Consider the following 40,807-nt stretch of genomic DNA (forward strand, 5'->3'; position numbering starts at 1 on the left):
CGGTAGCGGTGGACATCGATGCCGGTGTAAACCTTCATCTGGGCCTCCTCCCCCGAGCTCGAGCTGCGTACAACCGTGGAGCCTACGAAGCTCCCTGAGCAGGGGGTCGAGGCCCGACCCTCATATCCTCAAATGTCCCCCAAAACCGCACAGCCCGGCCCCACCCCGGCGCTGCGGCCCGTCAATCCTCCGGTTCGTAGCCCAGGTTGGGCGCCAGCCAGCGCTCGGCCTCCCGCAGCGTCCAGCCCTTGCGGCCGGCGTAGTCCTCCACCTGGTCGTGGGCGACCCGGCCGAGGGTGAAGTAGCGCGACTCGGGGTGGGAGAAGTACCAGCCCGACACCGCCGCCCCCGGCCACATGGCGTAGCTGTCGGTCAGCTCGATACCGGTGTTGGCCTCGACGTCGAGCAGCGCCCACAGCGTGGCTTTCTCGGTGTGGTCCGGGCACGCCGGGTAGCCCGGGGCAGGGCGGATCCCCCGGTAGCGCTCCTTGATCAGCTCGTCGTTGGTCAGGCCCTCATCGGCGGCGTAGCCCCAGAACTCCTTGCGCACCCGCTGGTGCAGGCGCTCGGCGAACGCCTCGGCCAGCCGGTCGGCGAGCGACTCCAACAGGATGGCGCTGTAGTCGTCGTTGGCCTTCCGGAAGGCGGCCACCCGCTCGGCGGCGCCCAGCCCGGCGGTGACCGCGAAGGCACCGACGTAGTCGTGCAGGCCGGTGGCCTCCGGGGCGACGAAGTCGGCCAGCGAGCGGTTCGGGATGTCGTCGGTGTGCTCGGCCTGCTGGCGGAGGTGGTGCAGGCGGGCAAGCTCGCCGGTGCGCCCCTCGTCGGCGTACACCACGGTGTCGTCCCCGGAACCCGCCGCCGGGAACAGCCCGATCACGCCGTTGGCGGTCACCCAGCCCCCTTCGATCATCTGAGCCAACATCGTCTGGGCGTCGTCCCACAGCTTGCGGGCGGCCTCGCCCTTGGTGGGCGAGTTCAGGAGCTGGGGGAAGTGCCCCTTCAGCTCCCAGGCCCCGAAGAAGGGTTGCCAGTCAATGAACTCCGCCAGCTCGGCCAGCGGGTAGGACGCCAGCCGCTTGACGTGGTGCACGCAGCCGTTGGCCGGCGCCTCGGTGCTCAGGTCCCGGGCCTGCTGGACGACGAGGTGCGGCCGGAACGGGGTGTAGCCCGCCCACGCGATCGGCGTGCGGTTGGCCCGGGCTTGCGCCAGCGAGACGTAGCGCTCCCGGCGGTCCCGGGTCGCATGGCGCTGGCGGATGGCCTCGTACTCGGTGGCGACGTCGGCCAGCAACCGGGGGCGCTGCTCGTCGGACAGCAGCGCCGAGGCCACCGGCACCGACCGGGAGGCGTCCTTCACCCACACCACCGGGCCGTCGTACTGCGGGGCCACCTTGACCGCGGTGTGCGCCCGTGACGTGGTTGCGCCCCCCACCAGCAGCGGGGTGGTGAACCCCTGGCGCTGCATCTCGCGGGCGAGGGAGACCATCTCGTCCAGCGACGGCGTGATGAGCCCGGATACGCCGATGAGGTCGGCCCCCTCCGCCCGGGCGGTGTCCAGGATCTTCTGGCCGGGCACCATGACGCCGAGGTCGACCACCTCATAGTTGTTGCACTGCAGCACCACGCCCACGATGTTCTTGCCGATGTCGTGCACGTCGCCCTTGACGGTGGCCATGACGATCTTGCCCTTCACCTGCGCCGCCTCGCCCGGCTGCTTGTCCGCCTCGATGAACGGGATGAGGTACGCCACCGCCTTCTTCATCACCCGGGCCGACTTCACCACCTGGGGCAGGAACATCTTGCCGGAACCGAAGAGGTCGCCGACCACGTTCATCCCGTCCATCAGCGGGCCCTCGATCACCTCGATCGGCCGCCCACCGGCGGCGGCGATCTCCGCCCGCAGCGCCTCGGTGTCGTCCTCGACGTGGGCGTCGATCCCCTTCACGAGGGCGTGGGTGATCCGCTCGCGCAGCGGCAGCGACCGCCACTCCTCGTTCGCCACCTCCTGGGTGGCACCCGTCCCCCGGAAGCGCTCCGCGATCTCAACCAGGCGCTCGGTGGCGTCGGCCCGGCGGGCGAGGATGACGTCCTCGACGCGCTCCCGCAGATCGGGGTCGAGCTGGTCGTAGACCGCCAGGGCGCCGGCGTTGACGATGCCCATGTCCATGCCCGCGGCGATGGCGTGGTAGAGGAACACCGAGTGGATGGCTTCCCGCACCGCGTTGTTGCCCCGGAACGAGAACGACACGTTGGAGACCCCGCCGGACACCAGGGCGTGGGGCAGGTGCGCCTTCACCCAGGCGGTGGCCTCGATGTAGTCCAGCCCATAGCGGTGGTGGGCCTCGATGCCGGTGGCGGTGGCGAAGATGTTGGGGTCGAAGATGATGTCCTCGGGCGGGAAGCCCACCTCCTCGGTCAGGATCCGGTAGGCCCGGGCACAGATGGCGGACTTGCGCTCCAGGGTGTCCGCCTGGCCCTGCTCGTCGAACGCCATCACCACCGCCGCCGCCCCGTACCGGCGCACGAGCCGCGCCTGGCTGACGAATTTCTCCTCCCCCTCCTTGAGCGAGATCGAGTTCACGATGGGCTTGCCTTGGATGCAGCGCAGCCCGGCCTCGATCACCTCCCACTTCGAGGAGTCCACCATCACCGGGACCCGGGCGATGTCGGGCTCGGTGGCGATCAGCTTGCAGAAGCGGTCCATGGCCGCCACGCCGTCGATCATCCCCTCGTCCATGTTGACATCGATCACCTGGGCGCCGGCCTCGACCTGCTGGCGGGCCACGCTCACCGCGGTGGCGAAGTCGCCCACCTTGATGAGGTCCCGGAAGCGGGCCGACCCGGTGATGTTGGTGCGCTCGCCGACATTCACGAACAGGTGCCCGGGGGCGATGGTGAGCGGCTCCAGGCCCGCCAGGCGGGTCACGGGCTCCGCCGGTTCGGGGAACGGCCGGGGGGCCAGGCCGCTGACCGCGGCCGCCACCGCGGCGATGTGATCCGGGGTGGTGCCGCAGCACCCCCCGACCAGGTTGACGAACCCGGCCTCGCCGAACTCGCGCAGGACGGCGGAGGTGTCGGCGGGCTCTTCGTCGTAGCCCCCGAAGGCATTGGGCAGACCGGCGTTGGGGTAGCAGAGCACAAAGCACTCGGCCAGGCGGGCCATCTCGGCGATGTAGGGCCGCATCTCCCGGCCCCCGAGCGCGCAGTTCAAGCCCACCGCCAGCGGGCGGGCATGGCGTACCGAGATCCAGAAAGCCTCGGTCACCTGGCCGGACAGGGTGCGCCCGGAGGCGTCGGTGATGGTGCCCGAGATCATCACCGGCCACCGCTGCCCGCGCTCCTCGAACAGGGCCTCCAGGGCGAAGATCGCCGCCTTGGCGTTCAGGGTGTCGAAGATCGTCTCGACGATGAGGAGGTCGGCCCCCCCGTCCACCAGCCCGTTGGCCTGGACCCGGTAGGCGTCCACCAGCTCCTGGTAGCTGACGTTGCGCACGCCCGGGTCGTTGACGTCGGGCGAGATCGACCCGGTCTTGTTGGTGGGACCGAGGGCGCCGGCCACGAACCGGGGCTTGGACGGGTCCTTCGCCGTGGCGGCGTCGGCGGCCTGCCGTGCGAGCCGGGCGGCCTCGAGGTTGATCTCGTAGCACAGCTCCTGGGTGCCGTAGTCGGCCTGCGAGAGGGCGTTGGCGTTGAAGGTGTCGGTCTCGATGATGTCGGCGCCGGCGTCGAGGTAGGCCTCGTGGATGGCCCGGATCACCTGCGGTTGGGTGAGCACCAGGAGGTCATTGTTGCCCTTGACGTCGATCGGCCAGTCCTCGAAGCGCTCGCCCCGGCAGTCCTTCTCCGACAGCCCGTAGGTCTGCACCATCGTGCCCATGGCGCCGTCCATGACGAGGATGCGCTCGCGCATCAGCGCCGACAGCTGGGCTTCGGTTTCGGCAAGGGTGGGCATGGGTCGAGGATACCTGGGGGATGTTTCGTCTAGGGCCTGCATCATGATGCAGACCGCATTATGGTGTGAGGATGCGAACCACGATTGATCTGCCTGATGACCTGCACGCTGTCGCGGCTGCCTTCGCCCGGGACCGGGGGATCACCCTCAGCCAGGCGGTGGCGGAGATCATGCGCAAGGCGGTCAGCCCGCCGGCGCTGCCGAGGATCACCATCAGCTCGGTGACCGGCTTGCCGGTACTCGAGACCGGCACCGTCATCACGAGCGAAGACGTGCGGGCGATGGAAGACGAGTGGTGAGGGCGCTGCTGGACTCGAACGTGCTCATTGCTCTGGCGTTGCGGGGCCACGTACAGCACGACGCCGCCGAAGTGTGGCTCGCGGCCCAGGGCGACTATGCGACGTGCCCCGTTACGCAAGGCGCACTTGTGCGCATGGCTATCCGGGTCGGCCGCTCGGGGCCGGTCGCCGCGCAGCTCCTTGCGGGGCTGATCGCGCCGGCCCGGCATGAGTTCTGGGCCGACGACATTGCGTACAACGAGGTGCCGCTCACCGGCGTCCTCGGCCACCGGCAAGTGACGGACGCCTACCTGGCGGCCCTCGCCCGGCACCGCGGGGGGAGGCTGGCGACGTTCGACCGGGCGCTCGCCGGCCTGCATGCGGACGTGGCCGTGCTGGTGCCCGGGACCCCCTGAATCAGCCGGGGGCGGCCGCCGCCGCCGGGCGCTCCCCGCCCTCCACCGCCGGGGATGCCAGCTCGCCCAACCGGTAGCGGTCGATGCTCGGCCCCACCCAGGCGGCCACCTGCTCCACGGGGGCCGAGGCGATCGGCTCCAGCTGCAGGACATAGCGCACCCAGCCCAGTCCCACCAATTGCGAGGCCACCAGGGCGTGGCGGGCATCCAGATCCCCGAGGCCCGCATCGCACCCGGTCTTGGCCCACACCTCCTCCTGGAGGTACTGGCGCAGCCCGGCGGCGGCGATCGGCGAGGAGGAGAACGCCTGGCAGGCGATCATGAAGGGGGGCAGCCCGGGCTCCCAGGGCCGGCCCTGCTCCCACAGCCCCAGGAAGTGGCGCACGAGGTCCGCACCGGTGCGGTCCTCCTTGGACATCTCGACGGCGATCTGGCGGGGGTCGTTGCCGAACTTCATCACCTCGGCGAAGAGCTCCGCCTTGCCCCCGAAGTAGTGGTGGACCAGGGCCGGGTCGACGGCGGCCCGGCGGGCGATGCTCCGCAGGCTGGCGGGCTCGTAGCCCTCCTCGAGGAACGTCGCCCGGGCGGCCTCCAGGATTGCGGCTCGGGTTTCGGACTTACCGGGACGGCGGCCGGGGGGTGGCACTCGGAACCTCCCCTCCAGAGTGGGAAGAAATTTTGGCACGGGCAATTCACCAGCGGTGAAAAATATGGTACAACTCATCGACGATGAAATCATAAGGGGGGGCCCATGGCTATGTCAGATCCAACCCAATCCCGCCTCGGCAGACTCGCTCACTTTTCGTATACCCGGCGCAAACTGGTGCTGCTGTTGTGGGTGATCGCACTGGTCGGCCTGACCGGAGCGGGGTCGATCCTGGGGGCCGCCTTCTCCAACAAGTTCGGCGGGGGCAACAGCGAGGCTATCCGGGCGCAGAACTTCCTGAAGGCCCACTTCCCCCAGGCCGCCGGCGACAGCGCCCAGGTGGTGTTCCACACCACCCAGCCGATCATGACCCCGGACAACGAGGCGAAGATCACGTCGCTGGTGGCCACGCTGGCCGCCATGCCGCATGTAAGCGGGGTGGTCAGCCCGCTGACCCCCCAGGGGGCGTCACAGGCCAGCCGCACCGACCCGACGATCGCTTACGCCACCGTCCAGTTCGACAAGCTGAGCTCCGACCTGCCGCTGCAATCGATCAAGGATGTGGTCAACAAGGCGGAGGCCGCCCGGGCGCCCGGCTTCGACATCCAGTTGGGCGGCCCTCCCGTCGACCAGGTCGACTTCGCGGTGCCGGGCAAGAGCGAGGGCATCGGCATCTTTGCCGCCATCCTCATCCTGTGGTTGGCGTTCGGGTCCTTCGTGGCCATGGGGTTGCCCATCATCGTCGCCCTCTTCGGCGTCGGGATGAGCTACGGCGTCCTCGACATCATCAGCCACAAGCTCTCGGTCCCCACCTTCGCTCCGGAGCTGGCCGCCATGATCGGGTTGGGCGTGGGGATCGACTACGCCCTGTTCGTCGCCACCCGGTTTCGCAACGGCCTCGCTGAGGGGCTGGAGCCGCTGGAGGCGGTCGAGGTGGCCCTCGCCACGTCGGGACGGGCCGTGCTGTTCGCCGGCTGCACCGTGATCATCTCGCTGATCGGCCTGTTCCTTATGGGCCAGCCCTTCGTGGTCGGCCTCGCCATCGGGGCCATCGCCGCCGTGGTCTTCGTGCTGGTGGGCAGCCTGACGCTCCTGCCCGCACTCATGGGCTTCTTCCACAAGCGGCTGGCCAAGCATGCCGTCTCGAAGCGGGCGACGGCGGCCAAGGTTGCCGGGCGGCAGACCGCCGCCCACCGCTGGAGCCACTTCATCCAGCGCCACCCCTGGCTGGCCGGCATCGCCTCGCTGGCGGTCCTGGTTACGCTCGCCATCCCCTTGTTCTCTATGCGCCTCGCCTTCACCGACGACGGCAACGCCCCGACCAGCCTCACCACCCGGCAGGCCTACGATCTGCTGGCCAAGGGCTTCGGCCCGGGCAGCAACGGCCCCCTCGTGCTGGCGGTCAGCCTGCCCAGTGGCAGCGGGGGCGCGGCCCTGGACGGCCTGACCACCACGCTGCGCGCCACGCCCGACGTCGCCGCGGTCGTCCCGCCCAAGCTCAACCAGGACGGCACGGCAGCGGTGGTCATCGCCATCCCGAAATCGGCTCCCGAGGACGCCGCCACCACCGACCTCGTGAAGAACCTGCGCTCCACCATCGTCCCGCAGGCGGTGCAGGGCACCGGCTTGTCGGTGTTGGTGGGTGGATTCACGGCCGGGGGCATCGACTTCGCCTCCCAGCAGACCCACCGCCTGCCGCTGGTCATCGCCCTGGTGGTCGGGCTGTCCTTCCTGCTGCTGATGTCGGTGTTCCGCTCGCTCGTCGTGCCCATCAAGGCGGCGATCATGAACCTGATCTCGATTGGGGCGGCCTACGGCGTCATCGTGGCCATCTTCCAGTGGGGGTGGCTGGGATCGGTGGTGGGCATCGGCAAGGTGGGACCCGTCGACCCGTGGGTGCCGCTGTTCCTGTTCACCATCCTGTTCGGGCTCAGCATGGACTACGAGGTCTTCCTGCTGTCCCGCATCCGGGAGGAGTGGCTGCGCACCGGGCACAACGCCACCGCGGTGGCGGACGGCCTGGCGGCCACCGCCCGGGTGATCACCGCGGCGGCGGCCATCATGGTGTGCGTCTTCGGGTCCTTCGTCATCGGCGACCCGCTGCGGGTCCTGAAGCTGTTCGGCCTCGGGCTGGCCACCGCCGTGCTGGTGGACGCCACCCTGGTGCGGATGGTCCTGGTGCCCTCCACCATGGAGCTGCTGGGCAACGCCAACTGGTGGCTGCCCCGGTGGCTGAACCGGCTGCTGCCCAAGGTGAACGTCGGCGAAGGCGAGGAGCCCGAGACCCTGGAACCGGCCGCCGTCGGCTAGAGCGGGCCGCGCTGGACTCCGTGGACCCCGGGCGGGTTCGGTAAGCTTTGCGGTCGCGGAGCGGCGGGGCCGAGCGTCCCCTCCCTGCCGAGGCTCCGGCCTGACGGACCGAACCCCGGGGACGCCGAAGAGAGGGAGATTTCGCCATGAGCACGCACGACCTCGCCGCAACCGCCCAGGCCATGGTGGCCCCGGGCAAGGGCATCCTGGCCGCCGACGAGTCGGTCGCCACCATCTCCAAGCGCTTCACCGCCCTGGGCATCGAATCCACCTTCGAGACCCGCCGCCAGTACCGGGAGCTGCTGCTCACCGCCCCGGGCCTGAGTGACGGGGTCAGCGGCGTCATCCTGTACGACGAGACCCTGCGCCAGGGCCTGACCGACGGCACCCCGTTCGCCCAGGTGCTGGAGGAGCAGGGCGTACTGCCCGGCATCAAGGTGGACACCGGCGCCAAGCCTCTGGCCGGCCACCCGGGCGAGACCATCACCGAGGGCCTCGACGGCCTGCGCGAGCGCGTCGCCGAGTACGTCTCGCTGGGCGCCAAGTTCGCCAAGTGGCGGGCAGTCATCTCGATCAACACCGCCACCGGCCTGCCGACCGACGCCTGCATCCACACCAATGCCCACGCCCTGGCCCGCTACGCCGCGCTGTGCCAGGAGGGGGGCCTGGTGCCCATCGTCGAGCCCGAGGTCCTGATGGACGGCGACCACTCGATCGAGGTCTCCGACGCGGTCACCACCAAGACGCTGCGGGCGGTGTTCGCCGAGCTGGCCGCCCAGGACGTGTCCCTCGAGCAGATGGTGCTGAAGCCCTCGATGGTCATCGCCGGCAAGAAGGCCTCCCGCCAGGCGGGCATCCAGGAGGTGGCCGAGGCCACCATCCGCTGCCTGCTGCGCACCTGCCCGGCCGCCGTTCCCGGCGTGGCCTTCCTGTCGGGCGGGCAGAGCGCCGAAGTGGCCACCGAGCACCTCAACGCCATGGCCAAGCTCGGCCCGCTGCCCTGGGCCCTGTCGTTCTCCTACGGGCGGGCGCTGCAGGACCCGGCGCTTGCCGGCTGGGCGGGCGACCCGGCGAAGGTGGCCGCGGCGCAGGCCGCCCTCTGCCACCGGGTGGCGTGCAACAGCGCCGCCCGGACCGGGAGCTACACGTCGGCGATGGAGACCGCCGCCTAGTTCGTCTGCGGTTCGTTGCCCTGAGCGGGCCCCTTCGGGGGCCCGCTTCGCGCCCACCGCCGGATCCCGGAGGGGCGTGCGGGCGGCTCAGCCCACGAGCACGGTGAGGAGGTGGCGCAGCTCGGCCCCCGGGTCGGCGGTCATCCCGGCGTGGACCGGGCCGGGCTGCACCACGGTGCTGCGGGGTGCGGCCAGCCAGCCGAAACGCTCCCGGGATGGCTGCACCGAGACCGGGCCTGCGGTGCGGTCCCCCCGGCATACGGCGTCCAGGGTGTCCAGAGCCGCCTGCACCTGGGCCAGATCCAGCCCGGGGGCGAGGGCCGCGAGCCGTTCGGCCGGGAGGTCGGTGGCGAGGGCCAGGAACTCCTGGGCCGGGCAGAACAGCACCACCCCGAGGTTCAGGAACTCCTCCCGCTCGATCCGGGGCACGCAGCGCACGGCGAAGTACTCGAAGGCCTGACGTTCGCCCGGGGCGGTCATGGCGCCACCGGCAGCCAGGGCCGGGGCGGCGCGAGCCGGGCCAGGAGGTGCTCCCGGTAGCGCACCCGGGCGGCGGCCGGGTCGGGCGCCAGCCACTCGTCCGGCACCGCCCCCACCGCGGCGTCGATGACCAGCCGGGTGGCCATTGGAGCCAGCTGGGCGTCGGCCTCGCCGGCGTGGGTGGCCGCCCAGCCGAGGATGTGCTCCTTCGTGTCGTAGGGCTGGGCCGCGAATCGTTCCGGCGTCGATCGCTCCCAGGCATGGTGGAAGTACAGGGCGGCCCCGTGGTCGATGCACCACACCTGGCGGCCCCACAGCAGCAGGTTGGGGTTGCGCCACGTGCGGTCGATGTTGGCGGTGAAGGCGTCGAGCCACAGCACCCGGGCGGCCTCGCTGCGCTCCAGGCGGTGGCGGTAGCCGTCGTAGCCGAACGAGCCGGGCAGGAAGTCGATGCCCAGGTTGAGCCCGACGCTGGCGGTCAGCAGGTCCTGGACTTCCTGGTCGGCCTCGAAGCGCCCGATGTCGGCCGCCAGGTCGATGGCGGCGAGGTCGGGGATGCGGATGCCCAGGTGGCGGCCGAGTTCCCCGACGATCACCTCGGCCACCAGCGCGGGCAGGCCCTGGCCGGCGCCCCGGAACTTCATCACGTAGGTGCCGAGGTCGTCGGCCTCCACGATGCCGGGGAGCGACCCGCCCTCCCGGAGGGGGGAGACGTAGCGGGTGGCGGCAAGGCGGCGCAGCATGGCGGCCACAGCCTACGCGGGTCCTCGAGTGCGATGCGCGCCCGCGGGGAAACCCCCGGGCGCCCGGGGAGGATCGGATGGCCAGCCGGGCGCCGCCGACTCCCCGGCCCTTGATCCCCGCCCCAGGCGGGCGTACTGTGATCTCGCGGAAGAGAGGACCCGCAAGGGTCGTGTTCAAAGGGGGGTGGAATGCGGAAGCTTCTTGTGTTTGTCGCGCTCTTATCGGTGGTGGCGGCAGGATGCAGCAGTAAAAAGAACAACGCCACCGGCACCACAACAACCGGGGCGCCGCCCACAGCGCAGGCTCAAGGTCCACAAACCTTCGGCGTGACGCTGGACGGCAAGACCGACGCGTTCAACGGCGAGTTCGGGACCTTCTTCCCCAACAGCCTGTCGGTCCACGCCGGCGACACCATCAACTTCAGCCTGCCCCGGTTCTCGGGGGTGCCGCACACCGTCACGCTGGGCACACTGGTGGACAAGGGCGTCGCCCGGTTCGAGGCCCTGGGGCCGCAGGCGCCCCTGTCCCAGGTGGAGAACGACCCGGCCATCCTCAACCTGCCCGATGCGTTCCCGCACACCGCCGGCAGCGGCCCCCCCGACGCCAACCAGTCGGCGGGCCAGCCCTGCTACCTGGCCACCGGCGTCCCGCCGCTGTCGCTCTCCGGGGGTGCACCCGCCTGCCCCAAGGTTGCGCAGCCCGATTTCGACGGGACGCAGTCCTTCTACAACTCCGGGCTCCTCTCCAAGGACGGCGACGCGTTCCCCGTGAAGCTGGCGTCGTCGATCAAGCCCGGCACGTACAGCATCATCTGCCTGATCCACCGCGGCGGCATGACGGCCAAGATCACGGTGGTCCCTCCGAGTCAGTCGGTCCCGGCACCGGCAGCGGTGACCGCCAACGGCACCAAGCAGTTCAATGACGTGGTGGCCCGGATGACGCCGCTGGCGCAGGCCGCCCAGGTCACCTCGACGACGAACACCGTGGTCAACGTCGGCAGCTTTGACACCCAGTCGGACAACGTCATCGCTGACTTCGGCCCCAAGTCGCTGTCGGTGCCGGTGGGTGCCACCGTGACGTTCACGTTTGCGGCGTTCCACACGCTGGCCTTCAACGCCCCGGACAGCGCCGTAGGCATCATGTCGAAGGACCCCAACGGGGTTGTCCATCTCGCCGCCGGCGGGGCGCCGGTCGGCTGGTCCGTGCCGCCGGCGTGGTCGCTGTTCCCGCAGCCCGTGACCCAGACCGCGGCATCGGCCGACCTCGGGTCGTACAGCGGGACCGGAGAGCGCAACACCGGGCTCATCGGCTCCATCCCGCCGGCCGTCTTCAGCGTCACGGTGAAGTTCACGCAGAAGGGGACCGTACCGATCCGCTGCCTGGTCCATCCCGAGATGAAGGGTGAAGTGAAGGTCGGCTGAACCACCGCCTCACGAAGCGCCCACCGCGGCCCGCGCTCTGCGCGGCCGCGGTGGGCCTTCTTGCACTCGGATTGCCGGTGGGTACCGGATCGGCCGCCCCGGCGGCGGTCCCACCCGCGCCTGCGAGAGCAGCCGCCGGGCCGCCGACCACCCCGGCCCACGCCGAGTCTGAAGGCTTCCTGCTCCGCGCCGCGCAGGGTGAGAGCGTGCGGCCGGGGCCGGCCTGCCCGGCCGGCGCACCGGTACGCAGCTATGACGTCGCCGCGATCGGCGTGGACATCACCCTCAACCGCTACCTGGACCACGACCCCCTGGGCGAGATGTTCGCTCTGACCGCGGATCTTCCCCGGGTTCGAGCGGAAGACGCGGCCAACGCCCGCGCCCGGGCGGCGGGCGGGCCGCTGGTGGTGACCGCCACCGCCGGCTCGACGGTCACGGGTGGGGTGCTGGACTCCGCAGTAACCATCGGGCTCCAGGGCGACGCCATCCAGCCGCTCACCCTGCGGGTCCGCCAGGGCGAGTGCCTGCGCATCACGCTCCACAACCAGTTGCCGCGCGGTGAGCCGGTCGAGCTCCACCTCCACGGGTCGTCGCTGACGGTGCGCGGGGGCGGTCCGGCGACGGCGGCGAACCCGGCTGCCACCGCCGGCCCGGGCGGGACCGTCACCTACGAGTGGGCGGTCGGTGCCCGCGAGCAGCCGGGCACCCACTACTTCCATTCCCATGCCCTCGAGCGCACCCAGACCGACCACGGGCTCTTCGGGGCGGTGATCGTGGAACCGGCCGGGTCCAGCTGGCTCGACCCGGCCACCGACCACCCGCTCACCACCGGGTGGGCCGCCGTCGTCGTACCGCCCGATGCCGGTGCATTCCGGGAGTTCGTCCTCTACTACCACGAGATCGGCGACGAGAACTACCAGCTGCTGGACCGCTCGGACAACTTCATCCCGCTGGTCGACCCGGAGCTGGGGGCCTACCGCCCCGCCGCCCGCGCCCTGAACTACCGCAGCGAGCCGTTCGCCAACCGCATGAGCCTGCAGAAACTCGTCGACGGCGAGTTCGACGAGTCGGCGTCGTACAGCTCCGCCGTCTTCGGCGACCCGGCGACCCCGCTGATGCGCTCGTACCTGGGCGAACGGGTGATCCAGCGCATCGTGCATGCCGGGGCCGAGGTCCTCCACGTCCACCACGTCCACGGCGGGTCGATCCGCTGGCATCGCCAGCCGGGCCTGGCCCCCGCCGATCCCCCGGGGCTCACGAAGCACCCGCCCCTGCTGCCCGGGGACTCCGACCTTACCGACGCCCAGGCGATCGGCCCGTCGGAGACCTTCGACACCGAGAACGAGTGCGGCGCGGGCGGCTGCCAGCAGTCCGCCGGCGACTTCATGTACCACTGCCATGTCGCCCACCACTACTTCGCCGGCATGTGGGGGATCTGGCGGGTCTACAACACCCTCCAGGCGCCCGGCTCGCAGACCGATGACCTCACCCCCCTGCCCGAGTTGCCCGGGCGCACCGGGGACACACCGGCCGCGGTGGCGTCCGATCAGCTCGTCGCCGCCCACGCGACCGCCGGCCCCGCCGGCCAGCCCCTGACGGCCAGCACCCTGGCGGGATGGGTGGAACAGCAGCTCCCGCCCCCGGGCGTGCCGAAGGGCTACGACGCCGCCGTGATGGACTGGGCCCGCCAGGGGGACCGGTACCTCGCCCCGGCGGAAGATACCCGGGCATGGCCCGGTTACCGACCCATGGCGCCGGGCACACGGCCCCCGATCCTCTTCGACGCCCGGACCGGCCTCGTGGCCTACCCGCTGCTGCAGCCGCACTTCGGCAGCCGCCCGCCCTTCGCCCCCAACCACGGGCCGGCCCCCTTCCTGGATCCGACGCCGAACGGGGCCGACCCCCCGCCGCCCGGGGGGAGCGGCCCGTTCAGCGTGTGCCCAACCGGGACGCGCCCCGACGAGCTGGCGATCAACGCCATCACGGTGCCCCTGACCCTGAACCGCAAGGAGAACCTCACCGACCCCACCGGCGAGCTGTACGTCCTGCGCGACCAGGAGGCGGCGGTCCGGGCGGAGGGAGGCGATGCCCTGCGCCGGCCCCTGGCCATCCGGGCCAATGCGGGCCAGGACTGCGTCGACGTCCTGTTCCGCAGCGAGCTGGAGGACAACGCGATCAACCACATGTTCGCCAAGGCGGACATCCACATCCATTTCGTTCAGTTCGATGTGCAGGGCAGTGACGGGGTGGACACCGGCTTCAACTACGAGCAGGGGGTGCGCCCCTACACCGTCGAGGGGGAACGCCTTGCCGCTCCCACCCCGGCGGGGGCCACCACCGCCGTCCTGGGATCCACCACCCGCTTCCAGCCCGGGGAGGTCGTGGGGGTGGGCATGGACCAGGACGCCAGCTTCGAGGCCCGCAGGATCGCCGCGGTCCAGGGGACGACGCTGGTCTTCGACCGGCCGCTGGCCTTCCCCCACGGGGCGGGCGAGATCGCCAGCACCGAGTTCGTGCGCTACCGCTGGTACCCCGACGTCGAGTTCGGCACCGCCTACTTCCACGACCACGTCAACGCGCTGTCCTCGTGGGCGCACGGCTTGTTCGGTGCCCTGATCGCCGAGCCGCCGGACTCCAGCTACCACGACCCGCAGACCGGCGCGGCGCTGCCCAGCGGCCCGGCCGCCGACATCCACACCACCGGCACCGCCTCGGCGGACGTGCGCGGGAGCTTCCGGGAGCAGGTGATGTTCATCCAGGACGACAACGCCATCACCTCGGTAGGGCGGTCCTCGGGCAGCTCGCTCAACCTGCGGGTCGAGCCGCTGGACGACCGCACAGGGAACCCCGCCGAGCTGTTCAGCAGCACGCTCTACGGCGACCCGGAGACCCCGGTCATCCGGGCCTACCTCGGGGATCCGGTGGTGGTCCGCACCCTGGTGGCCGCCACCAACGACGTGCACACCTGGCATATCGACGGGCACAGCTTCCGGGCGGAGTCCTTCGACAGCCGGGCGCCGCCGGTGGACACCATCCACGTCGGGATCTCTGAGCGCTACGACCTGAGCATCCCGGCGGCCGGTGGGGCGCAGCGCCTCCCCGGTGACTACCTCTATTACGACGGCCGCTCGTACAAGCTCCGGGAAGGGGCCTGGGGGCTGCTGCGCGTGCTGGCCCAGCCCACCCCGTCGCTGCAGCCGTTGCCCGGTCACGAATCCCTACCCGTCCCGGCCTCCAGCGTCTGCCCGGCCGGTGCCCCGGGGCGTACGTTCTCGGTGGCCGCCCTGGCGGTGCCGCTCCCGATGCTGGCCACCACCTCGCCCCCCCGGATGGGCAAGGTCTTCGTCATGGAATCCAGCGTGGCGTCGGTGGCGTCGGGCCGCACGGCACCCGGGCCGCTGGTCCTGCATGCCGATGTGGGGGACTGCATCACCGTGCACCTGCGCAACGCCACGGGGGGTCCCGTGTCGCTGCATCCCGACCAGCTGGCCTTCGACCCGGCCCGCTCTGCGGGAGTCGCGGCCGGCGCGGAGCCGGTGCAGGCCGCCCCGCCGGGCGGGACCTACACCTACACCTGGTACGCGCCACCCGAGGTCGGACCCACCGCCGCACTCCTGCAGGACTTCGGCGACCCGCTGCACAACCTGGGGGCGGGGCTCTACGGTGCGGTGATCGTGGGCCCCCGGGGAGCGACCTACCGGGATCCGGGAACCGGTGCCGACGCCTCGGCGACCTCGTCGTGGGCAGTCGACGTCCACACCGCCTCCGGCTCGTACCGGGACTTCTCGTTGTTCCTGCAGGACGAGGACGCCGGCATCGGGACCCACCGGATGCCCTACACCACCAGGGTGGACGGCCCGGTCGGCATCAACTACCAGGCGACGCCGTTCACCGGGCCGCGCCCCGCGGCGGCTAGCACGCCGGTGCTCATGGCCCTGGCGGGGGACCCGGTCCACATCCACGTCCTGGTTCCCTTCAGCGAGCAGGACCAGGTCTTCAGCGTGGAGGGCCAGCGGTGGCCGGTCGAGGCCGGCGTCCCGGGCTCCACCCTGGTGAGCTCGCTGCAGGTGGGCGCCGACGAGGCCGTCACCCTGGTCCTCGCTGGCGGCGCGGGGAGCGGGCCGGGGGTCTACGAGTACGGCGACGCCCGGGCGCCCTACCGGGAGGCGGGGATGTGGGGCACCTTCCGGGTGAGCTGCCCCGGAGCGCTGCCCATCCGGCCCCTGGCCTCCTCGACAACCCCGGCCGCGTGCGCCGGCGCTCCAACCCTCGTGCGCCGGGCTGCTCTCCCGGTGGCCGTCGTGGCCGGTGGGGGTGCCGTCCTGGTTGCCCGGAGGCGCCGGCGCCAGCCTCGCTAGGGGCGCCGGGGCGCTATGCGGTCACTTGCCCGCGTTTCGGGGGCGAATCGACCTGCGATGATGTGGGCGGCGGCCCGGGTTCGGTGCCCCCCGCACGGAGATAAGGACCTCGCCGGTCTTGCCGGGCCCGATGGCGCCGGTCAGCCTCCCCACCTTCCCCGCCATTTCCACTGCACTGGCCCCCAGAGGGATCGGGCCACCCGTTGTCCGTCGTGCCACGCCTCACAGGCGTTGTGGGTCCCCCGGTCAGTCCTTACCAGGTTTTTTGCGCGGTCGGTGGGCCCCGCCGGTGTCCAGGTAGCCCTCCAGCGTGGCGATGGTCTCGTCGAGCCACTCGACCCATCCCTGCTCCAGGCGGATGCCCAGGCGGAGCGTCAGCAGTGGGTAGGGGGGCGAGCCGCCGGGGTCCCACATCCGCAGGGCGGGCTCCATCTGCTGGTAGCCGGCGAGGAGATCGGCGTGGCGGGTGCGCCGCCCCCGCAGCATGGCCACCAGCGCTGCCGGCCCCACCTGGTCCCCGAAGAACACCTTGGCGAGCGCCTCGTCGTAGTAGCGCACCGAGGCCTCCGGCGAGTGGAGCCAGGACTCGAGCGCTGCCCGGCCGGCGGGCGTCAGGGTCAGGAGCCGCCGGCGCCGGGCATTGTCGCCCGCCTCCTCGGCCACCAACCCGTCCCGGACCAGGCGCCTCGCCTGCTGGTAGACCTGGCTGTGGGCGGCCGACCAGAAGAAGCTCACCGTGCCCGCCATCGCCTTCTTCACGTCGTAGGCGGACATGGGGCCGAGGGCCAGGAACGCCATGAAGACGTAGTCCCCGGCGGGCAGCGGTCCCGGTTTGGCGGGCGGATCCGGACTTGACATGGGTACAGGATGGACTATTGTTTCGTAGTCCATCCTGTACTATTGGCAGCCGAAGGGATGGGGACAAGGGAGGGGCACGTGACCGAGGAGCGGCGATTCCTGGCGGTAATGATCGGCGGCAAGTCGGACGAGGAGATCGAGTCGTTCATCACCACGCTGGGGGGCATGGAGCCGGTCGTCGACCTGGTCTTCGCCCTGATGCCCCAGGAGCTGGATCCGGCGAAGGCCAAGGACTGCATCCTGGGCTGGGAGATCAGCTCCGGCGACCAGAAGGTGAGCTACCGCACCGAGGTGCGCAATGGCACGCTGACCGCCGAGAAGCGCGAGCCCGGCGACGACACCACTGCCACGATCATCATCGACATGGTCGAGTTCCTGCGCATCATCATCGAGGAGCGCGAGGCGCCAAAGGACTACGTCCTGGGCAAGTTCAAGGTGAAAGGCGACCTGGTGCTGGCCTACAACGTGCCGGAGATGTTCCCCTTCAAGGAGAAGCCCTCGCTCACCGCCTCTGCCTGACGCGCGGCAGCACCTGCGCGGTCGTGCCACCACCATCTGGCAACAGTGGTGGTGGCACCCTTGAGGAATCCCCCGCTTCCCCCTAACCTGGCGCCCGAACAAGGCGTCCGGGGTGGGCGCACTACGGAAGGAAGTGGCTGTAGGCCGGTGTGCGGTGCACCGCACATGGCGTACGGCCAGGGAGGGGGTTCCTGTGACACGGTTCTCGTGGTGGCACCGCGCCCGGATGTCGGGCGCGGCACGTGCGTTGACCTGCCTGGCCGTGGCTGGCCTGCTGGTGGCCACGCTGGCTCCGCCGGCGCCCGCCGACTATGTCGGCACCGGCACGCACCCGTGGGCGGTCGTGCTGTGCAACTTCACCAACCAGCGGCTGGACCCGGCACCGGCGAGCTACTTCAACACCATGTACGGCAACGGGGGCTCGGGATCCGGGCAGTTCAACTTCGTCGACTTCTGGCACGACGTGTCCTTCGACCAGCTGTCGGTCGCCGGCACCACGGTGATCGACGGGTCCCACGCCGACGCCAACGGCTGGTACACCGTCCCGGAGACCCGCGACACCTGGGGCTACTCGCGGGACCGCTACGGCAAGATCGTCGACTGCGAGAACGCCGCCCTGCCGGACGTCAATTTCCACAACTACTACGGCGTGGTGGCGATCTTCCCCGAAGCGGCCGGCAACCTGACGGCCGGGATCAGCGCCGCCGACACCGCAGTGACGGTCACCAACTCCAGCGGCGCGACCTCCAACGTCACCACCACCAATTACTGGCCGGCCGCTCCGTTCATGATGAACATCCAGAGCGAGACCGTGAACGTCACCGCCGCGCACGACAACGGCGACGGCACCGAGACCTTCACCATCACCCGTGCGGCCAACGGGACCACCGCGACGGCCCACCCGGCGGTGGACGGCAGCGGGAACGCGGTCGGCGCGGGCGTGCCCGGCGACTTCGGCGAGGTGACCGGCGGCAGCCATGTCGGCACCCCGCCCGGGTTGAGCAACGTCACACTGTCGGACACCAACACCTACCAGCTGGCGCAGGTCGTCCTGCCCAACGAGGCCAACCTCACCGGGGCCGGGCACGAGACCGGGCATGGGTTCGGCTACAACCACTCCCGGAAGCTCAGCTTCTCGACTGTCGACTACAAGGACGCCACCGACATCATGAGCGCCTACGACGGCACTTACGAGACCGGCTCGCTCGGCACCTCGTTCGGTGGGGCGGTGCTGGGCAGTGTGGTCGACGACAAGGGCCCCGGCCTGGATGCGATCGACCTGGACTTGCAGGGCTGGATCCCCTCCGGCCGGCACTTCGCCTTCAACAACGCCTCGCCGCCGAACCAGTCCACCATCACCCTGCATGCGCTCTCCGACCCCAACGCCCGGTTGGGCAGCAGCGACTACCTGGAGGCGCGGGTGCCGGCATCGGTGACCATCCAGAACGCCGACCCGACCGGGGCGGCGCCCACCAGCCCGCCCACGTGCAGCGGGACCGGCTTCGGCTGCACCACCAGCCAGTACTACACGCTGGAGTACCGCCAGAAGACCGGCTGGGACTCCGGTTTCCCGGCCAGCGCCGTCGTGGTGCACCTGTTCGGGGCCGACAACCGCTCCTACTGGGTGGACCAGTTGCCGGACGGTCACAACGGGCTCCTCTACGCGGGCGATGAGTACGTCGACGCCGCCAACAAGACCTACGTCGCCGTCAACTCGATCTCGGGCTCCTCGGCGCAGGTCACGATGGGCTCGGCGCAGATCACCCCGACCCTCGCCTGGGCCGGGGCCACCAGCGGCGACTTCAACGACCAGGTCACCCTCGCCGCCGATCTGAGCGTCGGGGGCGCCCCGGTGCCCAACGAGAGCGTGGACCTGTCGGCCGGGACACAGTCGTGCTCGGGTACCAGCGATGCCGCCGGGCACGTCTCGTGCACGATCACGCTGACCCAGGACCCGGCGGTGGTCTCTGCCTCGGCCTCGTTCGCCGGGGACAGCGCCTACGCCGCGGCCGGCAGCAGCCCGGCGTCCTTCACCATCAACCAGGAAGACACCAAGGTCACCTTCAACGGGGCCAGCGCCGGCGACTACCACGACGCGGCCACCGTCTCCGCCACGCTGACCGACCCGGCGGACGGCACCCCGATCGCCGGGAAAGCGATCGGCTTCACCATCGGCACGAGCGCCACGGACACCTGCTCGGCGAGCACCGGGGCCGACGGGGTGGCGGCCTGCACCGTCACGCCGACCCAGGTCCCGGCGCCCTACACCATGCATGCGGCCTTCGCCGGGGACACCGACTACGCAGCCAGCGCCGACGCCAGCACGACCTTCACCATCACCAAGGAGGAGACCACCACCACCTACACCGGACCCACGGTGATCCTCCAGGGGGCCTCGGGAGTCACCCTCACGGCGGGGCTGTTCGAGGACACCACGGCCACGGCGGGCGACCCACCGACCGACCCGATCGCGGGGCGCACCGTCACCCTCGGCCTGGGCGCGCAGACGTGCACCGCGACAACCGCCAGCACCGGCACCGCCTCGTGCACGCTGACGTTCAGCGGCGCCCTGGGTCCCGAACCGCTGTCGGCCACCTTCGCGGGGGACGCCTACTACCTGCCATCGCAGGACACGTCGAAGACCGCGATCGTCTTCGCTTTCCCCTCCCGGGGCGCCTTCGCCCTGGGCGACCAGACAGTGGCTGCCGGCAGGGCGCCGGTGACCTGGTGGGGGGACAACTGGTATGCCCTGAACCAACTTTCGGGCGGGGTGGCGAACCCGGCATTCAAGGGGTTCATCGGCACGATCTCGTTGCCGACCAGCACCCCGCCGGCGTCCTGCGGAGGCAGCTGGACCACGCTGCCGGGAAACAGCCCGCCGCCGACCTCGGGGGTCCCTACCTACATGGGCGTGATCGTCCCGAGCACGGTGGCCAAGTCCGGCAACGTCTTCTCCGGCAATTCGACCCACATCGTGGTGGTTGCCACTGACCCCGGCTACGGGCCGAACCCGCAGAGCCACGGCACCGGCACCATCGTGGCGACCTTTTGCTGACACCTGCCGCCGGGTCCCCGGCCTGGGCACCGATCCGCCTCGTGCGGACGGCGGCTCTGGCCGGGGCCCTGGCCTCGGTTCTAGCAGGGTGCTCGGGGCCGGCCGCGACGCCGGGCGGCTCCGTCCCGTCGTCGCCCGCGCCCCGCCTGCCCACACCCCCGGCCACAACCGCCGCGCCCGGGACGGCCCCGCTCCGACTTGTCACGGGCGACTCCGCCTATGGCGCCATCCTGGAGACCGGCGCCGGCTACCCGGTGTACGTCTTCTCCGGTGACGGCAGGGGCACCAGTCGCTGCACCGGGTCCTGCGCGGCCCAGTGGCCACCGGTGCCGAGCGCGGGCAGCGTGCTGCCGGGACCGGGAGTGCAGGCGGATCTCGTAGGCCGCAGCCGCCGGCCGGACGGGGGCGACCAGGTCACCTACGCCGGGCGCCCGCTGTACACCAACCGGGCCGACATCTCGCCCGGCCAGCTCAACGGGCAGGGCGCCTCCAGCTTCGGCGGCCAGTGGCACCTGGTCGATGCCTCCGGGCAACCGGCGTCCGCCCCGGTCCCGTCTCCCGCCCGGTCGGTCGGGGGCGGTGCCTGAGTCAGCCGACGCTGACGAGGTCGACGACGAAGATCAGCGTCTCTCCCGGCTTGATGGCGCCGCCCGCCCCGCGGTCGCCGTAGCCCAGGTGGGGCGGGATCACCAGCTGCCGGCGCCCGCCCACCTTCATCCCGGCGACACCCTGGTCCCAGCCCCGGATCACCCGGCCGGCACCCAGCGGGAAGCTGAAGGGCTGGCCCCGGTCCCACGAGGCGTCGAACTGGCGCCCGTTCGAGTGGGCGACCCCCACGTACTGGACCGTGACGTGCTTGCCCGCCGTTGCCTCGGCGCCCGTGCCCACCTCGAGGTCCTCGATCTGCAGGTCGGTCGGGGGCGGGCCAGCGGGGACGGTGACGGCGGGCTTGGTCTGGGCCATGGCGGGGTCCTTTCCGGTGGGCAGCAGTCAGGCCACCCTAGCCGACACAACCCCGATTCCGGCGGGCCGGGGTGCCACCGGCAGTAAAGTGGGAACGTGGGTTTCGCCTGGAAGCAGTGGCTCTCCGACGACCAGATGACCCTGCTGGCCGGCTACCGCGAGCACACCGGGCGAGCCGTCGAGTACGCCGCCAGCGCCTTCCTCGAGTGGCTGGACGGCGCCCCGGCGACCATCGCCCGCACCACCGAGTTCCTCTGGGGCTACCTACCCCTGCGCTTCCGCTCGGAGCCCGAGCCGCCGTCCGATTACCCCCAGCAGGTGGCGGATCTGGTCGAGTTCGCCGGCCCCCGGCTGGGCTGGGACGTCGCCGGGTGTATGGCGGTATGCGCCGATACCGCGGCGTACGAACGCCGCTGGCGCACCCGCAACACCACCCCCCTGCCGCTGTGGCTCGAGGAGCTGCGGCTGTGGATGACCGCCCGGGAGCTGGAATGCTCCGTCCCGCCGGCGGACCCGGACGACCCGCTGCTTGCCCAGGCCCTCCGGGACCTCAAGCCCGGCACCGCCGGGCTCCTCGCCCAGGTGCGGGAGCCCGACCCCCGCATGCGCCCGCCCCTGCCCGAACCGTGCACCGGGCTGGAGGCGGTGGGGGCCCTGCTGGAGGTCATCGGCGCCGGCGTCAGGCTCACGGACACCGGCCGGTTGGGCATGGCCCACGGGCGGGCCTTCCTGGAGACCATGGGATGGGACTACCTCCTGGACGAGAAGATCGGCAAGGAGATCTTCAAGACCCGAAGCACCTCGGAGATCGAGGCCATCGAGCTCACCCGGGCATGGGCCGGCGCGGCCCGCCTGGTCCGGGTGCGCCAGGGCAAGCTCGTCCCGACCACCGAGGGCAGGCAGTTCGGCCGGGCGCCCATGGACGACTGGTGGGCACTCTTCGACGCCGGCGCCCGCCGGCTCTCGTGGGCCACCTTCCGGTACCCGAGCCGCCGCCGGCCCTTCTGGGCCGAGTTGGTCGCCGACCATGGCCCGGCCTACCTGCGGATGGCGCTCGATGCCGGCCGAAGCGGGATCGCCCTGTTGCCGGTGGCGGCCCTGACGTGGAGCCGGATCGCGGCGGCCTGGGTGACCGACCAGCTGAACCGCGACCAGGTCCGCTGGCAGGTGGACATGGTGTCGTCCAGCATCCGCCGCGGGGTCTTCCTCCCCCTCGAGCTGCTGGGTGCCGCCGAGACCTGGATCGGGGGGGCGGACGGCGCCGCCCGGCTGACGCCCATCGGTCTGTGGGCGGTGGCCCGGCTGCGCCGCCAGCTGCTGGAGGAAGCCGGCAAGGAGGCGCAGAAGGCGGCGGCCACCCGGCGGGAGCCGACCCCGAAGGGCGTGGTGGGCGGCGGCAACGTGATCGATCTCGCCGCTCGTAGGCCGGCCCGGCGATCGGGCTATTGGGGCACAGCGGCGCCCTGAACCCTGCCCACGGCGTCGTTCGTCGGCCGCAATGAGGTCACGTTGCCGGTTTTCGCGGGCAAATCGACCTGCCACGATCTGGGCCGGCCTCCCGGGCCCTCAGCGCCCGGTGGTGGCCAGGGCGGTGCGCAGCACGTAGCCCACTTGGGCGGTCTGCAGGCCGGCACGCTGTTCGGTGTGGCCATCGGGCCAGCGGGTCTCGACGGTCCCTCGGGCGAGGTCCGGCCGGGGGCGGAGGACCGGCGGCTCGGCGGCGACATCCAGCTCGACGCCGCACCCGAAGGTGGCGAACAGCTGCGCCGCGGCGGTGCCCATGCCGGCCACCGTCACCGCCCCGACGGTCACCCTCCCGCGGGCTGCAAGGTGCACCGGGATCCCCTGGGCGGCAAGATATGCGGCCAGTGCGGCAGTCTTGGCGCCGCCGGGGTCAAGCCCGCCGGGGTTCCGCCCCACAAGGCTCTCGGGGTTGTCGGGAACGCCGTCAGGAACGGAAATGGTGTAGCCGGATGCGTCGCTCATCGCCGGGGTCACAGTACCCGCCCACACCGCGCCTTCAGCCGCGCCCGGGATGCTGCCGGACATGAGAGCGCCGGAACGCTTCCTGCCCGCCCGCACCGCCGTGCTGGTCGTTGTGGCCATCCTCCTGTCGGCATGCACCAGCGGATCGCACCGGCCTGCTGCGCAGACGTCCACCGGCTCGCCGGCAGCCGGGGCATCGCCAACCGCCACCGCCGTCTCCGCTCCCATCCCCGCCATCGAGGCCGGGCTCCTTCCCTGGAGGCTCGGCACGCCCATCAGCCGGGTCACGGTGCTGCCCGCAGCCCCGGGACATCTCCTCCTGGCGGGGGGCGCCAGCAGCGCCGGACCGTCGAACGGGGTGTACTTGCTCGACACCGCCTCGGGAGCCCTGACGCCGGAGGGGTCGCTGAGCCAGCGCGTCCAGGATGCCGCCGGTGCGGTGGTCGGCGGGGGCAGCGTGCTCTTCGGCGGGACCGCCTCCGCTACCGTGGCGACCGTCCAAACCGTGGGTCCGTCCCCGGGCGGGACGGTGCCGGTCACCGGCACACTCCCCCAGCCCCGTTCGGGAGCGGCCAGCGTGACGGTAGGTGCCACGACCTACCTCGTGGGCGGCGACGCTGCGGTGCTCGCCACCACGGACGCCAGGACCTTCACCAAGGTGGCCGACCTCCCCGTTCCGGTGCGCTATCCGGCGGTGGCGGCGGTCGGCGGCCAGATCTACGTCTTCGGCGGCGAGGGCCTGACCGACGGTCAGCCGGTCAGTGCCATCCAGCGCATCGACCCCGCCCGGCGCTCCGCCACCCGCGCCGGCCAGCTCCCCATGCACGTGACGGGCGCGGCCGCGGTCACGATCGGCACCCAGATCTACCTGGCCGGCGGCACCACCGCCGAAACCCAGACGGTGACCCCCGGCGCCGGACGGACCCAACTGCCCGGGACCTGGCTGGGCCCGGAGCCACCTGGGGCAGGAGCCGGGGCCACCGGGCACACTGGGCCCACCGGGTCCATCGTGCCCACATCGGGCGGCATCTGGGCGTTCAACCCCGCCACCGGTGCCGTGCTGCCCGCCGGCCAGCTGCAGGTGCCGGTCTCGCACGCCGGGGTGGCGGTGGCGGGCGGCTCGGCCTGGCTGGTGGGCGGCGAGTCGAGCGGCAGCCTGGTCGCCGCCGTCCAGGTGCTGACACCCAATGCCAGCTTCGGCCAGGCCGGCTCCCCGGGGGCGGGATCCCCCTACTACGGCACCCAGTTGCTCATCGCCGACCGGGGCAACGACCGCCTGCTGCTCATGGATGCCGCCATGCATGTGACCTGGGAGTATCCCGGCCCGGGACTGTCCGCCGATCCGCTCGGTTTCTACTTCCCCGACGACGCCTTCTTCGCCCGCCACGGGTCGGTGATCGTCTCCAACCAGGAGCAGAATGACACCATCGTGCAGATCGCCTACCCAACCGGGACGGTGGTGTGGTCCTACGGCCACCCGAAGACGCCGGGCGCCGGTCCCGGCTTCCTGCACGAGCCCGATGACGCCTACCTGCTGCCGGACGGCCAGATCACGGTGGCGGACGCCGACAACTGCCGGATCCTGGTCATCAACAACGACAAAACGTTGGCCCATCAGGTGGGAACCACCGGGACGTGCACCCACCACCCGCCGGCATCAATGGGGACACCGAACGGCGATACCCCGCTGGCCGACGGCAACCTGCTGGTCTCCGAGATCACGGGCGTCTGGGTGAGCGAGTACACGCCGACGGGGTCCCTGGTGTGGACGGTGCACCTCCCAGGCGTCACGTACCCGTCGGACCCGCAGCAGGTGGGGGCCGGCCCGGGGAACGATGCCGACCACTACCTGGAGGCGGACTACGCCAAGCCCGGGGGCGTGGTCGAGTTCACCCGGGAGGGCCAGATCCTGCGCACCTACCACGTGGCGGCCGGACCCGGGATGCTGAACCACCCCTCGCTGGCCGAGCTGCTGCCCAGCGGTGTCTACCTGATCAACGACGACTACCGGCACCGCATGGTGGCCATCGACCCGGCCACCGGCGCCCTGGTGTGGCAGTACGGGACCAACGACCAGGCGGGCATGGCGCCGGGTCAGCTGAACACGCCCGACGGCTTCGACCTCCTGGCCCCGGACGGATCGACGCCAACCCATCCCTTCACCGGCTGAGCCGGCCTTGTGCGATCATGGCCTTGTACGATCATCGCCGTACAATGGGACCTGGAGCGTGACCATGATGCTGCCCACCGAGACCGAGCTGTACCACCCTGCCAGGGAGGAGATCGCCCTCACCAAGGTGCTCCACGCCCTCAGCGATCCCATCCGTCTGGACCTGGTGCGCCGGCTGGACGCGTGCGGCGAGGAGCGGTGCTGCGGGAGCTTCCAGGACCTGCCGATCGCCAAGTCCACCGCCACCCACCACTGGCGGGTGCTGCGCCTGAGCGGCGTGGTGGCCGCCCGGGAGGAGGGCACCCGCAAGTTCCACCGCCTCCGCCGCGACGACCTCGACGCCCGCTTCCCGGGCCTGCTGGACTCGGTGCTGGCCGCCAGCGCGGCCGAGGCTCCGCTCGCCTTCAGTCCGTAAGGCTCCTAGCCCGGAGGGGCCTGTCCCCGTAGAGCAGCCACGCCCCGCAGGCCCACTGCCGCCGCCCCGATGAGCGGGCCGGCATCGCCCAGCCCGCCCGGCCGGATCACCGTCCCCCGGGAGAACTCCAGAGCCGAGGTCAGGGCGATCTCCGCCTGGGCGGCGGCGAAGAAGGGGGCGCCGAACCCCAGGGCCACCGATCCGGCCACCACCGCCAGGGGCAGGTCCAGCAGGTTGGCCACCGAGCCCACCGCCCGGCCAACGAGGCGCCCGCAGCGCTCGATGAGCTCCGGGGGCGCCTCACGGGCCGGGCGCCCGGTCTGCGCCTGGATCGCCAGGCCGGAGACCTCCGCCTCCAGGCACCCGCGGGCCCCGCAGGCGCAGCTCCGCCCGCCGGGCTCCACGATCACGTGGCCGATGTGCCCGGCGTTGCCCGACCGGCCATCGAGGAGCCGGCCGTCGAGCACGATCCCGCCCCCCACCCCGGTGGACACCACCATGGCGATGAAATTGGGTTCGCCCGCGGCCGCCCCCACCCAGCCTTCCCCGAGGGCGAGGGCCTTGGCGTCGTTGTCGACGTAGGTGGGCAGCCCGGTGGCGGCGGCCAGGCGGCTGCGCAAGGGGAAGCCGCGCCAGGCGGGGATGTTGAGCGGCGAGACCGCCTCGCCCCCAGGCGCCATCGGGCCGCCGCAGCCGACGCCGCAGGCCGTCGCATCGGGGGCGGGCAGCTGCCCGATCAGCTGCAGCAGTCCGGCGAAGATTGCCTCCGCATTGGCAGCCGCCGGGGTGGGAGCGTGGACCCGGGAGACCAGCACCCCGGCCGGGTCCACCAGGCCGGCCGCCAGTTTGGTCCCGCCGATGTCGATCGCCAGAACCTGGCCCATGGCCGGCAGTATGGCGGGCCGAACCGTGAGCGACGGCCAGCCCGCGGCGGGTGGGCGTGCCCATTGGTAGGCGGGCCATTCCCGTGCGGCCGGCGGGCGTGGGCCCCTTGTTGGCGGCGTGGTACAGCCAGTGGATGTACTACTCCTCCAACTAAGCGCTGCGGCTGCCGCCCCGGCCCCCCGTGCCCGGCCGCGGCTGATGGTCCGAAAACGCCTTGCCGGATCGGGACCCGCCTGATATTGTTCGATGTATGACGAACATCGAACAACGCCCCGGGAGGCCCGCAGGCGACGCCCGGCGGTGGTGGGCGCTCGCCGTGCTCTGCCTGAGCCTCGTGCTGATCGCCCTCGACAATACCGTACTCAACGTGGCTCTCCCCACCCTGGTGCGGGACCTGCACGCCTCCACCGCGCAGCTGCAGTGGATCGTGGACGGCTACCAGCTGGTCTTCGCCGGCCTGCTGTTCAGTGCCGGGTCGATGGCCGACCGCCGTGGGCGCAAGGGTGCCCTGCAGATGGGTCTCGTGCTGTTCGGCGCCGGGACCCTGGTCTCGGCGTTCGCCGGCAGCGCCAACCTCCTCATCGTCACCCGCTCGTTCATGGGCATCGGCGGTGCCCTCATCATGCCGGCGACGCTTTCCATCCTGGGCACCGTCTTCCCCGACCCCGCCGAGCGCACCAAGGCGATCGCCATCTGGGCGGCCATGGCGGCGGTGGGCATCGCCATCGGCCCCGTGCTGGGCGGCGTCCTTCTGGCGCACTTCAGCTGGGGCTCGATCTTCCTCATCAACGTCCCGGTGGTGGTCATCGCCCTGGTGGGCGGCGGGCTCCTGCTGCCCAAGTCCAAGGACCCCTCGCCCGGGCGGGCGGACCCGGTGGGGTCGCTGCTCTCGGTAGGCACACTCATGAGCCTGATGTACGCCGTCATCGAGGGCCCCAGTCTGGGCTGGACCAGCGGTGACGTCCTGGGGTCGGCGGTGCTGGGCATCGCCCTGCTGCTCGCCTTCCTGTCCTGGGAGTCGCACTCGGATCACCCGATGCTGGACCTGCGCCTGTTCCAGGACCGCCGGTTCTCGGTGGGGGCGCTCAGCCTGACGCTGCTGTACTTCTCGGCCCTCGGCACTTACTTCCTCTACACCCAGCACCTGCAGTTCGTCATGGGGTACTCGGCGCTGCGGGCCGGGGTGTACACGGTGCCGTTCGCCGTCGTGCTGGTGTTGGTGTCGCTGCAGACACCCCGGGCGCTGCGCCGCTACGGCACCGGCCGGGTTGCGGGGACCGGGCTCCTGGTGCTGGCCGCCGCCCTCCTGGTGCGGGCCACCGCCAACGCCGACACCACCTACGGGCTCCTGCTGGTCTCGCTGGTCATCACCGCCGTCGGGGTCGGGTGCACCATCGCCCCCTCCACTGCCTCGATCATGAGCTCGCTGGCGCAGGCACAGGCGGGGGTGGGCTCGGCGATGAACGACGCCGCCCGGCAGGTGGGCGCCGCCGCCGGCGTGGCCGTGCTGGGCAGCGTCTGGGCCTCGAGCTATGAGCACGCCCTGGCGGCGCCCCGGCTCCACGCCGCCATCCCGGCCGCCGCGGTACAGGCGAGCCGGACGTCGGTGGGGGCAGCCCTGGCGGCAGCCAGGTCGCTACCCGCCAACCGGGCGGCGGGCCTGGTGGAAGGGGTGAAGGGCGCCTTTGTCCACGGCTCGAACGTGGCCTGCGTGGTGGCGGCCGGGGTGGCGTTGGTGGGCGCGGTGTTGGCGGTCCGGGCGCTGCCCAGGTCCCCCCGGGAGCGGATCGCCCGAACCGCCGACGTCGAGATTCAGGTCCTCGACCTCACCGAAGAGCTGCTCTAGCTCTCGGACTCCTCGGTCGCCGTCGGGTCCGCTGCCCGGTGATGGGGCAGGTCGCTCTCTGAAACGGAGAGCGGGATCGACCCGAGTGCGGATGTTTCCGAAGTGGGCTCCGAGCCCGCCTGGACCTTGGGGTAGTCCGCCGACACGGCCGGTGCTGTCGGCTGGCTCTCCTCGGTCGAGGTGTCCGTCGAGAACAGGTCTTCCAGGCTGCTGGCCATGGTGCACCTCCTTTCGGTGTGAGCGCCTTCTCTGCCTGCCTACCCCGCCCGGCGGGGTCCCCAAACCCCTTCTCACCCGACTCTGATTCGCCCACGCCTTGCATGGGTATGCGCTGTGAGCCGGAACCAGGGGACCGGAACCAGGGGAACGGAGGGCACCGATGAGCAGAGGGCGCTGGGGAGCGTTTGGCGGCGTGGCAGTCACGATTGTGCTGGTCGCCACCGCGTGCGGAAAGTCCACCACCAAGGGATCCGGGGGCGCCACCACCGGCTCCTCCGCCGGCACCACCACCATCGAGTTCGCCGAGTCCGGCCTGGGCACCGAGGGCCAGCAGACCCAGGCGGCCATCAACGCCTTCCAGCAGGCCAACCCGAACATCAAGGTGAAGATCGACGCCCTGTCGTCGGATTCGACGCAGTACCTCACGCAGCTCGAGCAGTCCTTCGTCGCCGGCTCCTCGACCCCCGACGTCTTCGAGTCCGACGTCACCTACCCGGCGAAGTTTGCCCAGGCAGGCTGGGCCATGGCGCTGGACAGCTTGAACCCGGACATGAGCCAGTACTTCCCTGCCGAGGTGGCCGCCGGGACGTTCAACAACAAGCACTACGCCATCCCGTGGTTCGACAACCCCGAAGGCCTCTACTACCGCACCGACCTGGTCTCCACGCCGCCCACCACACCCGAGCAGGTGGTCGCCGACGCCCAGGCGGCGGTCAAGGCCAACCCGTCCCTGAAGGAAGGCCTCGCCTTTGAAGGAGCCAAATACGAGGGGGCCATCACCGCATTCCTCACCGTGGACTCCGCCTTCGGTGGCAAGCTCGACCCGCAGAACCTGAACACGCCGGGCAACCTCGCCGCCCTGCAGTTCCTGCACGACGCCATCTACACCACCAAGATCGCCCCCACCGCGGTCACCGGCTGGCAGGAGGGCCAGGTGCAGACCGAGTTCACCTCGGGCAACGCTGCCTTCTCCATCAACTACCCCTTCGTCGAGTCCCTGGCCACCACCCCGCCGGTCATGAACCACGTGGGCTACATCCCCTTCCCCGCCGGGCCGGGCGGCACGCCGGGCGCAGCCCTGGGCGGCGAGATGCTGGGCATCAACTCCAAGACCAAGAACGCCGCTGCGGCGTGGAAGCTGGTGCAGTACCTGACCACCCCGGCGGTGGAGATCGCCCGGGCCAAGGCAACCGGTGACCCGCCGTCGCTGCCCTCGGCCTACACCTCCGACCTCTACTCGGCGGCCCCTTACTTCCAGCAGGTCAAGACGCTCAACGACAACGCCCAACCCCGGCCGGTGAGCCCCAACTACCTGCAGATCTCCACCGATCTGCAGACCATGTTCTCGGCGGTGTTCGCCAACACCAAGCAGCCCGCCGATGCGCTGAAGGCCGCCGCCACAAGCGTCAAGAACGACGCCAACGCAACCCCCGGCCAATAGCGGCACATGAGCGTTCCCGCGGCCGCTGCGCCCCGCCGGGGCGGCCTGCGGTGGCGCACCCCCCACGACCGCCGGCTGACCCAGGACCGGCGGCTGGGGTACCTGCTGGTGGCGCCGGTGATCGTCCTGCTGCTGGCGATCACCGCCTACCCGCTGGTCTACAACCTGTGGAACTCGTTCCGCTTCGTCAACCTCAGCTATGCCGGGCTGCCCCAGCACTTCGTGGGGCTGTCCAACTACCACAAGATGGTGGCCTCGCCCGAGTGGCAGGCGGCGCTGGAGCGCACCCTGGGTTTCACTGTCATCACGGTGGCGGCCGACCTGGCCCTCGCCCTCGGGCTGGCCCTCATGCTGCACCGCAAGTTTCGGGGGCGGGGGCTGCTCCGAGCCGCAGTCCTGGTGCCCTGGGCGGTCCCGACGGTGGTCTCGGCCACCCTGTGGAAGACCATGTTCGACCCCCGGGCGGGCTTCGTCGACTACATCCTCGGCGGGCTGCACCATTCGTGGTCCACCATCACCTGGGTCAACGGCAGCACCCTGCGGTCCTGGGTGGCGATCTTCGTCGCCGACTCGTGGAAGAACATCCCCTTCGTCGCCCTGATCCTGCTGGCCGGCCTCCAGCTGATCCCTTCTGACGTCTACGAGGCCGCCCGGATGGACGGAGCTTCGTCCTGGCAGTCGTTCCGGCGCATCACGCTGCCGCTGCTGAAGCCGGCGATCGTGGTCGCCGCCATCTTCCGCACCCTGCAGGCGTTCTTCGTCTTCGACGTCATCTACATCCTGACCGGGGGCGGGCCCGGGACCTCGACCGAGACCCTGTCGTTCCTCAACTTCCAGACCTTCATCAACAACACCGACTTCGGCTACGGCGGGGCGATCTCGGTCCTCCTGGTGGTGATGGCCCTGGTGATGGCCGCGGGCTACGTGCGCTTCCTGCGGCCGGAGACCGCGTGATGCGCGGGCTGCGCCGGGCGTCGTTCTCCCTCGGCGTGCTGGCGACCGTCCTCATCGCCCTGTTCCCGTTCTACTGGATCCTGCGGACGTCGCTGGAGTCAGACGCCGAGTCCGCCCAGGGGGTCGGCGGCAAGATCGGCCTCCTCCCGCCCCACCTGGGCTTCGCCGCCTACCGGACCGACTTCGTGGGCCAACACTTCCTCACGCCCCTGATCAACTCGGCGGTGATCTCGCTGGCCACCACGCTGGTGACGGTGATCGTGGCCGCCCTGGCGGGCTACGCCCTCGCCCGGCTGCACATCCGGGGCGCCGGGGCCATCCTCGGCTTCATCCTGCTGGCCGGCTTCTTCCCGATCCTGGCGATGATCGGCCCCCTGTTCCTGCTGTTCAAGGACCTGGGCATGCTGGACAACGTCTACCCGCTGATCGTCACGTACCTGGTCTACACGCTGCCGATCTCCACCTGGCTGCTGAAGAACTTCTTCGAGCAGATCCCCATCGAGCTGGAGGAGGCCGCCCTGGTGGACGGCGCCAGCCGCCTGCAGACGCTCCGCCGGGTGGTGATGCCGGTCGCCCTCCCCGGAGTCTTCACCGCCGCCATCCTGGCGTTCATCCTGGCGTGGAACGACTTCACCTTCGCAGTGTCGTTCCTGCGCAGCAGCGCCCACTTCACCGCCCCGTTGGCCATCGTCAACTTCGGCCAGAGCCAGTTCCAGGTGTTCTACAACCGCATCGACGCCGCCGTGGTGATCATCGCGATCCCCATCGCCCTGCTGGTACTGATGGCGCAGCGCCGGATCGTCTCCGGGCTGACCGCGGGGTCCTTCCGGTGAGCACGCTCGAGAGGGGGTCCCCATGGCGACGGTGACGCTGGAGCAGGTGTCGAAGGTGTACCCCAACGGCGCCAAGGCGGTGTCCGAGCTCAACCTCCAGGTGGCCGACGGCGAGTTCGTCGTCCTGGTCGGCCCCTCCGGCTGCGGCAAGACCACGGCGCTGCGCATGGTGGCGGGTCTGGAGGACATCACCGCCGGCGAGATCCGTATCGGGGAACGCGTCGTGAACGACCTGTCTCCCCAGCAGCGCGACATCGCCATGGTGTTCCAGAACTACGCCCTCTACCCGCACATGACGGTGGCGGAGAACATCGGCTTCTCCCTCCGCCTGCACCGCATGCCGAAGGCCGAGGTCCAGGCCAAGGTGGCGGAGGCCGCAGAGATCCTGGGGCTCACCGAGCACCTGAAGCGCAAGCCTGCCCAGCTCTCCGGGGGCCAGCGCCAGCGGGTGGCGATGGGCCGGGCCATCGTGCGCCAGCCTTCGGTGTTCCTCATGGACGAGCCCCTGTCCAACCTGGATGCCAAGCTGCGGGTCCAGATGCGGGCCGAGGTCGCCCGCCTGCAGCGCCGCCTGGCCGTGTCCACCCTCTACGTCACCCACGACCAGACCGAGGCCATGACGATGGGCGACCGGGTGGCCGTGATGCGCGAGGGACTCCTGCAGCAGCTGGGCACCCCGCACGAGATCTACACCTCCCCGGCGAACCTGTTCGTGGCCGGCTTCATCGGATCGCCGGCCATGAACGTCTACCGGGCGCGGCTGGGCGAGGACGGCCAGGAACTGCGCCTGGGCAGCCAAACGTTGATGTTGCCGGAGAACGTGGCTGCCGACGAGGGCCTCGCTGCCTTCCGCAACAAGCCCCTCGTGGTGGGCATCCGGCCCGAGGACCTGCCCGATGCGGCGCTCGCATCCACCCCGCCCGGCTCCCAGACCCTGCACGCTGAGGTGGAACTGGTCGAGGAGCTGGGCTCGGAGCGCTACATCCACTTCCGCATCGACGCCGACCGGGTGGCGGTCCACGCCGAGGTCGCCGCCGGGAGCGAGGAGGAGGCCGCCCTCACCTCGGGCGAGATCGGTGCGGCCGCTACGACGGTGGGCGTCGCCCGGGTGGCGCCCACCAGCCGGATCCAGGCGGGCCAGCAGGCGACGTTCGCCGTGGACACCGGGCGTCTCTACCTTTTCGAGGAGGGGACGGGCGCCGCCCTGCGGGGGCCGGCCGACTAACCGCCGAAGGCTGGGAAGGCCACCATCCCGGCTGACCATCTGATCGCGAAAAGCATCGCGGGTTCTCCCCTGCTCGGCATGCCTGCCCAAACCCCGGATCTTGACTTTTCTTCCGAGCACATGAATACTCCTGGCAAGGAGGGAATTCGATGGTCACTACTCGTATGCGTGTGTTTCTTGGCGGGAGCCGGCGGCCTGCGCCAGGCCTGGGTGCAGGAGCCGGCCCTTCCGTGAGTTTTCTGAGTTTGTCGAGTTCAAAGCCGCCGGGTGGTGCCGGCAGGAGGGAGTGGTCATGCCTGTGATCCGGGTGAACCCCGACAGCATCCGCCAGTACGCCGCCGCCGCCCAGGGCCAGTTCGACGCCGTGCGCAGCGAGCTGGTGGGGCTGGTGGACGACGCCGTCGGGGTGCGCTACTTCGGCCCCAACGCCGTCGACTTCAAGAGCCACTGCGGCCAGATGGCGGCCGATTTCAGCCTCCGCCTGGGGCAGGACCTGGGCCACATCGCTGACGCCGTGCGGGCCGCCACCTCGGCGGTCTCCGCATCGCTCGGCGGGGCGCCGATCTCGATCGCGGTCAACGGGGCCGCCTTGCCGGTGCCACCGGTGCCACGCGGCGACGGGTCGGTGGAGATCGACCCCACCGGGCTGGAAGCCCTGAAGCCGGTGGTGACCCGGCACATCTCGGCGATCGTGGACCAGATCTCCGCCCACCTGCGCACCCTGCAGGGCACCGATTGGGAGGGCCAGGCCAAGCAGAGCGCGGTCTCGGCGGTGAGCGGGTTCACCAGCGCGGCGCAGAGCCGGGCGAACGAGGCCCAGACCTCGATCACCTCCTACATCGACGCCCAGATCAGCGACGTCATGGCGCGGGACCGCTGACCGCCCGACCGCTGACCGCCCGACCGCTGGCGGCTGAACCTGCGGCGGTGAGGCGATGCAGCTCTTCCTGAGGGTCCGGCCCACCGGCGGCGAGGCCCGGGACCTGCGCATCGAGGTCGATCCGCAGGCGACGGTCGCCGCCCTGGCCTCCGAGCTTGCCCGGGCCCTCGGCGACCCCTCGGCCGTGCTGGGCCCGCCCGGCCGCGCCCCAGGCCTGTTCCGGGAGGTGGGCGGCGTGCGGATCGACCCGTACGCCACGGTGGCGGCCAGCGGGCTGGTCTCCGGGGCGCTGGTGGTGGTCGGGCCGCCCCCGCCCCGGGAGGCCGGGCGGCATCCGGAAGCCGGCGGCGAGGCCGCTGCGGCGGTGCTCGAGGTCCTCGGCGGGCCCGACGCCGGCAGGCGGGTTGACCTGACGCCCGGCCACCACCCGGTCGGGGCCGATCCCGGCCCGGGCCTCGCACTGCGCGACCCCTCCCTCGCCCCTCGCCAGTTCCTCCTCGACGTGCACCCCGACGGGCACTGCTTCGTGCGGCCCGATGTCGCGGCGCCCGGATCGGTGACCCTCGATGGCCAGCCGCTGCGGGCGGTGGCCGAGGTGCCCCCGGGCACGGTGCTGCGGGCCGGGGCTACGTCACTGGCAATCCGGCGCGGCGGAGGGCCTGGGCCACTGCCGGGTCCGGAGGCGGGTTGGGGCGCAGGGTCAGCGGTCGGCTCAGTGGCGGGCACCGTCGCCTTCCACCGCACCCCCTACCGGCCGGCCGCGGCCACCGATCGGGCGTTGCCGGCCCTCGACGACATCCCCACCCGGCCCGATCCCCGCCGGTTCTCGCTGCTGGCCGGGCTGGCCCCGCTGGCGGGCGGCCTGATCCTGTACGCCTTCGTGCGCGAGCCCCAGTTCCTGGCGCTCACCGCCCTGACGCCGATCACCATGGGCGCCACCTGGTGGGACGAGCGCCGGTCCGGCGGCCGGCGGTTCGACCGGGAAGCCGCCCGCTTCCGGAACGAGGTGACCGCGCGCCGCCGGGAGGTGGCCGCCGCCCTGGACGCCGAGCGGGCGGAGCGCCTGCAGGCCGCACCCGACCTCGCCGAGCTGGCGGGCCGGGCCGAGCGCAGATCCGTGGACCTGTGGGCACGGGGCCGGGGCAGCGCCGACTTCCTCGCCCTGCGCCTGGGGCTGGGCGAGGTGGCCTCCCGGGTCCGGGCACCGGTGGGCACCCAGGGCGACGGCGACCTCCGCCGGGAGGCCGCCGGGATCCTCGACGGCCACGGGTCGCTGCAGGGCGTCCCCATCGTCCTCGCCCTCCGGGAGCTGGGGGCAGTGGCCCTGCTCGGCCCGCCGCCGCTGGTACACGGGCTGGCCGCCTCCCTGGTCCTCCAGGCCGCCGTCCTGCACAGCCCCGAGGACCTCATCGTCTTCGCCGCCCTGGCGCCCGGCAACCCGCTCGCCGATCAGGTGAAGTGGCTGCCGCACACCCGGTCGCTCAGCTCGCCGCTGGCCACCGAGCACGTCGTCGCCTCCGCCCGGGCGGGCCAGGAGCTGTGCTCCCGGCTGGTGGCCATCGCCCAGCAGCGGGCCGCCGGGCGCGACCGGGACACCGACCGGAGGTGGCCATGGCTCACCGTGCTGCTGGACGAGGCCCTGGGGCTCAATCCGTCGGTGGTGGCCCAGCTCCTGGAGTGGGCACCGGCCGCCGGGATGTCCGTGCTCTGGCTGACCGCCGACCCGGGCCGCGTGCCCCAGCGGTGCGAGGCGGTCGCCCGGTGCGTGCCATCGGCCGAAGGGCACTCAGAGCTGTGGTTCCGGGACTCGGGCCGGGCAGTGGTGGCATTCGCCATCGAGACGCTGGACCGGGAGCCGGCCGACCGCGCGATGCGGGCGCTCGCCCCGGTGCGGGACGCCAGCTCGGCGACGGTTACCAGCGCCATCCCCCGGGTGGTGCCGCTGTTCGACGCCCTCGGGTTCGACGAGACGCTGCTGGAGCCCGAGCGCCTGGGCCGGGCGGTGGTCGAGCGCTGGGTGGCCGAGCGGGGCTACGCCCTGGAGGCCCCGGTCGGCATGGCCGCCGATGGGCCGCTCACCATCGACCTGGTGGCCGATGGGCCACACGCCCTCATCGGCGGCACCAGCGGGTCAGGCAAGAGCGAGCTGCTGGTGGCGCTGGTCAGCGGGCTGGTCTCCCGGCATTCCCCGGACCGGCTCAACCTGCTGTTCGTCGACTACAAGGGAGGCGCCGCCAGCTCGGTGTTCCGCGACGCCCCCCACACGGTGGGCTACGTCACCAATCTGAACGGCGACCTGGCCAACCGGGCGCTGGTCTCGCTGCGGGCCGAGCTCAACCGGCGGATGCACCTCATGGCGGGCCGGGCCAAGGACCTCGGCGAGATGCTGGCGACCGACCCGGACACCGCCCCGCCCAGCCTGGTGATCGTCGTGGACGAGTTCGCCACGCTGGTCAAGGAGGTCCCCGAGTTCGTCCCGGGCATCGTCGACATCGCCCAGCGGGGGCGGAGCCTGGGCATCCACCTCATCCTGGCCACCCAGCGGCCGTCCGGCGCGGTGAACGAGAACATCCTGGCCAACACCAACGCCCGGATCAGCCTGCGGATGATCGACGGCGCCGAGTCCTCGTCGATCATCGGAACCCCCGATGCCGCCGCCATCCCCGTCCCCCTGCGGGGCCGGGCCTTCGCCCGGCTCGGTCCCGGCGAGCTGATCGCCTTCCAGTCCGCCTACGGTGGAGCACCCCTCGACCGGGGTGCCAGCCGGATCGAGATCGCCGACTTCTCCGCGGGCGGAGTGCGGGGGCCTGGGCTGGCGCTCGGCTCCCGGGCCGAGGCGCCGCCGGGGAAGACCCAGCTCGAGGCACTCCTCGGTGCCGTCAAGGCGGCGGAGGAGACCCTGCACATCCGCACGCCGCGGGCCCCCTGGCTGGACGAGCTGCCGCCGGTCGTCCCTCTGGAGACGGTGATGCGGGGCTACCGGTCGCGGCCCGGCCGGTGGAGCATACCGGTGGGCGAGTACGACGACCCCCAGTCCCAGCGCCAGGACACCGTGGCCCTCGACCTGGAGGAGAGCGGCGGGCTGGCGATCTACGGCGGCGGCGGGTCGGGGAAGACCACGGCGCTGCGCACGGTGGCAGCCGCCGCGGTGCTCGCCGCACCGCCCGAGGGGGTCGCCCTGCTGGCCATCGACTTCGCCTCACGGGCGCTGCGCGCGCTAGAGGGCCTGGAGGCGTGCGCCGGCGTGGCCACCGCCGACGACCTCGAGGCGGTCACCCGCACCCTGGCGGTGGTCGAGCAGGAGATCGCCCGCCGGCGCGCCCTGCTGGCGGGGGCCGAGACCCTGAGCGCCTACCTGGCTGCCGGGGGTCCGCCCATGCCCCGGGTCCTGCTGCTGATCGACGGCTACCCCACCCTGCGTGACGTCCTGACCGGCGAGGGCGCCAGCGCCGCCATGCACGGCTGGCTGGAGCGGCTGCACCGCCTGGTGGCCGAGGGCCGGCAGGTGGGCGTGCACACCGTCATCACCGCCGACCGCCCCAACGGGGTGGCGCCGGTGCTGGCCTCGGCGATCGGGCGGCGTCTCATCCTGCGCCAGGTGGACGAGCGCAGCCTCATCGAGCTGGGCGTGCCCGCCGCCCGGGCCCGCGGGGTGGAGCTCGGCCCCGGCCGGGGGTTCCTCGACGACCTCACCGTGCAGGTGGCCTGCGTGACCACCGAGGGCGGGCCGACCGACGGGGGGGCGCAGGCCGCCCGGCTGGCCAAGACCTCCGCCCGCGCCCGCCCGGCCAGCGTCCCGCCCTGGCTGCGGAGCAGCCCGCTGCGGGACGTGGAAGCCCTGCCCCCGGTGGCGGCGGGGACCGGTCCTCTGGTGGCAGCGTTGGGGGTCGAGGACGTGAGCCGGGCGCCGGTGCTGGTGGACCTCGCCGAGGGATCGCTGATCATCGCCGGGCCGCCGAAGTCGGGCCGCTCCAGCGCGCTGGCGGCCCTCCTCGCCGGGCTGCGCTCACCGGACGTGCTGGTGGCCGGTCTGGCCTCCTCCCCGCTGGCCCGGCAGGCGGTGCGGTGGCGGGCAGCCTTCGGCGACCCCACGGCATTGGCGGTCGCCGCCGGGGAGTTGGCGCAGTTGGCCACCAGCTACCCGGACATCATCCGGGTGCTGGTGCTGGACGACGCCGACCGCCTCCTCGAGGACCCCGCCGCCTGGGCGGCCCTCGACCCGCTGGCCCGCTGCGACGCCGTGCGGGTGGTGGCCGCTGTGGAGACGGCCAGCCTGCTGTCCGGCTACTTCCAAAGCCTGCTCATGCAGCAGGTGAAGAAGGTCCGGCGGCGGTTCCTGCTGCAGCCGATGGACGCCGGGGAACTGCAGTCGGTGCTGGGCATGCGCATGGCGCTGCGACCGGGGCTGACCATGCCCGCCGGCCGCGGGGTCCTGCTGGCAGGGCGGAGCCCGCTGGTCCTGCAGGTGGGCACCCCGGGAGTGGGCGGGGCGGGGAGCTGAGATGCAGGCCTCCAAGGACATCGTCTTCGACTACCAGGACGCACTGGAGTTGGCCCGCGAGCTCTACGCCGTGGCGGACCAGCTCGAAGGCACCCTCCGCGCCCGGAGCACGCAGGCCGGGGAGGCGCAGGCCGGGTTCTCGGGGCCGCACGCCGACACGTTCGCCGCCTGGGTGGCGCGCGAGGTCGCCGACGGCCACGCGTTGGCGGCCGCCCTGCGCAGCGATGCCGCCCTGTGCGCCCAGGCCTGGAAGAAGGCCATGGACGACGAGAACCGGGTGATCTACGGTCGCCACGTGGACCGCCTGAAGAAGCAGCGGTCGGGCCTCACCACAGTCTGGGAGGACCGGTTCGGGTACCACTACCCGCCGGAGCCCGACCCGGTCCCCATCCCGCAGCCGCCTGTTTTCGCCGAGACCGCCGGCTTCGTGCACTACTCGTAGCGTGACCTCGGGGCGCTTCCGGAGAGCTGAGACACCAGACATGGCCGGACCGACTTGCGCCGCTCCTGCCCGACGGGCAAACTACATCGGTGTAAGCAATGATTCCGGGCACATAGGTGGGTACACAGAGAGGGACAGGGAGGGAGACGCGATGAGTGCGCAGCCTCGCATCCAGCCGGTTCGGCCCTCGGACGGTGCCCGACCGGCTGCCCGCGCCCGCTTCCGGAGCCCGGCCGAGGCCCGGGGCTACGCCCCGCTCGACCCGGTCTTCGAGGACACTGAACTCGACCTCTCGGTGCGCTTCACCTACTTCATCCTCAAGCAGCACGCCTGGTCTGCCCCCGGTACCGACCTGGGCACCGACGAGATCGCCCGGCTCCTCGGCCGCAGCACCGGGCAGGCCTACCGGAACCTGCTGGCCCTGGTGGACGCCGGCCTGCTCTCGATTGATGCCCGCGCCCCGGACGGCCAGCCCGACACCTTCATCCTCGAGCCCCTGGAGGAGCGCTACCGCGAGCGTCCGCCGGGGCCCGAAGCGAAGGGCAACCGCCCGATCCCGTTCCGCCGCCGCCCGGGCACCGACGACAACCGGGGCGCCGTTCTGCCGCTCATGACCCCGGAGCGGAGAGCCTACGAGGAGCGCCTCGCCGCCGGCCTGCCCCCTGGGGTCCCGGCGAAACCGATCGATCCCCACCTGCGGGAACTGGGCCTCGCCCGCTCCCGGGCCTTGCGCCGGCAGCTCCAGCAGCCCAACTCCTAACGCCGACCGGGACTCGTACACAGGCTTGTCCACATGTGTTGACAAGTGCGGCTTCCCTCAGAGGCGATCAGAGTAGGCCAGACGGGTGCTGAGCCCCGTCCCGGTGGGGGAACCAACGCGATGGTGCCCTGAACTTTCCAGGACCTTCTGCCGGCGACGAGGCGTGCGCCGGCCCGGGTCTCTGTGAACCGATATGGTCGGTATAGCAAGATCGCGGGGATTGTAGGGCGGTCGATTCGCCCCCAAACGCGTGCGAAGTGACCTCATAGGCCCCCCTGTCAGATCCCGGGGCCGCCGTGGCGGTCAGGCCGTGAGCCCCACCTCGGCGGCGACCAGCTCCAAGCCCTCGATGCCGAGCTGGAGCAACTCGTCGAGCGGCACCCCGATGCTCTCCTCGCAGCCCCGGATCTCGTCCCGGTTCACCCCCGGGGCGAAGGAGCGCTCCTTCAGCTTCTTCCTGCACGACGAGACCTTCATGCCGGCCACCTTCTCCGGCCGCACCAGGGCGCAGGCCACCAGGAACCCAGTTACCGCGTCGGCGGGCACGATCGCCCTCGAGACCAGGTCGGTGCGGTACTGCTCGTGGGCGTGGGCCAGCACGGCGTTGACGATCTGCTCGTCGATGCCCGCCTCCCGCAGCCAGCCCGCGCCGACGTAGGCGTGGCGCTCGAGGTCGTCGTGGGTCTGGTCCATGTCGATGTCGTGGAAGAGTCCCACCAGGGCCCACCGGTCCTCGTCCTCGCCGAAGTGGCGGGCGAGGCGGCGCATGACACCCCCCACCGTGATGAGGTGGCGGACGGTGATGTCCTTCTCGGCCTTGGACCGGACGAGATCGAGGGCGTCGGCGTAGTCCGTCAGGGCCCCAGTATGGCGGCCCGCCCGCGAGAGAAACTTGCCCCGCACAGCCTGGGCGCAGCCGCCGCCCACATCATCGCGGGGACATTTGAGGATATGAGGGTCGGGCCTCGACCCCCTGCTCAGGGAGCTTCGTAGGCTCCACGGTTGTACGCAGCTCGAGCTCGGGGGAGGAGGCCCAGATGAAGGTTTACACCGGCATCGATGTCCACCGCTACCG

31 protein-coding genes are annotated in these 40,807 nt (G+C 71.5%); 21 read left to right on the plus strand and 10 right to left on the minus strand.

The window, feature by feature from the left end; translation table 11 throughout:
- Positions 1-181: 181 nt before the first annotated feature.
- Positions 182-3,955 (minus strand): methionine synthase, encoded by a 3,774-nt coding sequence (gene metH / locus VFW71_00405; protein HEU5001225.1) that lies wholly within the window; start codon positions 3,953-3,955, stop codon positions 182-184.
- Positions 3,956-4,026: 71 nt separating this feature from the next.
- Between metH and VFW71_00410 the strand changes: the two genes are divergently transcribed.
- Both VFW71_00410 and VFW71_00415 read left to right on the plus strand, forming a co-directional pair.
- A complete protein-coding gene (locus tag VFW71_00410; protein HEU5001226.1) occupies positions 4,027-4,254 on the plus strand; it encodes an antitoxin in 228 nt (75 codons plus the stop codon).
- Complete coding sequence (locus VFW71_00415; GenBank protein HEU5001227.1) at positions 4,251-4,649, plus strand: TA system VapC family ribonuclease toxin; 399 nt, start codon at positions 4,251-4,253, stop codon at positions 4,647-4,649. Before VFW71_00410 ends, VFW71_00415 begins: the two co-directional genes overlap by 4 nt.
- 1 nt (position 4,650) lies before the next feature.
- Here the strand turns inward: VFW71_00415 and VFW71_00420 are convergent, their stop codons facing one another.
- Entirely contained in the window at positions 4,651-5,295 is a 645-nt protein-coding gene (locus VFW71_00420) for a TetR family transcriptional regulator (protein ID HEU5001228.1), read from the minus strand.
- A gap of 177 nt (positions 5,296-5,472) precedes the next feature.
- Between VFW71_00420 and VFW71_00425 the strand changes: the two genes are divergently transcribed.
- Entirely contained in the window at positions 5,473-7,605 is a 2,133-nt protein-coding gene (locus VFW71_00425) for an MMPL family transporter (protein ID HEU5001229.1), read from the plus strand.
- Between the two features lie 146 nt (positions 7,606-7,751).
- Positions 7,752-8,777: a class I fructose-bisphosphate aldolase gene (locus VFW71_00430; protein HEU5001230.1), complete on the plus strand. Its 1,026-nt coding sequence runs from the start codon at positions 7,752-7,754 to the stop codon at positions 8,775-8,777.
- An 87-nt stretch (positions 8,778-8,864) separates the two neighbouring features.
- On the opposite strand, the gene VFW71_00435 is transcribed toward VFW71_00430, so the two are convergent.
- Complete coding sequence (locus VFW71_00435; GenBank protein HEU5001231.1) at positions 8,865-9,257, minus strand: DUF3037 domain-containing protein; 393 nt, start codon at positions 9,255-9,257, stop codon at positions 8,865-8,867.
- Positions 9,254-10,000, minus strand: coding sequence for a HipA family kinase (locus VFW71_00440; GenBank protein HEU5001232.1), 747 nt, complete (start codon positions 9,998-10,000; stop codon positions 9,254-9,256). The genes VFW71_00435 and VFW71_00440 overlap by 4 nt, the downstream gene beginning before the upstream one ends.
- 189 nt (positions 10,001-10,189) lie before the next feature.
- Here VFW71_00440 and VFW71_00445 point away from each other — a divergent pair, with 189 nt between their 5' ends.
- The gene (locus tag VFW71_00445) at positions 10,190-11,422 is read left to right on the plus strand and encodes a hypothetical protein (GenBank protein ID HEU5001233.1); all 1,233 of its coding nucleotides are present in this window, start codon (positions 10,190-10,192) and stop codon (positions 11,420-11,422) included.
- A 77-nt stretch (positions 11,423-11,499) separates the two neighbouring features.
- Positions 11,500-15,780: a multicopper oxidase domain-containing protein gene (locus tag VFW71_00450; GenBank protein HEU5001234.1), complete on the plus strand. Its 4,281-nt coding sequence runs from the start codon at positions 11,500-11,502 to the stop codon at positions 15,778-15,780.
- Between the two features lie 246 nt (positions 15,781-16,026).
- Here the strand turns inward: VFW71_00450 and VFW71_00455 are convergent, their stop codons facing one another.
- On the minus strand, positions 16,027-16,638 hold the full coding sequence (locus tag VFW71_00455) for a PadR family transcriptional regulator (protein ID HEU5001235.1): 612 nt from the start codon (positions 16,636-16,638) through the stop codon (positions 16,027-16,029).
- A 78-nt stretch (positions 16,639-16,716) separates the two neighbouring features.
- On the opposite strand from VFW71_00455, the gene VFW71_00460 reads away from it, so the two are divergent.
- The 3 genes from VFW71_00460 (at position 16,717) to VFW71_00470 (ending at position 20,799) form a co-directional block, all read left to right on the plus strand.
- On the plus strand, positions 16,717-17,157 hold the full coding sequence (locus VFW71_00460; GenBank protein HEU5001236.1) for an alkyl sulfatase C-terminal domain-containing protein: 441 nt from the start codon (positions 16,717-16,719) through the stop codon (positions 17,155-17,157).
- 193 nt (positions 17,158-17,350) lie between these two features.
- Positions 17,351-20,212, plus strand: a complete 2,862-nt coding sequence (locus VFW71_00465) for an Ig-like domain-containing protein (protein HEU5001237.1) — start codon at positions 17,351-17,353, stop codon at positions 20,210-20,212.
- Between the two features lie 41 nt (positions 20,213-20,253).
- Positions 20,254-20,799, plus strand: coding sequence for a hypothetical protein (locus tag VFW71_00470; protein HEU5001238.1), 546 nt, complete (start codon positions 20,254-20,256; stop codon positions 20,797-20,799).
- A gap of 1 nt (position 20,800) precedes the next feature.
- Here VFW71_00470 and VFW71_00475 read toward each other — a convergent pair whose 3' ends face one another.
- Entirely contained in the window at positions 20,801-21,175 is a 375-nt protein-coding gene (locus tag VFW71_00475; protein HEU5001239.1) for an FKBP-type peptidyl-prolyl cis-trans isomerase, read from the minus strand.
- Between the two features lie 96 nt (positions 21,176-21,271).
- Between VFW71_00475 and VFW71_00480 the strand changes: the two genes are divergently transcribed.
- Positions 21,272-22,642 (plus strand): hypothetical protein, encoded by a 1,371-nt coding sequence (locus VFW71_00480; GenBank protein ID HEU5001240.1) that lies wholly within the window; start codon positions 21,272-21,274, stop codon positions 22,640-22,642.
- A gap of 99 nt (positions 22,643-22,741) precedes the next feature.
- On the opposite strand, the gene VFW71_00485 is transcribed toward VFW71_00480, so the two are convergent.
- The gene (locus tag VFW71_00485) at positions 22,742-23,161 is read right to left on the minus strand and encodes a hypothetical protein (GenBank protein ID HEU5001241.1); all 420 of its coding nucleotides are present in this window, start codon (positions 23,159-23,161) and stop codon (positions 22,742-22,744) included.
- 61 nt (positions 23,162-23,222) lie between these two features.
- On the opposite strand from VFW71_00485, the gene VFW71_00490 reads away from it, so the two are divergent.
- Together VFW71_00490 and VFW71_00495 are read left to right on the plus strand one after the other, a co-directional pair.
- Positions 23,223-25,331 (plus strand): hypothetical protein, encoded by a 2,109-nt coding sequence (locus VFW71_00490; protein HEU5001242.1) that lies wholly within the window; start codon positions 23,223-23,225, stop codon positions 25,329-25,331.
- 67 nt (positions 25,332-25,398) lie between these two features.
- Complete coding sequence (locus VFW71_00495) at positions 25,399-25,746, plus strand: helix-turn-helix domain-containing protein (GenBank protein HEU5001243.1); 348 nt, start codon at positions 25,399-25,401, stop codon at positions 25,744-25,746.
- 5 nt (positions 25,747-25,751) lie between these two features.
- On the opposite strand, the gene VFW71_00500 is transcribed toward VFW71_00495, so the two are convergent.
- Positions 25,752-26,630, minus strand: coding sequence for an ROK family protein (locus VFW71_00500; GenBank protein ID HEU5001244.1), 879 nt, complete (start codon positions 26,628-26,630; stop codon positions 25,752-25,754).
- Between the two features lie 251 nt (positions 26,631-26,881).
- On the opposite strand from VFW71_00500, the gene VFW71_00505 reads away from it, so the two are divergent.
- Positions 26,882-28,477, plus strand: coding sequence for an MFS transporter (locus tag VFW71_00505; GenBank protein ID HEU5001245.1), 1,596 nt, complete (start codon positions 26,882-26,884; stop codon positions 28,475-28,477).
- Here the strand turns inward: VFW71_00505 and VFW71_00510 are convergent.
- Positions 28,474-28,695 carry a hypothetical protein gene (locus VFW71_00510; protein HEU5001246.1) on the minus strand — a complete coding sequence of 74 codons (222 nt, stop codon included), beginning with the start codon at positions 28,693-28,695 and terminating at the stop codon, positions 28,474-28,476. The genes VFW71_00505 and VFW71_00510 overlap by 4 nt on opposite strands.
- A gap of 194 nt (positions 28,696-28,889) precedes the next feature.
- On the opposite strand from VFW71_00510, the gene VFW71_00515 reads away from it, so the two are divergent.
- The 8 genes from VFW71_00515 to VFW71_00550 all read left to right on the plus strand — a co-directional run bounded on the left by VFW71_00515 (position 28,890) and on the right by VFW71_00550 (position 39,732).
- Positions 28,890-30,137 carry an extracellular solute-binding protein gene (locus VFW71_00515; GenBank protein HEU5001247.1) on the plus strand — a complete coding sequence of 416 codons (1,248 nt, stop codon included), beginning with the start codon at positions 28,890-28,892 and terminating at the stop codon, positions 30,135-30,137.
- 6 nt (positions 30,138-30,143) lie between these two features.
- Positions 30,144-31,091 carry a sugar ABC transporter permease gene (locus VFW71_00520; protein ID HEU5001248.1) on the plus strand — a complete coding sequence of 316 codons (948 nt, stop codon included), beginning with the start codon at positions 30,144-30,146 and terminating at the stop codon, positions 31,089-31,091.
- Positions 31,091-31,924: a carbohydrate ABC transporter permease gene (locus tag VFW71_00525; protein ID HEU5001249.1), complete on the plus strand. Its 834-nt coding sequence runs from the start codon at positions 31,091-31,093 to the stop codon at positions 31,922-31,924. The genes VFW71_00520 and VFW71_00525 overlap by 1 nt, the downstream gene beginning before the upstream one ends.
- A 22-nt stretch (positions 31,925-31,946) precedes the next feature.
- Positions 31,947-33,149 (plus strand): sn-glycerol-3-phosphate ABC transporter ATP-binding protein UgpC, encoded by a 1,203-nt coding sequence (ugpC, locus tag VFW71_00530; protein ID HEU5001250.1) that lies wholly within the window; start codon positions 31,947-31,949, stop codon positions 33,147-33,149.
- Between the two features lie 292 nt (positions 33,150-33,441).
- On the plus strand, positions 33,442-34,029 hold the full coding sequence (locus tag VFW71_00535) for a hypothetical protein (GenBank protein ID HEU5001251.1): 588 nt from the start codon (positions 33,442-33,444) through the stop codon (positions 34,027-34,029).
- 55 nt (positions 34,030-34,084) lie between these two features.
- Positions 34,085-38,530 carry an FtsK/SpoIIIE domain-containing protein gene (locus VFW71_00540; protein HEU5001252.1) on the plus strand — a complete coding sequence of 1,482 codons (4,446 nt, stop codon included), beginning with the start codon at positions 34,085-34,087 and terminating at the stop codon, positions 38,528-38,530.
- Between the two features lies 1 nt (position 38,531).
- On the plus strand, positions 38,532-38,972 hold the full coding sequence (locus tag VFW71_00545; protein HEU5001253.1) for a hypothetical protein: 441 nt from the start codon (positions 38,532-38,534) through the stop codon (positions 38,970-38,972).
- A gap of 151 nt (positions 38,973-39,123) precedes the next feature.
- Positions 39,124-39,732 carry a hypothetical protein gene (locus VFW71_00550; GenBank protein ID HEU5001254.1) on the plus strand — a complete coding sequence of 203 codons (609 nt, stop codon included), beginning with the start codon at positions 39,124-39,126 and terminating at the stop codon, positions 39,730-39,732.
- A gap of 303 nt (positions 39,733-40,035) precedes the next feature.
- Here VFW71_00550 and VFW71_00555 read toward each other — a convergent pair whose 3' ends face one another.
- Entirely contained in the window at positions 40,036-40,659 is a 624-nt protein-coding gene (locus VFW71_00555; protein HEU5001255.1) for an HD domain-containing protein, read from the minus strand.
- Positions 40,660-40,807: the final 148 nt, after the last annotated feature.

It is taken from the genome of Actinomycetota bacterium, from assembly GCA_035765775.1.
GTDB lineage: Bacteria > Actinomycetota > CADDZG01 > JAHWKV01 > JAOPZY01 > DASTWV01.

Bases quoted from the DNA above. Each gene is read 5' to 3' on its own strand.
- metH (HEU5001225.1), bottom strand. From the start codon at position 3,955: ATGCCCACCCTTGCCGAAACCGAAGCCCAGCTGTCGGCGCTGATGCGC.
- VFW71_00410 (HEU5001226.1), top strand. From the start codon at position 4,027: ATGCGAACCACGATTGATCTGCCTGATGACCTGCACGCTGTCGCGGCT.
- VFW71_00430 (HEU5001230.1), top strand. From the start codon at position 7,752: ATGAGCACGCACGACCTCGCCGCAACCGCCCAGGCCATGGTGGCCCCG.
- VFW71_00435 (HEU5001231.1), bottom strand. From the start codon at position 9,257: ATGACCGCCCCGGGCGAACGTCAGGCCTTCGAGTACTTCGCCGTGCGC.
- VFW71_00440 (HEU5001232.1), bottom strand. From the start codon at position 10,000: ATGCTGCGCCGCCTTGCCGCCACCCGCTACGTCTCCCCCCTCCGGGAG.
- VFW71_00445 (HEU5001233.1), top strand. From the start codon at position 10,190: ATGCGGAAGCTTCTTGTGTTTGTCGCGCTCTTATCGGTGGTGGCGGCA.
- VFW71_00455 (HEU5001235.1), bottom strand. From the start codon at position 16,638: ATGTCAAGTCCGGATCCGCCCGCCAAACCGGGACCGCTGCCCGCCGGG.
- VFW71_00475 (HEU5001239.1), bottom strand. From the start codon at position 21,175: ATGGCCCAGACCAAGCCCGCCGTCACCGTCCCCGCTGGCCCGCCCCCG.
- VFW71_00485 (HEU5001241.1), bottom strand. From the start codon at position 23,161: ATGAGCGACGCATCCGGCTACACCATTTCCGTTCCTGACGGCGTTCCC.
- VFW71_00490 (HEU5001242.1), top strand. From the start codon at position 23,223: ATGAGAGCGCCGGAACGCTTCCTGCCCGCCCGCACCGCCGTGCTGGTC.
- VFW71_00495 (HEU5001243.1), top strand. From the start codon at position 25,399: ATGCTGCCCACCGAGACCGAGCTGTACCACCCTGCCAGGGAGGAGATC.
- VFW71_00500 (HEU5001244.1), bottom strand. From the start codon at position 26,630: ATGGGCCAGGTTCTGGCGATCGACATCGGCGGGACCAAACTGGCGGCC.
- VFW71_00505 (HEU5001245.1), top strand. From the start codon at position 26,882: ATGACGAACATCGAACAACGCCCCGGGAGGCCCGCAGGCGACGCCCGG.
- VFW71_00510 (HEU5001246.1), bottom strand. From the start codon at position 28,695: ATGGCCAGCAGCCTGGAAGACCTGTTCTCGACGGACACCTCGACCGAG.
- VFW71_00520 (HEU5001248.1), top strand. From the start codon at position 30,144: ATGAGCGTTCCCGCGGCCGCTGCGCCCCGCCGGGGCGGCCTGCGGTGG.
- VFW71_00525 (HEU5001249.1), top strand. From the start codon at position 31,091: ATGCGCGGGCTGCGCCGGGCGTCGTTCTCCCTCGGCGTGCTGGCGACC.
- ugpC (HEU5001250.1), top strand. From the start codon at position 31,947: ATGGCGACGGTGACGCTGGAGCAGGTGTCGAAGGTGTACCCCAACGGC.
- VFW71_00535 (HEU5001251.1), top strand. From the start codon at position 33,442: ATGCCTGTGATCCGGGTGAACCCCGACAGCATCCGCCAGTACGCCGCC.
- VFW71_00540 (HEU5001252.1), top strand. From the start codon at position 34,085: ATGCAGCTCTTCCTGAGGGTCCGGCCCACCGGCGGCGAGGCCCGGGAC.
- VFW71_00545 (HEU5001253.1), top strand. From the start codon at position 38,532: ATGCAGGCCTCCAAGGACATCGTCTTCGACTACCAGGACGCACTGGAG.
- VFW71_00550 (HEU5001254.1), top strand. From the start codon at position 39,124: ATGAGTGCGCAGCCTCGCATCCAGCCGGTTCGGCCCTCGGACGGTGCC.